The sequence below is a fragment of the Streptomyces sp. NRRL S-118 genome, assembly GCF_000716335.1.
Classification (GTDB): domain Bacteria; phylum Actinomycetota; class Actinomycetes; order Streptomycetales; family Streptomycetaceae; genus Streptomyces.
In genome coordinates this window covers 199635-254349 of record NZ_KL591006.1, presented here as the reverse complement: position 1 = coordinate 254349, position 54715 = coordinate 199635, and the positions used below count along the sequence as shown (strand labels likewise).

The following is a 54715-nucleotide window of genomic DNA, read 5'->3' as shown; positions in this document are numbered from 1 at the left end:
AGGCGCCCTCGACCGGGGACTCCGCCTGCTGGAGCTCGTCGGCGACCCCTCTTCCCGGCGTCCCTCGCACTGCTGCGCAGGCTTCGGTCCGCGAGCCGGGTTCCGTCCGCCGCCGTCAGGCGCCCTCGACCGGGGACTCCGCCTGCTGGAGCTCGTCGGCGTGCTCGCCCGTCACCAGGTAGACCACGCGCTTGGCCACCGACACCGCGTGGTCGGCGAAGCGCTCGTAGTAGCGGCCCAGCAGTGTCACGTCGACGGCCGTCTCGATGCCGTGCTTCCAGCGGTCGTCCATCAGGTGCTGGAAGAGCGTGCGGTGCAGGCGGTCCATCTCGTCGTCGTCGTGCTCCAGCTGCAGCGCCAGGTCGACGTCCTTCGTGATGATGACCTCCGCCGCCTTCGCCATCAGGCGCTGCGCCAGCTGCCCCATCTCCAGGATCGTCGCGTGCAGGTCCCGCGGCACCGCGCGGTCCGGGAAGCGCAGCCGGGCCAGCTTGGCGACGTGCTGCGCCAGGTCGCCCGAGCGCTCCAGGTCGGCGCTCATCCGCAGCGAGGTCACCACGATCCGCAGGTCCGTCGCGACGGGCTGCTGGCGTGCCAGCAGGGCTATCGCCCGCGCCTCCAGGTCGTGCTGAAGGTCGTCGACCTTCTGGTCGGCCGCGATCACGGCCTCCGCCAGCTTCAGATCCGCGTCGAGCATCGCCGTCGTGGCGCGCCCGATCGCCGACCCGACCAGACGGGCCATCTCGACCAGGCCCTCGCCGATCGAGTCCAGTTCCTCGTGGTACGCGTCCCGCATGGATGTCCCTCTCTCAGTACGACCAACAGGGGTCCGGGTGGGGCTCGGACCCCCACGCTCCCACGGTCCGAGTCCAAAAAGTCCGGGGCCTCCCTCACAAGTGAACCGTCACTATCCCCTCGGTGAACTCTGGGCGACGACTGTTCGAGCACCCACTCGGATGGCTGGGAGAGTGTCGGACACCCCGCATAACCTGGATGCATGGACGTGAACGCGGCGGTCGCCGCATTGGCAGCGATCGCCGGGGCGTGCACCGGCGTGATCGCCATGCTGGCGTTCCGCTGGAGCGAGCGCGACCAGGCCAGGCCCACCCGTACCTCGCTCCACACGGACGCGGTGCTGCCGCCGGGCGTGGACACGGTCCTGTCGGTCCTGCGCTCCTCCGCCGTCGTGCTCGACGAGAGCGACTCCGTCGTCAAGGCCAGCTCCGCGGCGTACGCGCTCGGCCTGGTCCGCGGCGGCAAGCTCGCCGTCGAGCCGATGCTCCACATGGCCCGCGACACCCGCCGCGACGGGGAGATACGCCAGGTCGAGCTCGATCTGCCCCGGCGCGGCACCGGCCGCGGCGAAGCCCTCGCCGTCTCCGCCCGCGTCGCCCCGCTCGGCTCCCGCCTCGTCCTGCTCCTCGTGGAGGACCTGACGGAGGCGCGCCGCATAGAGGCCGTACGCCGCGACTTCGTCGCCAACGTCAGCCACGAGCTCAAGACGCCCGTCGGCGCGCTCTCGCTGCTCTCCGAAGCCGTCATGGACGCCTCCGACGACCCCGAGGCGGTCACCCGCTTCGCCGGCCGCATGCAGATCGAGGCGACCCGGCTCACCAACCTCGTCCAGGAGCTCATCGACCTCTCCCGGGTGCAGAACGACGACCCGCTGGACGACGCCGAGCCGGTGCGGGTCGACGAGCTGGTCGCCGAGGCCGTCGACCGCTCCCGGCACACGGCCGGCACCAAGCAGATCACCATGGCCTCGGGAGGCACCCACGATCTGTACGTATGGGGCCACCGCGGCCAGCTCGCCGCCGCCCTCGGCAACCTCGTCGAGAACGCCGTCAACTACTCACCCGCCCACACCCGCGTCGGCATCGCCGCCCGCCGCGTCTCCGCGCCCGGCGGCGACCTCATAGAGATCGCCGTCACCGACCAGGGCATAGGCATCCCCGACAAGGACAAGGAGCGCATCTTCGAGCGCTTCTACCGCGTCGATCCGGCGCGCTCCCGCGCCACCGGTGGTACGGGCCTGGGCCTGGCCATCGTCAAGCACGTGGCCGCCTCGCACGGCGGGGAGGTCACGGTGTGGAGCACCGAGGGTCAGGGCTCCACCTTCACGCTGCGGCTGCCCGAGGCCGGCGCAGTACGGGACCGCTCCGCCGGGTCCCGCCCGCGGCACCACGACTCAGAGACCACCACAGAACCGCTCACCGCCCCGGAGGTCCTTCCGTGACCCGAGTCCTTGTCGTCGAGGATGAGGAATCCTTCAGCGACGCCCTGTCCTACATGCTCCGCAAGGAGGGCTTCGAAGTCGCCGTCGCGACGACCGGGCCCGAGGGGCTGGACGAGTTCGAGCGCAACGGCGCCGACCTGGTCCTGCTCGACCTCATGCTGCCCGGCCTGCCCGGCACGGAGGTCTGCCGCCAGCTGCGCGGCCGCTCGAACGTGCCCGTCATCATGGTCACGGCCAAGGACAGCGAGATCGACAAGGTGGTCGGGCTGGAAATAGGAGCCGACGACTACGTCACCAAGCCGTTCTCCTCCCGCGAGCTGGTCGCCCGCATCCGCGCGGTGCTGCGCCGCCGCGGCGAGCCGGAGGAGGTCACGCCGGCGGCCCTGGAGGCCGGCCCGGTGCGGATGGACGTGGACCGCCACGTGGTCACGGTCTCGGGCGCCAAGGTCGACCTGCCGCTGAAGGAGTTCGACCTGCTGGAGATGCTCCTGCGCAACGCGGGCCGCGTCCTCACGCGCATGCAGCTCATCGACCGGGTGTGGGGCGCGGACTACGTCGGCGACACCAAGACCCTCGACGTCCACGTCAAGCGTCTGCGCGCCAAGATCGAGCCGGATCCGGGCGCGCCGCGCTACCTGGTGACGGTCCGGGGCCTCGGGTACAAGTTCGAGCCCTAGGCCGGCCGGCACGGGACGTGCGGACGAACGCGAGGGCGCCCCGCCGGAAAGCTCCGGTGGGGCGCCCTCGCGCTGGTGCGGGTCAGTGACCGGCGGCGTGCGACTGCTCGCCGCCCGTCGCCGGGGTGTCGCCCTCCTGGCCGTGCGTACCGGCCGGAGAGCCCGAGGGGGAGCCGGTCGGGGAGCCGGTGGGCGACGCGGTCGGGGAGCCCGACGGCGTGGCGGCGGGCGCCTCGGGCGCGCCGGTGGGACCGAAGTCCGCGTAGTAGCCGCGCGCCGTGACGACGAACGCGTCGAGCTTCACGTCACCGGTCTCGCTGAGCTGGAAGACGACCTCGCGGGCGCTGCCGAGCTCGGCCTTGTCCACGCCCTGGTCCAGCACGGCCGAGGCGTTGCCCTTGCCGCCGATGACGACCGAGCCGAACGCCGGGACGGTGATGGCGCCGGAGCCGCCCGCGGGCGTGAGCTTCACGGTGGCGTCGGAGCCCGGGAGCTGGATGGCCTCCAGCTTCTCCTCCTTGTCGCCGGCGTTGAAGAGTGTCGCCGAGACGACGGCCGGGCCCTCGGCGCCAGGCTTCTCCTGCGCGATCACCGTGGCGTTCTGGATCTTGATGTCGCCGACGGTGGTGGCCGCGTTGTCCGGCCTGATCTGGAGCGTCTGGGCGTCGTTGCCCGCGCCGCAGGCGGAGAGCGAGGCGATCGAGAACACGATGGCGGTGGCGGCGAGGACGCCGCGTCGAAGGCTGCGGCTCACGGCGGCGGCAACTCCTAGGACGTACGGACGGACGGCCGACGGACGACCGTTGACCGAAGACGGACGGCTAAGACCGAGCTAAGGATCACTCAGCGGGCTCAGGTTACCGACCCCTCGACCCGCTCCCGCACCCGACCCGCCCCCTGCCACGTGTCGGCGCGCGCGGCGCGCCTCCGGCGTGCGGCTTCGTACGCCGTTCACATAACACCCCTTGATCAATTCCGCGGGCGTCACGCATTCCTTACCGAAAACGCCCCGGTGATCATCGGCGGGTCAATTCGGGAATCCTCGGGGGCGTGCGTCCGAGCGGGTGACCGACGTCCGAACGGAGTACGGGAACTTCACCGCTTCGAACCAGACATAACGGGACGTTTCACCCGCGTCGCGCTGTCGCCGGATGGGTGTAACGGGCCCGTTTCTCCCCGCCCGCGCAGTGGCTCCCACCTGCGAATACCTCGTTCCGCAAGCCCTCCGCAGCACGTTCCTGTCCGTGTTGTCAAGCCCCGAGATATGCCCTGACCTGCGAAAACGCCATTCAGAAGAAGCCGTTCTCGTGTTACCCTGGATAGCCACGGAAGGGGTACCTGTCACATGACGTTCAAGGTTGGCGACACCGTGGTCTATCCCCATCACGGGGCCGCGCTGATCGAGGCCATCGAAACTCGCCAGATCAAAGGCGTGGACAAGACCTACTTGGTGCTCAAGGTCGCCCAGGGCGACTTGACGGTTCGTGTGCCAGCGGACAATGCGGAGTTCGTCGGCGTGCGCGATGTGGTCGGACAGGACGGGCTGGACCGGGTCTTCGAGGTGCTTCGTGCACCGTACGCCGAAGAGCCGACGAACTGGTCCCGTCGCTACAAGGCAAATCTCGAGAAGCTCGCCTCCGGCGATGTCATCAAGGTCGCCGAAGTAGTGCGCGACCTGTGGCGCCGCGAGCGCGAGCGCGGTCTCTCCGCCGGAGAGAAGCGCATGCTGGCCAAGGCGCGCCAGATCCTGGTGAGCGAACTCGCACTCGCCGAGAACACGAACGAGGACAAGGCCGAGGCCCTGCTCGACGAGGTCCTCGCGTCCTGACGCTGACGCCAAGCGATGCCGCGGTGCCCGCTGACCTGCTGTGATCCACCTGATCCACAGCTTCGTCGCCGGGCGCTGCGGCATGTCCGGCCCCCGGATCCGTCCCGGGTACACCCGTACCCCACCGCGCATGTCTCATGCCGGGGGCACCACACCACGCGGGCGACACCGGGGAAGCCGCGCGGCCCGGCCCGCTCGACCAGGGTCACGGAAGGGTCCGGTCAAGGCGTCGCCGTCGCTTGAGGCCATACCCAGATCGGCCGAGTCAACAAACCTGCCGGAGTGCAACCGATGTCAGACGAAGCAGGCCCCGCACCCGTAACCCGCACCGCCGCCGTGATCCCCGCGGCGGGCCGGGGCGTACGGCTCGGCCCCGGCGCGCCCAAAGCGCTGCGCGCGCTGAACGGCACGCCCATGCTCATCCACGCGGTCCGCGCCATGGCGGCCTCCCGCGCGGTCTCCCTGGTCGTCGTGGTCGCCCCGCCCGACGGGGCCGGCGAGGTCAAGAACCTCCTCGACACGCACGCGCTGCCCGAGCGGACCGACTACCTCGTCGTGCCCGGCGGCGAGACCCGCCAGGAATCCGTCCGCCTCGGCCTGGACGCCCTGCCCGCAGGCATCACCACCGTCCTCGTCCACGACGCCGCCCGCCCCCTCGTGCCCGTCGACACCGTCGACGCGGTCGTCGAGGCCGTACGGGACGGTGCCGTCGCCGTCGTGCCCGCGCTCCCGCTCGCCGACACCGTCAAGCAGGTCGAGCCGCGCGAGAAGGGCGAGCCGGAACCGGTCGTCGCCACCCCCGAGCGAGCCACGCTCCGCGCCGTGCAGACCCCGCAGGGCTTCGACCGCGACACGCTCCTGCGCGCGCACGGGACCGCCACCGGTGACGTCACCGACGACGCCGGCCTGGTCGAGCAGCTCGGCCTGCCCGTCGTGGTCGTCCCCGGTCACGAGGAGGCGTTCAAGGTGACCCGCCCGCTCGACCTCGTCCTCGCCGAGGCCGTACTCGCCCGCAGGAGGGCCACCGATGGCTTCTAGCCTCCCCAGCGTCGGTATCGGCACCGACGTCCACGCCTTCGAGAAGGGCCGCGAGCTGTGGTGCGCGGGCCTGCTCTGGGAGGACTCCGACGGTTACGGGCTCGCCGGGCACTCCGACGGCGACGTCGCCGCCCACGCCGCCTGCGACGCCCTGTTCTCCGCGGCCGGCATCGGCGACCTCGGCGCGCACTTCGGCACCTCGCGCCCCGAGTGGTCCGGCGCCTCCGGCGTCACGCTGCTCGCCGAGGCCGCCAGGATCGTCCGCGCCGAGGGCTTCGAGATCGGCAACATCGCCGTCCAGGTCATCGGCGTACGCCCGAAGATCGGCAAGCGGCGCGACGAGGCGCAGAAGGCACTGAGCGCGGCGGCCGGCGCCCCCGTGGCCGTGTCCGGCACGACGACCGACGGTCTCGGGCTGACCGGCCGCGCCGAGGGGCTCGCCGCCATCGCCACGGCACTCCTCGTCCGCAACGCCTGAGCCACTGTTCGCCGTACGGGCACAGGGCACTGGCCCCGGCCCACTACCCTGGAGGGGTGACTATTCGTCTGTACGACACCAGCGCCCGGCAGATCCGCGACTTCACCCCGCTCACGCCGGGCCACGTCTCGATCTACCTCTGTGGCGCCACCGTGCAGGCGGCACCCCACATCGGGCACATCCGGTCCGGGCTGAACTTCGACATCCTGCGCCGCTGGTTCGAGTACCGCGGCCACCAGGTCACGTTCGTCCGCAACGTCACGGACATCGACGACAAGATCATCACCAAGTCCGCCGACCAGGGCCGCCCCTGGTGGGCGATCGGGTACGAGAACGAGCGCGCGTTCAACGACGGGTACGAGGCGCTCGGCTGCCTCCCGCCCACCTACGAGCCGCGCGCCACCGGACACGTCCCCGAGATGGTCGAGATGATGCGCGGTCTCATCGAGCGCGGTCACGCCTACGTCGCCGACGGCAGCGTCTACTTCGACGTCCGCTCCTTCCCCGCGTACCTGTCGCTGTCCAACCAGGACATCGACGATCTGCGCCAGCCCGACGAAGGCGTCTCCGGCAAGCGCGACCCCCGCGACTTCGCCATGTGGAAGGCCACCAAGCCCGGCGAGCCCGACTGGGAGACGCCGTGGGGCCGCGGCCGCCCCGGCTGGCACCTGGAGTGCTCGGCCATGGCGCACAAGTACCTCGGCTCCGCCTTCGACATCCACGGCGGCGGACTCGACCTGGTCTTCCCGCACCACGAGAACGAGATCGCCCAGGCCAAGGCGTACGGCGACGACTTCGCCCGCTACTGGGTGCACAACGCCTGGGTGACCATGAGCGGCGAGAAGATGTCGAAGTCGCTCGGCAACTCCGTCCTCGTCAGCGAGATGGTCAAGCAGTGGCGCCCCATCGTCCTGCGCTACTACCTCGGCACCCCGCACTACCGGTCGATGATCGAGTACAGCGAGGAGGCGCTGCGCGAGGCGGAGTCCGCCTTCGCGCGCATCGAGGGCTTCATCCAGCGCGTGGTGGAGAAGACCGGCAAGACCGTCGAGCCCGCCGCCGAGGTCCCGCCCGCCTTCGCCGAGGCGATGGACGACGACCTGGGCGTCCCGCAGGCGCTCGCGGTCATCCACACCACCGTCCGCCAGGGCAACAGCGCCCTGGCCGCCGACGACAAGGAAGCCGCCGTGGAGCGCCTCGCCGAGGTCCGCGCCATGCTCGGCGTCCTCGGTCTCGACCCGCTCGACCCGCAGTGGGCCGTCGAGTCCGACCGCGGCGAGGACCTCCACGGCGTGGTCGACAGCCTCGTCCGCATGGTCCTCGACCAGCGCGAGTCCGCCCGGGCCCGCAAGGACTGGGCGACGGCCGACGCGATCCGCGACCAGCTCGGCCAGTCCGGCCTCGCCATCGAGGACGGCCCCGACGGCCCGCGGTGGACGCTCGGCACCCGCTGAGCCCACGCGGCACACTTCATAGAGACGTACGTACGCACCACCCGCAATCCGCGGACACACGAAGTAGGTAGCTCATGGCCGGGAACAGCCAGCGCAGGAACCGCCGCACGTCCAACAAGAAGGGCGCGACGGTCGGCAGCGGTGGCCAGCGGCGCCGGGGCCTGGAAGGCAAGGGCCCCACGCCGCCCGCGTCCGCCCGCAAGGGCCATGTGAAGAACCGCGTCGCCAACGCCAAGGCCAAGCAGGCGCACCGCCGCCAGGTCGCCCGCCGCGGCGGCAAGGGCCTGTCCGAGATGGTCGTCGGCCGCAACCCCGTCTTCGAGGCCCTGCGCGACGGCGTCCCCGCGACGACCCTGTACGTCCAGCAGTTCATCGACAACGACGAGCGGGTGCGCGACGCGCTCAAGCTCGCGGCCGACCGCGGCGGGATCAACCTCATGGAGGCCCCCCGCGCCGAGCTCGACCGGATGACGAACGGCCTCAACCACCAGGGCCTCGTCCTCCAGGTCCCGCCGTACGAGTACGCCCACCCCGAGGACCTGGCCGCCGCCGCCTTCGACGACGGCGAGGACCCGCTGATCGTCGCCCTCGACGGCGTCACCGACCCGCGCAACCTCGGCGCCGTCGTCCGCTCCGTCTCCGCCTTCGGCGGCCACGGCGTGGTCGTCCCCGAGCGCCGCGCGGCCGGCATGACCGCCGGCGCCTGGAAGACCGCCGCGGGCACCGCCGCCCGCACCCCGGTCGCCCGCGCCACCAACCTCACCCGCGCCCTGGAGGCGTACCAGAAGGCCGGCATCACCGTCGTCGGCCTGGCCGCGGACGGCGACACCGAGGTCGGCGAGCTGGAGGCCCTCGGCGGCCCGGTCGTCATCGTCGTCGGCAGCGAGGGCAAGGGCCTGTCCCGACTGGTCGGCGAGACCTGCGACTTCCTCGTGCGCATCCCGATGCCCGGCGGCGCCGAGTCCCTCAACGCGGGCGTCGCGGCCGGCGTCGTGCTCTACGAGGCGGCCCGCCGCCGCGCCTGATCCGCGCCACCTTCCGGGACCCGTCATGATCTTGACGGGTCTCGGACATTTCTCCTGCGTCAAGGCAGTGTCCTAACCCCGCATCACTCGGTTAGATGAGTGTGGACACCAGAACGCCCCGGCCCGGGTTCGACGATCAGCCTGCGTTGAGCATGGTCAAGGTGGATTGCGATCCCGCGCAGGTCATCGTGAACCACGCCAGTTTCCGGGTGCAGCTCGCCCCGGTGAAGAAGCCTCGGTTCGCCGAAACCAGCCGCGTACCCGCCATGAGCACGGGCGGCGCGGGGGGACGACGGCGGGCGCCCGTCGTGTGGAGCGGCAAGTCCTCGCCCGGGGACCCCGGAGCGACCGGCCTGCTCCAAGCCGTACGCGAATCCGCCATCGTGGACACCCTCGACCCGTCGCGCGACGCCGGCGCCACCCAGGTCATCCCGCGCCTCGACCTCACCGACGACACCATGCCCACGCCGCTCCTGCCGCCCATGCGGCGCGCCGAGAGCGCCTACGACGAGTACCAGCGCGTCCCCTACGGCCGGCGTGACGAGGACGGCACCCCGCCCCACGGCTACGCGCCCCGGCCCGAGCGCGACGTCGCGCCTCCCGCCGCACGCGCCGCGGCCCGCGCCGCCGAGTACGCCGACAGCGCCGCCGCCCAGCGGCACGCGTACTACCCCGGCCGCCGCATGAACCTCGGCGTCGTCCTGCTGCCCCTGCGCGTCTTCCTCGGCTTCATCTCCATCTACGCCGGCATGGGCAAGCTCTGCGACCCCGTCTACTTCGACGGCGGCGAGCGCGGCTCCATGGTCAGCTGGCTCACCTCCCTCCACCCCTGGCCGGCCGCCGAACCGCTGCGCGACTTCGCCCTCGCCCACCCCGTCGGCGCCGGACTGACCGTCGCCTTCGCCCAGGTCGTCGTCGGCGTGCTGACCGTCCTCGGCCTCTGGCAGCGGGTGGCCGCCGTCTTCGGCGCGCTCCTGTCCGCCGCGCTCATCCTCACCGTCAGCTGGCGCACCGTCCCCGCGTACGACGCGCCCGACATCGTCTACCTCGCCGCCTGGTCGCCGCTGATCATCGCCGGTGCGCCCGTCTACTCCATCGACGGCCGCCTCGCGGGCGAGGCATGGCGCACGCTCGGCCCCCGCTCCGCCCTGTGGGACCTGCGCCGCCGCGTCCTGCGGCGCGGCGCCGTCGTGGCGGCCGTCGTGGTCGGCCTGACCCTCCTCATCGGCTCGGTGCTCGGCGGAGCCGTCCGCTCCACGGAGATGGTCACCGTGCCCGGGCCGAACGACGACCCGACCAACCACCTCCCCGGCCAGCCCCTCCCGCAGGAGCCCGGCACCCGGTCCCCCGCCTCCCGTGAGAGCTCGAGCCGCCGGCCCGAGCCGTCGGCGTCGACCTCCACGAGCCCGTCGGCCGACGAGTCGTCACCGGCCGGGAGCGTCCAGGAGACCGAGCGCATGGAGGAGCAGCGGCCGACCGCCACGCAGGGCATCGGTCAGCAGCCCCCGGAGCAGCCCCAGCCCGTGGACCCGCCGTCCAGCAGCGCCGGCCCGTCCTCCAGCGGCAGCACCGGCAGTTCCGGCGGCGGTGGCACCGGCGGCTCCGACAACAACGGCTCGGGCGGCTCCGACGACGGCGGCAGCTCGACCGGCGGGAACCGCAACCCGATCGGCGGCCTGCTCGGCTGAGCCGTACGCCCCCAGCAGGAGGGCCGGTCACCCCCGGGTGACCGGCCCTCCTGCTGCGCTGTGCCGTGTTGTGTTGTGCGCCTGTGCGAGGAGCGGCTCTCACGAGCCGTACGAGGCCAGCTCCTTCGCCGCCTCCGCGAGGTCCTTCGCCGTATCGATGGCACGCCAGTACGCGCCCTGCGGCAGCGGAAAGCCCGCCAGGCGCCGGTCGCGCGCCAGCCACGGGAACGTGGTGCGCTCGTGGTCGCCCACCTCCGGCAACAGGCCGGTGAAGGCGGGGGAGAAGACGTACACCCCCGCATTGATCAGATACGGGGACGGCGGCGACTCGATGAAGTCGGTGATGTGCCCGAAGGCGTCGGTCTCGACGGCTCCCCAGGGGATACGGGGCCGTGCCAGCGCCAGCGTGGCGGTGGCGTCCCGCTCGGTGTGGAACGCGGCCATCTCACGCAGCGAGAAGCGCGTCCAGATGTCCCCGTTCGTCGCGTACCACGGCTCGTCGGGCAGCGGCAGGTGCGCGGCCGCGTACTTCAGGCCGCCGCCCCGGCCCAGCGGCTCGGGTTCGACGACCGTGGTGACGCGCAACGGCAGTTCGGCCGTCTCCAGCCACTGCTGGAGGACGGCCGCGAGATGGCCGCAGGAGACGACGGCGTGCGTGACGCCCTCCGCGGCCAGCCAGGAAAGCTGATGGCCGATGATCGGGGTCCCGGTTCCCGGGATCTCGACCATCGGCTTGGGGCGGTCATCGGTGTACGGGCGCAGGCGCGAGCCCTGGCCTCCGGCCAGGATCACGGCCTGCGTCGGAGGAGCGTGGTCCATCAGCTCTCGCGCGCGACACCGGACGCGTACGACGTGTCACAGACGGGGCGGGAGAACGACTGGGCGCGTACGGGCCCGTAGTGCAGGACGGCGGCGCGGCCGAGCGCGCGGGCGATCGACATGCAGTGACGGGCGAGCGACGGACGCTCCTCCACCGCGCGCTGCAGGCCGGTCAGCGCGGCCCCGGGGCTTTCCTCCTGAAGCTGTGCGAGGAGGCGGTCACGCAGAATATCCTGCGGGGCACGGGACTTGGCCCGTACCGAGACGTTCTCCGAGGACGCGGTGAGCAACTGCGACTCGGGACGGCTGCCGGCCCACGGGACACTGGTGACCGCGAGAGTTCCGGAGAGCACCAGGACGACGGGCAGGACGAGGGCGAGAGTGCGGCCGATGCGGCGTGCTGTGTGGGTCACGGACGTGAGCGTAGCGGCCGGTGATGATTTGGAGACATTTAGTCACCCTCTCGAGGGATGGTTCGATGCTCCTTTTCGAATCAGCAGTTGACGAACGCGTCCGAATTGACCGGAGTGCCGGGGTATTTGTCGACAACCGTGATCAAGGTACGCACACGGCCCCGCACCGAAGTGCGGGGCCGTGTACGAGTTTTACCGCGGTCGGTACCGCGGCGCGGCGTCAGTCGCTGAGGCGCTCGCCCGTCGAGGTCGAGAAGACGTGCATCTCGGTCGGACGCGGCACGACGTGCAGCGTGGCGCCCTTCTGCGGGACGGAGCGGCCACCGACGCGGACGACCAGGTCCTTGTCGTCCGCACCGCCGACGCGCGCCGAGCCGTACACGTAGCCATCGGCGCCGAGCTCCTCGACGACGTTGACGAGGACGGCGACACCCTGGTCGCTGTCGGCGCCGGACACGTCGAAGTGCTCGGGCCGGATGCCGACCGTCACGGTCTTGTCGCCCCGGGCGGTGGCGGCGGCCAGCGCGTCGCGGGACACCGGGACCACGCTGTTGCCGAACTTCACACCGCCGTCGGTGATCGGCACCTCGACCAGGTTCATGGCGGGGGAGCCGATGAACCCGGCGACGAAGACGTTCGCCGGCCGGTCGTACATGTTGCGCGGGCTGTCGACCTGCTGGAGCAGACCGTCCTTGAGCACGGCGACGCGGTCACCCATGGTCAGCGCCTCGACCTGGTCGTGCGTGACGTACACCGTAGTGATGCCCAGACGGCGCTGGAGGCTCGCGATCTGCGTCCGGGTGGACACACGGAGCTTGGCGTCGAGGTTCGACAGCGGCTCGTCCATGAGGAACACCTGCGGCTCGCGCACGATGGCGCGGCCCATCGCGACACGCTGCCGCTGACCGCCGGAGAGCGCCTTCGGCTTGCGGTCCAGGTACTCGGTCAGGTCGAGGATCTTCGCGGCCTCCTCGACCTTCTTGCGGATCTCCGCCTTGTTGACGCCGGCGATCTTGAGCGCGAAGCCCATGTTGTCGGCGACGGTCATGTGCGGGTACAGCGCGTAGTTCTGGAACACCATGGCGATGTCCCGGTCCTTCGGCGGCAGGTGCGTGACGTCCCGCTCCCCGATGCGGATGGCGCCGCCGTTGACGTCCTCCAGACCGGCGAGCATGCGCAGCGAGGTGGACTTGCCGCAGCCGGACGGACCGACGAGGACGAGGAACTCGCCGTCCGCGATCTCGATCTCGAGCTGGTCGACGGCGGGCTTGGTGGACCCCGGGTAGATCCGGGTCGCCTTGTCGAACGTGACAGTGGCCATGGTGATGCGGTCCCTTCACCGGCAGGAACGTGCCGGACGATCCGAGTGGAAGGAATGGATGGGTCTAGTCCACGCGAGTGAACTCCGGGTGACGCTACCTGGCGGAATGCCGTCTGTCAGTAGTTCGAGGACGGCGAATTTCCGACCCGAAGGGACCCGGTGTCCGGCTACACTCGTGCGGAGTGCCTCCTTAGCTCAGCTGGCCAGAGCACCGCTCTTGTAAAGCGGGGGTCGTCGGTTCGAACCCGACAGGGGGCTCCAAGGTGAAGACCCCTCGCCGATCACGGCGGGGGGGTCTTCGGCTTTCCCCGTGGTGCTCCCTGCCGATCACTACGCTGCTCCCATGGCTGGGGACGAGGGCATCGCGGTGGTGGACAGCGCGGCGGACGGCCGCAGTTGGGACAGCACCCGGGCATGGGTGGAGCGGAGACTGCCCCCCGGGGACCGCATACGCGCGGTCGCGGAGCTGCGGGGCGGGTGGACGTCCTGGATGCGGCGTCTCGACATCGAGGGGCGAGGGGCGCCGTACTCGCTGGTGCTGCGGTCGTTCGTCAAGCCCTTCTACGTGAAGCACGCGGTCGGGCTCCTCACCCGCGAGGCCGGCGTCCTCGGTCTGCTCGCCGGTACGGACGTGCCGGCGGCGTCCCTGTGGGGCGTGGACGCCGCGGCGGAGCACTGTGATCATCCTTCGCTGCTGATGTCGCTGCTTCCCGGGAGTGTGCGGCTCGACGAGGACGACGTCGAGCGGAGGACCGGGCTCCTGGCCCGGCAGCTGGCGGCGCTGCACGCGATGCCCGTACCGGAGCGCGACCGGCCGCGTGCGTACCAGGCGTGGACGAGTCCCGAGCGGGTGCAGGTCCCGGTCGGGACGGTAGGGCCGGAGTTGTGGTCGCGTGCCGTGGAGGTCATCCGGCGTGATCCGCCCGCCCACCGGCCCTGCTTCCTGCACCGCGACTTCCACCCCGGCAACGTGCTGTTCGGCGGGCACGGTGCCGATCTGGTGATCACCGGTGTCGTCGACTGGGTCGAGACATCCTGGGGGCCCGCCGACCTGGACGTGGCCCACTGTTCCACCGCGCTGGCGCTGCTGCACGGGGTCCCTGCCGGTATGCGGCTGGTGGACCACTACCTGGCGGCCGGGGGCGCGATCAGCGACGATCCGGCCGATCACCTGTACTGGCGCCTTCTGGACGCACTCGCTTTCGCGCCGGACGCGGAGAAGGTGGCCGGGCCGTGGCGGGATCTGGGGCGGGTGGACCTGACCCCGGCCGTGCTCGCCCACCGCCTGGAGGAGTATCTGCAGGCGCTGTTCAGCCGGTACGGCTGAGGGCCGCCTGCCAGGGGCGAGGCCCCGGACCTGTCGCGGTCCGGGGCCTTTCACGTGTCCGGCGGGGGTCAGTGGCGGCCCGAGACGCGGTCGGCGAGGGCGGCCAGGCGGTGGGTGGCGGGGGTGTGGGCGGTCGCCTCGCGGTGGTCGGCGGTGCGGTAGGCGGCGTAGAGGGCCTGGACGCCGAGCCAGCGCAGCGGTTCGGGTTCCCAGGCGCGGACCTTGTGGTTCACCCAGGGGAGGGTGGTCAGGTCGGTGGGGCCCGACTGGCCGGAGTCCTGCTGGATCAGGTCGCGCAGGGTACGGGCGGCGAGGTTGGCGGTGGCGACGCCCGAGCCGACGTAGCCGCCGGCCCAGCCGAGGCCGGTGGAACGGTCGAGGGTGACGGTGGCGCACCAGTCGCGGGGGACGCCGAGGACGCCGGACCAGGCGTGGGCGATCCCGACGCCTGCGAGCCGGGGGAAGAAGCGGATCAGGATGTCGCGCAGGGCTTCGACGGTGGCGGGCTGGGTGCGGCCGTCGTTGTCGGTCTTGGATCCGTAGCGGTAGGGGATGCCGCGGCCGCCGAGGGCGATGCGGTCGTCGGCGGTGCGCTGGGCGTACATGTAGGCGTGGGCCATGTCGCCGAGGGTCTCGCGGCCGCTCCAGCCGATCTCGTCCCAGACGGCGGCGGGGAGGGGCTCGGTGGCGATCATGGAGGAGTTCATGGGGAGCCAGGTGCGCTTGTGGCCCTTGAGGTTCGCGGTGAAGCCTTCGGTGCAGCGCAGGACGTAGGGGGCGCGCACGGTGCCGTAGGGGGTGATGGCGTGCTTGGGCTTGATCTCGGTGACGGGCGTCGATTCGTGGACGGTGACGCCGAGGGCTTCCACGGCCGCGGCGAGGCCCTTGATCAGCTTCACGGGGTGGATGCGGGCGCCGTGCGGGGTCCAGCTGGAGCCGACGGCGCCGGTGACGCGGACGCGTTCGGCGGTTTCGCGGGCGCCGAGCAGTCGGCGGTCGGTCTCGCCGAAGGCCACCTCGACCGAGTGGTGGTCCTTGAGCCGGGCCAGCTGGGCGGGGGTGTACGCGATCTCGAGGACGCCGCCCTGGTGGATGTCGGCGTCGATGCGTTCGTCGGCGGCGACCTTGACGACTTCGGTGACGGTGTCGTTCATGGCCTGCTGGAGGCGTACGGCGGCGTCGTGGCCGTGGCGCCGGGCGTAGCGGGCGCGGCCGGCGATGCCGTTGTACAGCCAGCCGCCGTTGCGGCCCGAAGCGCCGTAGCCGCAGAACTTCCCTTCCAGGACGACGATGTTGAGGAAGGGGACGGCCTTCTTCAGGTAGTACGCGGTCCACAGGCCGGTGTATCCGCCGCCGACGATGCAGACGTCGGCTGTGGTGTCACCGGGCAGCGGCTCGCGCGGGGCGGGGGTGCCCTCCTGTGCGTACCAGAACGATATGCCGCCGTTGACGGTGTTCATGTGGTTCCTTGGGTGCTTCCGGGGGGTGTGGACGCGTGTGGCGGGACGTTACTGGATGGCGCGCGGAGTGATCGAGGTGCCCGCGGGGCCTGCGTGCATCCGAACGCTCCGCCGGAGCTGCCACGACCTAGGCTGCGCTCATGATTCGTGCAGCTGTTGTCGACGACGTCCCCGTCATTCATGCGATGGTCCGCGAGCTCGCCGAGTACGAGAAGGCGCTCGACGAGGTGCGGGCGAGTGAGGAGCACCTGAGGGAGGCGCTGTTCGGCGAGCGGCCGGCGGCGTACGCGCACATCGCCGAGAACGAGGAGGGCGAGGTCGTCGGCTTCGCGCTGTGGTTCCTCAACTTCTCGACGTGGCGCGGGGTGCACGGCATCTACCTGGAGGACCTGTACGTGCGGCCGGAGGCGCGGGGCGGCGGGCACGGGAAGGCGTTGCTGCGGGAGCTGGCGCGGATCTGTGTGGAGCGCGGGTACGAGCGGCTGGAGTGGGCCGTACTGAACTGGAACGCGCCGTCGATCGCCTTCTACGAGTCGCTGGGCGCGCGGCCGCAGGACGAGTGGACGGTGTACCGGCTGACCGACGGCGCGCTGGCGCGGCTGGGTGCCGCGTAGTCGCCGGCGGCTCCGCCGGTCGTCGTGGGCGGTCGTCCTTCTCGGTGGGTGGTCCGGCGGGGCCGGTGGGTGGTCCGGCCGACGGTGGTGGTCCGGCCGGTCTGGCCGGCTGTCGGCCGGGCCGTGGGGCGGGTGCCGTCCCGGTGGTCAGGGGACGAGGACGACCTTGCCCATCGTCGCCCTGGTCTCCAGGGCGCGGTGGGCGGCCGCCGCTTCCGCGAGCGGGAAGCGCTGGACGGCGGGGCGCAGCCGGCCCGCGGCGGCCTCGGCGAGGGAGCGCAGCTCCAGGGTGCGGATGTCGCCGCCGGCCTTGGCGAGCATCGGGGGACCGAGCACGGACTCGGAGGTGATGCCGCGTTCGGCGAGCTCGTCGGCGGTGAAGGTGAGCGGCTCGCCGTCGTGCGGGCCCCGGCCGGCCCAGCCGTACACGAGGTGCTGTCCGCCCTTGCCGAGGAGGCCGACGGCGGCGCGGCCTGTCTCGCCGCCCACGGCGTCGAAGACGACCGTGGCCCTGCGGTCCCCGAGATGGGCGCGAACCTGCTCCGGCCAGTCGGGGAGCGTGTAGTCGACGGCGAGGTCGGCGCCCTCGGCCGTGACGCGGGCGGTCTTCCGCGGGCCGCCGGCGAGGCCGATGGTGGTGGCGCCGGCGTTCTTGGCGTACTGGACGAGGAGCGTGCCGATGCCTCCCGCGGCCGCGGTGATCAGGGCGACGCTGTCCGGGCCCAGGTCGGTGAACTGGAGGATGCCCAGGGCGGTGCGGCCCGTGCCGATCATGGCGACCGCCGCGGCGTCGTCGAGGGCGGGGGGTATCTCGTGGAGCCGGGCGGCGTCGGTGACGGCGAGTTCGGCGTAGCCCCCGGGGGCCATGCCGAGGTGGGCCACGACGCGCTTGCCGAGCCAGGCGGGGTCGGTGCCCTCGCCGAGGGCGTCCACGGTGCCGGCGACCTCGCGGCCGGGGATGGTCGGCAGGTCGGGGGGCGCGGGGAAGGGGCCGGGCATCCCCCGGCGCAGCGCGGTGTCGAGGAGGTGCACGCCGGCCGCCGTGACGGCGATCCGGACCTGCCCGGGTGCGGGGGCGGGGTCGCCGGTCTCCTCGTGGATGAGGTTCTCGGCGGGGCCGAACGTGTGGAGGCGGATGGCGTGCATGACTCTCTCCCGTGTCTCCTGCGGTGTGGTGACACGGTGATGCTTCAGCCTCAAGCGTGCTTGAGGTCAAGGCCGGGAGACGGGGCCGGGGCGGAAGCGGGGGCGGTGGTGCGGGCGGGCCCGGCGGCCCCGCTGTGCCGGAGCGCGAGGGTCGCGGCTTCGATGCCGCTGGTGAACGCCACCTCGGCGAGCACACCGGGCGCGGCGACCTGGTCGCCCGCCAGGTAGATGCCGTCCCCGCGGTCGATGGCGGGGCGGTCGCGCCAGGTGGTGCCGGGGTGGTCGACCGCGCCCGTACGCCCGTGGGCGAGGGCCTCGCGGCGCCACGTCGTGCGCTCGCGCCAGTCCGGGAAGCCGGCGTCGAGGAGGCGTTCGGCGTGGGCGATGCCGTCGGCCTTCGGGCGGTGCGGGGCGAGGGGGAACTGGCCCTGGAGGAGCTGCTCGCCGGCGGGGGCGAGGGAGGGGTCCTGCGCGGTGAAGCGTTCCAGCCAGCCGGGTGCGTCGAGGTCGGAGACGATGAACGGGTCCTTGCGGTGGGTGCGCAGGGCCAGGTCGAGCAGGACCGTGCGGCCGCTGGGCCAGGTGAGGGCCGGGTCCTTCAGGAGGCGGCGGGCCGCGTCGAGGGAGGTGGCGACGATGACGGGACCGGTGCGGTGCGGGAGGGCGTCGACGCGGGCGGAGGTCTCGATGCGTACGCCGAGGTTCCAGGCGTGGGCGACCATGCGGTCGATGACCTCGCCCCAGCCGCCGCGCGGGTAGTGCGCCTCGGGCGGCAGGGCGGTGGCCCGGTGCAGCCGCTCCTGCACGAACCGGGCGGACAGGGAGCCGGGGTCGTGGTGGAAGAGCGCGACGGCCGCGTAGTGGGCTGCGGCGCGGGCGGCGGCGGGTCCGGCGTGGGCGGTCGCCCAGGTGGTGAAGTCGCTGTCGACGGGGGCCTGTTCCGGGGCCCGGCGGGCCAGGCGCAGCAGGGCCGCCGGCGGGGTACGGCGCAGGGCGCCGCCTCGGTGGAACCGGAACCGGGCCGCTTCCCGGAGGGGGACGGCGGCCATCGGCCCGAGCAGGCCCCGCTGCTTCAGCCAGGCCCAGTGGGGCCCACGGCAGTACAGCGCGTGGGGGCCTTCGTTGGTCCGGTACGGCCCTCCGGCGGTCCGGGCGCGACCGCCGGGGGCGCGGTGCGCCTCGTACAGGGTGACCCGGGCGCCGGACTCGGCGGCGGTGATGGCGGCGGTGAGTCCGGCGAATCCGCCGCCGATGACGGTGATGGTCCTGGTGCTGGGCATGTACGCGTCCCTCCGGGCATCGGGTGCTTTCGGAAGGACGACGGACGGGGGCTGCCGATGTGTGACATCGGTGCGGTGCGGCAGCGGGGGTGCGATGCGGTGCGGCCGGTTCGGGCGCCGTGTGGATGCGCCGGCGTTCGGGCCCGCCCCGTCAGGGCAGGCGGGGGAATCGGGACTGGAGCGTCCAGATCGCGGGGTTGTCCGCCAGGCCCTCGTGCATGTCCGCGAGGTCGGCGATCAGGTCGTGGAGGAAGTCGCGGGCCTCGCGGCGCAGGGTGGCGTGGCTGAAGGTCAGCGGGGGTTCGTCGGCCGGCATCCAGTCGGCCTCGACGTCCACCCAGCCGAAGCGGCGCTCGAAGAGCATGCGGTCCGAGGACTCGGTGAAGTCGAGCTCCGCCTGTTGCGGCCGTGCGGAGCGGCTGCCGAGCGGGTCGCGGTCGAGCTGCTCGACGATGTCGCACAGCGCCCACGCGAAGTCGAGCACCGGGACCCACCCCCAGGCTGTGGACACCTCCCGGTCGGTCTTGGTGTCCGCGAGGTAGACGTCGCCGCAGAACAGGTCGTGCCGCAGGGCGTGGACGTCCGCGCGGCGGTAGTCCGTCTGCGGGGGGTCGGGGAAGCGGCGGGAGAGGGAGTAGCCGATGTCGAGCACGTGGTCGATGGTGTCACGGCCCGGGCGTGCGCTCACACGTGCGACGGAACGACTCCCGGTTCCCCGTCGGCACCGGCCGGGTCCGGCCAGCGGTTCGACCGGCCGGTTACGACCGCCGCGCAGGCGATCAGGGCAGCAGCCGCTGCTCCTTCGCCACCGCCACCGCGCCCGCACGCGTGTCGACGCCGAGCTTGGTGTAGATGCGGCCCAGGTGCGTCTTGACCGTCGCCTCGCTGATGAACAGCGCCCGCGCGATCTCCCGGTTGCTCAGCCCGCGGGCCAGTTGACCGAGGATGTCCAGCTCGCGGTCGGTCAGGGCGGGTGCCCGTCTCCGGTGGACGACACGGCTGAGGGCCGTGCGGCCCTCGGCGGCCGCGTGGATGGCGGCGAACAGCTCCTCCGGGCGCTCGGCCTTCAGCAGGTAGCCGGCGGCGCCCGCGTCGATGGCCCGGGTGATGTCGGCGTCCGTGTCGTACGTCGTGAGGACCAGCACCCGTACCCCGGGCGCGGCGATCCGCCGCGTCGCCTCGGCGCCGTCGATGCCCGCGCCGAGCTGGAGGTCCATCAGGACGACGTCGGGACGCAGCTTGGCGGCCATCGCGACCGCCTCCTCGCCGCTGCCCGCCTCGCCGACGACCTCGATGCCGGGGGCGCTGCCGAGCAGTGCGCGCAGCCCGGCGCGTACGACGGCGTGGTCGTCGCACAGCAGGAGGCGTACGGTCACGGCTGTTCCAGGGGGATCGACACGGACAGGACGGTGCCCTCGCCGGGCGTGGATTCGACGGTCAGGGTGCCGCCGAGTTGCTCGGCGCGGGCCCGGACGGCGCGCAGGCCGTGGCCGCGGCCGTCGCCGGGCGGCGGCGGGGCGGCCGGGTCGAAGCCGCGGCCGTCGTCGGCGATGTCCAGGACGACCTGGTCGTCCAGATAGGTGAGGGTCAGCGCGGCCGAGGAGGCGTCCGCGTGCTCCCGTACGTTCGCCAGCGCGCCCTGCGCGATCCGCAGCAGCGCCGAGCGCACCCGGTCGGGCAGGGCGACCGGTGTGCCGTCGACCCGGAAGCCCACGGGCAGCCGGCCCGGTTCGCGGGCGGCGAGGGCGGCGAGCGCCTCCCCGAGTCCCGCGCCCTCCGCGAGGTCCGCCGGCGCCAGGTCGTGGACGAAGCGGCGCGCCTCGGCGAGGTTGCGCTCGGCGATCGACGCGGCCGTACGGACATGACGGCGCGCGGTGGCCGGGTCGGCGTCCCAGGTGCGGTCGGCGGCCTGCAGCAGCATGCGCTGGCTCGACAGGCCCTGCGCGAGGGTGTCGTGGATCTCCATGGACAGCCGCTGCCGCTCCGCCAGGGTGCCCTCGCGCCGCTCGGTGGCGGCGAGCCGGTCCGCCTGGCGCTGCGCGTGGACGAACACGGCGGTGGCGACGGCCGCGACGGCGGGCGGCGCGACCAGCAGGTTCGGGTCGATGCCGCCGTCCGCGAGCCGGAGCTGCGCGGCCATGACGAACGCGGTGAGCAGGGCCACCAGCACCAGCGCGGCGCGGGGCGGCAGCGTCCGCAGCCCCGTGTAGAACAGCGGCACCGCGCACCACGCGAAGCTCGGTGCCAGCACCACGAGCACCACCCACACCGCGACGACGGTGCACAGCCAGGCCAGGCGGCGCGGTACGGGCGCCACGTACAGCGCGGCGAGCGCCACCGACAGTGCCACGACCCACGGGCCGAGCTCCGCCCACGGGTGGCGCAGCAGGAACCGCACCAGCGAGGCGCCGAGCAGCGCGAAGAAAGCGGCGTGCATCACCCGGGCCAGCCAGCGGGCGTCGGGGTCGTGGTCCACGGCGCTCCTCTCGACCGTCGTACTGGTCGTACTCCGTCGTACTCCGTACGCACCCGTGTCCGTACGCCTTCGGCAGGCGCACCCGCGCCCGTACCTCGCCATCCTCGCCCCGGCGGGGCGGCGCGAGCATCAACCGATCGGCTGACACCGGGACCCGGACCGCGGCCCCAGGATCGAAAGCCCAAGCCCCTTCGCCCAGGAGTCCCCGTGAAGAAGATGTCGCTGCGCGCCCGTGTCCTGACCGGTGGCGTGGCCGCCGCCGCCCTGTCCGCCGGTACGTTCGGCGCGATGTCGGCCACCGCCGCTCCGGCCGCCGCCCCCGAGGCCGCCCCCGCGCGGACGGCCGACGCCTCCGGGCACCACCTGCGCACCACCTCCCACCTCACCGTCGACGCGGCCACCCGGGCCGCGCAGGCCGCCCTCAAGGCCGCCGAGAAGGACAACCAGCGCGTCACGGTCGCCGTCGTGGACCGCAACGGGACCCCGCTCGTCACGCTGCGCGGCGACGGCGCCGGCCCGCAGTCGTACGAGTCGGCCATCCGCAAGGGCTTCACCGCCGTGTCCTGGAACGCCCCGACGTCCGAGCTGGTCAAGCGCCTCCAGAACGCGCCGAACCTGAAGGACATCCCCGGCACGCTGTTCCTCGGCGGCGGCGCCCCGGTCGCGGCCGACGGCGCGCCGATCGCGGGCATCGGCGTGGCGGGTGCGCCCAGCGGCGACCTCGACGAGAAGTACGCGCAGGCGGGCGTCGCCTCCCTCGGCCACTGACCGCCCCCGGGCCCCGCCCCCCTCGCCCACTGCCACACCCCGGACGCACGTCCCCGTCCCACCGGCCGTCCCCGGACGGCACGTCCCCGCGCACCGGCCGTCCCCGGGCCATCGGCAGTCCCTAGGATCGGTGCGTGGACCACCGACCAGTTCGGCACCGCCTGCGTGCCGTCGCCGCCCCGTTGCTCGCCTGCGTCCTCGCCGCGGGGTGCACGGGCGGCGGCCGTTCCGCACCCGGTGGGGCCGGGGCGGCGGGGCTGGACGACCCGTACTTCCCGCAGCTGGGCAACGGCGGCTACGACGTGCGCCACTACGACCTCTCCCTGGACTACGACCCGGCCAGCGGGCGCCTCACCGGCACCGCCGCCCTCACCGCCCGCGCCACCCAGGCGCTCAGCGCCTTCAACCTGGACCTCGCCGGGCTGACGGTCGACGCCGCGAGCGTGGACGGCGAGCCGGCGGCGGTGCACCGCGCGGGCCAGGAGCTGACCGTGCGGCCCGCGGCCGGCGTCGCCGACGGCGCCACCTTCCGGACCGTCATCCGCTACTCGGGCACCCCGCTGACCCTGACCGGTGACGACGGCGCGCAGGAGGGCTGGCTGAAGACCTCCGACGGCGCGCTGGCGCTCGGCCAGCCGACCGGCTCGACGGCCTGGTTCCCGGGCAACCACCACCCGGCCGACAAGGCCTCGTACACGGTGGCGGTCTCCGTGCCGGAGGGCCTGCAGGCCGTGTCGAACGGCGAGTTGCGGGAGCAGCGCACCCGCGGCGGCCGCACGACCTTCGTGTGGCGGTCCGCCGAGCCGATGGCGAGCTACCTCGCGACGGTCGCGATCGGCCGGTACGACACGAAGGTCTCGCGCACGCCCTCCGGGCTGCCCGTGCACACCGCCACCAAGGGCGCGGAGGCCGACCCGGAGCTGCTGGCCCGCATCCCGGAGCTGCTGGCGTGGGAGGTGGAGAACTTCGGCCCGTACCCCTTCTCCTCCGTCGGCGCGATCGTCGACCCGACCGCCGACGTGCAGTACGCGCTGGAGACGCAGACCAGGCCGTTCTTCGCGAAGGACACCTTCACCGTGGAGTTCGTGGTCCACGAGCTGGCGCACCAGTGGTACGGCAACTCGGTGTCGCCGGAGTCCTGGCGCGACATGTGGCTGAACGAGAGCTTCGCGCAGTACGCCGAGTGGCTGTACGCGGAGGACTTCGAGGACACGCCGGCGCAGAAGAGCTTCGAGGACGCCTTCGCCGACCCGGACAACTGGGCGTTCGCGCCGGCCGAGCCGCCGTCGGCGGCGGAGATCTCCGGCGATCCCGTCTACTACCGGGGCGCGATGGTCCTCCACAAGGTCCGTCAGGCCGTCGGTGACGACACCTTCTGGGAGATCCTGCGGGGCTGGCCGGCGAAGTACCGGCACGCCAACGCCTCGACGGAGGACTTCACGCGGTACGTGGAGGAGGTGGCGGGGGAGGACCTGGACGCGCTGTGGGACACCTGGCTGTACGGCGAGGAGCGGCCCGCGGGTCCTTCCGCGTGAGGACCGGCCGGCCGGGCGGCCGCCGCGGGATGACGTCCGGCCCCGGCCCGCGGCCCTACAGGTCCTTGCGCATCACGACGCAGTCGCGGCCGAGCCGCTGGTCGGGGCGCCGGTCGATCTCCTCGTAGCCGAGGGCGCTCCAGAAGGAGAGGGCGTTGGTGTTGTTCTCCAGGACGGCGAGCCTGATGCCGCGCCGGCCCAGCGCCCTGAACCGCTTCTCGATGATCTCGGCGAGCTCGCGGCCGAAGCCGACCCGGTGGTCGCGGGCGTGCACCATCAGCAGCCCGATCCAGGGGTCCGGGTCGTCCGGGTCGGTGGGGTGGTGCGCCCGCGTCACCGAGATGCCGATGACGTGACCCGCCGAACGGGCCAGCAGCACCTCGGCGTCCGGGTGCGCCAGCTCCTCGGCGAGCGACGCGGCCACCTGCTCGGGCCGGATGTCGTCGGGGTCCGGGAAGTCCCCGCTGAGCTGCTGGAATTCCCGGTTCGACGCGTACAGCTCGGTCAGCTCGGTGAGGAGCGGCCCGGGCAGGGCCGCTTCCCCGCCCACTTCCAGGGGTTCGACGATCATGCGCAGAACAGTAGGGCCCCGGCGCGAGGTTCGCCGCCGGGGCCGCCACGGTGCGCGGAGGTCAGATGTTGACGCCGAAGTCGCGGGCGATGCCCTCCAGGCCCGCGGCGTAGCCCTGGCCGACCGCGCGGAACTTCCACTCGGCGCCGTGGCGGTACAGCTCGCCGAAGACCATGGCGGTCTCGGTGGCGGCGTCCTCGCTGAGGTCGTAGCGGGCGATCTCCGCGCCGCCGGCCTGGTTCACGATGCGGATGTACGCGTTGCGGACCTGGCCGAAGTTCTGCGAGCGGTTGACCGCGTCGTAGATGGAGACCGGGAAGACGATCTTGTCCACGCCGGCGGGGAGGCCCGCGAGGTTGACGTTGATCTGCTCGTCGTCCCCGCCGCCCTCGCCGGTGCGGTTGTCACCGGTGTGGACGATGGTCTGGTCCGGCGTCGACTTGTTGTTGAAGAAGACGAAGTGGCCGTCGGAGACCACCTTGCCGGAGGCGTCGACGCCGATGGCGGAGGCGTCGAGGTCGAAGTCGGTGCCGGTGGTCGTGCGGACGTCCCAGCCGAGGCCCACCGTCACGGCGGCCAGGCCCGGAGCCTCCTTGGTCAGCGAGACGTTGCCGCCCTTGGACAGGCTTACAGCCATGGGAAGTACCCTTCGTCGATCCACGTCGTGTGACGTCATGGTGTCACTGCAGATAACGCGCCGCGCGGGGCGCTGGTTCCATGCCCCGAAAAGCGGGTGACGTGAGCGCGCCAGGCGCGCGACCATGGAGGCATGTCCGGTCCCTATGTCATCCGTGGTGCGGTCTCCCTGCCGGAGGCCGAGCTCATGTGGCGTTTCTCCAGGTCGTCCGGGCCGGGCGGGCAGCACGTCAACACCAGCGACTCGCAGGTGGAGCTGCGTTTCGACCTGGCGCGGACGGAGGCGCTGCCGCCGGTGTGGAAGGAGCGGGCGCTGCAGCGGCTGGCGGGGCGGCTGGTGGGCGGTGTGATCACCGTTCGCGCGTCGGAGCACCGCTCCCAGTGGCGCAACCGCGAGACGGCGGCGGTCCGCCTGGCGTCCCTGCTGGCCGAGGCGACGGCTCCGCCGCCGAAGCCGCGGCGCCCGACGAAGATCCCCCGCGGGATCAACGAGCGCCGCCTCCGGGAGAAGAAGCACCGCGCCGAGACCAAGCGCGGCCGCTCGCCCCGCGACTGGGCGTAGCGCCGCGCGACTCCGCACGGCTCCGCACCGCGGGCCGTGCCGGGTGACGCCGCGGGGGGTACGGGGGTACCTCCGCGGCGTCGCCGGACACCTCCGGCAGCGATACGGCATGGGGCCTGCGGCCTGCGGCCGCGGGGCTGCGGTCCGCGCCCGAGGCGGCAGCGGCCGGCGTCAGCCGGCCCGCCATCGGCTCGCGCCCCCGGGCGCGGCGTGGCCCGCGCCCAGGAGCCGCAGCAGGCAACCTGCGCGCGCACGCGGCGGCAGCGGGAGACCCGCGCGCGTGCGGCGGGTGCAGGCAATCTGCGTGCACTCGCGGCGGCAGCGGGAGACCCGCGCGCGTGCGGCGGCAGCCGGCGCGGGCTATGCCAGGTGGTGGTAGCGGCAGCGGGCCATCTGCGCGCGCATGCGGCGGGTGCGGCGGCAGCGGGCGCGGGCTATGCCAGGTGGTGGTAGCGGCCGCGGAAGTACGTCAGGGGTCCGCCCTGCGGGCTGGGGAAGTCCGCCGTCAGGACGCGGCCGATCACCAGCGTGTGGTCGCCCGCCTCCACGCGCTGCTCCGTGCGGCACTCCAGGACCGCCAGGGCCCCGCCCACCAGCGGCGCGCCGCTCGTACCGCCGCGCGTGTACGGGATGTCCGCGAACAGCAGACGGTCGCTGATCCGGCCCTTCATCGCGAAGCGGCCCGCGATGTGCCGCTGGCTCTCGGCCAGCACCGACACCGCCCACAGCGGCTGCTCGGCCAGCAGGTCGTCCATGCGGGAGCCGTTGCGCAGGCTCACCAGGACCAGGGGCGGGTCCAGCGAGACGGACATGAAGGCGGTCGCCGTCATGCCGACGTCCTCGCTGCGCGGTCCGCCCGCGCCCAGCGGCGGTTCGACGGCCGTCACCAGCACCACGCCCGCGGCCAGCCGGGACATGGCGGCGCGGAACTCGTCGTTGCTCACCCCCTCAGGATGGGGGACGGCAGGGGCTGAGGGCTGGGTCGTCGGCAACACACCGGGAACGCTAACCTTCCCGCCTACCGCCCACATCGGGCCAGGGGACCAGCCGGGTCCTAGGACCATCCGCCCACCCGTCCGCCCACCGCCCGGGCCGGCCGGACACCTCCGGACCCCGGTCCGGACCCTCTCGGGACCCGGTCCGTACCCCCTCGGGACCTCGGTCCGGACCCGCACGGGCCCCTACGGCCCTCGACACCATCGGTTTGCTGCACGTTGCCGGAAGCAAAGGGATACGGCCCTGCGGAGCCCTCCGCGGGACCCACCATCATCTGTTGTGACTTGAGTCACAGAGCCGGGGAATTGTTGACCCTGTGTACCGAGTGCGCAGCTCGCTGTGATTCAGTGGCCGGTGACAGTGCAACACGAGCGCCGATGAGAACCCTGGAGTTGCTGTCGAGGTCTCGGGGAGAGCGAGCAATGGAGACCGAGTCGGAGCCGTACGTCCGTCTTGCGACCCTGCGGCAGCTGCATCAGGTCGTCGCCAACCTCAATACGGCCCGCAGTCTGGCCGACACGCTGCAGACCGTCGCCGACGGAGTCGTCCAAGGCCTCGGCTACGAGCTGGCCTGCGTCAACCTCGTACGTCCCGACGGTGACCTGGTCGTCGCCGCCTTCGCCGGCAGCCCCGCCGCCGAAGCCCTGATCACCGGCCGTGTCGGCTCCCGCGCCTCCTGGGAGCGCCGGCTGTCCATGGGCGAGGCGTGGGGCGACCTGCGCTTCATCCCGCACACCGAGGGCTGGGTCCTCATCGAGGACGACGTACCGCAGTGGCACACCGAGGGGCCCGAGCCGCGCTTCGAGGACGAGTGGCACCCCCGCGACCGGCTCTACGCCCCGATGTACGCCTCAGGCAGCGGCCGGGAGCTCCTCGGTGTCATCTCCGTGGACCGGCCCCGCAACGGCCGCCGGCCCGGCCCGTGGGGCCAGGAGGCGCTCCAGATGTACGCGTCGCAGGCCGCGATTGCTATCAGCAACGCCCGGCTGCGAGCAAACATGCAGCGGGCGCTGGTGCGTCTGGAGCGCGAACAGCAGGCGCTGCGGGCCAGTGAAGAGTCGTTCCGCCAGGCCTTCGAGTACGCGCCCTCCGGCATGGCCATCGCCGAGATGGGCGGCGACCAGCACGGCCGGCTGCTGCGCGCCAACGACGCGCTGTGCCGGCTGCTCAACCGCCCGGCCTCCGTCATGCGCCGCTACTCCTTCGCCGACCTCGTCCACCCCGAGGACATCGGCACCCTGCTGCGCACCTCGGCGGAGGGAGGCCGCGCCGAGCTGCGCCTCGGCCGCCGCGACGGCACGTACGTGTGGGTGTCGCTGCGGAACTCGGTGGTGGCCGACACCGCCGACGGGCCGCGCTTCCTGCTCACCCACGTCGAGGACATCGAGGAGCGCAAGCGCCACGAGCTGCAGCTGGCGCACCGGGCCTCGCACGACGCGCTGACCGGCCTGCCCAACAGCGCCGAGCTGCGGGCCCGCCTCAGCGCCCGGCTCTGCGCCCGCCCGCACGCGGTGCGCACCGCCGGGGGCCCCGACGCGTACGAGCCGGAAGCCGCCCCCTACGAGTACGAGTACGAGCAGGGGCATGCGCACGCCCACCCGCCCGGGCACGGCTTCGACTTCGGCGCGGACGCCGCCGGGCCGTACGACCACCACGTCCACACCGTCGCGCCGCCGGCCGAGGGGGAGGCGGACGACGGCACGAAGGGGCTCGCCGTCCTCTTCTGCGACCTCGACGGCTTCAAGTCGATCAACGACCGGTTCGGGCACCACACCGGGGACGCCGTGCTCATCGAGGTGGCCCGCCGCCTGACCGCCGGCGTGCGGGACGGGGACACGGTCGCCCGCCTCGGCGGTGACGAGTTCGTCGTCCTCGCCGACGGACTGGGCGCGGCCGACGCCGCCGACCTCGCCGTACGGCTGCGCAACGCGATCATCCCGCCGATCCGGGTGGACGGGCGCGCGGTGCGTGTGGGGGCCAGTTTCGGCATCGGCTGGGCCGAATGCGGGATGTCCGTCGAAGAGGTCCTGAACTCCGCTGACCAGCGCATGTACATCGAGAAGCGCTCCCGCTCCAAGGTTCACCGCCGGGCGGGCTAGTCCGTTCGGGGTAGGCTCGCCGGGGTCGGTGACCGCTGGCGAGCAGGGATGAGGAGTGACCAGGGATGGCTGCCGGTAACCACGGCAACGGCGCGGGCACGCCCGAGGACGACGATCCGTTCGGCTACCTGTACGCGGACGGGCAGGCGACGGGCGCGCAGGCACCCCGCCAGGGCGGCGGCTACGGCTATCCGGGTCCGGCCGGCGCGGCGCAGCCCGGCGTGCCGAGAACGTCGTACAACCAGGTCCGCGCGGTCGGCGAGCGCCAGTACGGCGGCGGCCAGCTCCCGCCGCAGCGCCCGGCCCCGCAGTACGCGGCCCCCGAGACGTACGGTCCGCCGCCCCAGGCGCACCCCACCGCCCCGCACCAGGCACCGCAGCGCGGCGGCCGTGGTGGCGGGCCCAACACCAAGGGTCTGCTGATCGGGGCGATCGCGGTCGTGCTGGTCGTGGTGACCGGCATCACCGTCGCCCTGCTGACGAACAAGGACGACAAGGACAAGAACACCGGAGCGGTCCCGTCGGGCGCCGCCTCCCAGGCCCAGGGGTCCCCGGACCCCGGCGCCTCCGAGGACGACGGCGAGGGCAAGGAGCCGGCCGCGCTGCCCAAGCAGGACGCGGCGACGCTCCAGCTGGGCGCGCCCGCCGTCCTGGCCAAGGACGTGAAGGGCGCCGAGGGCGCCGACGGCGCGTACGTGACCGGCTTCAACACCGTGGGTGCCTCCGTGACGTGGAAGGCGGACGTGCAGGAGGCGGGCGAGTACAAGCTGTACGTGCGCTACGCCATCCCGGCGCAGGACGCCAACGCCACGCTGACCGTGAACGGCAAGGCCAACTCCAACCCCATCGGTCTGAAGAACTTCATCCACTCCACGGACCCGAACTGGGAGAAGAACTGGCAGACCACGTGGGCGCCCATCACGCTGCAGAAGGGCGCGAACGAGATCAAGATCTCGTGCGAGCAGGGCAACCAGTGCAACGCCATCCTGGACTGGCTGGAGGTCAAACCCGCCTGACCGGCGCGTGAGCGCCGGTGGCCCCCGGGCTGCGGTCCCGCCCTGTCAGGTGTGCCGGCCGGCGGACACCGCCCGCAGGAACCGCACCACCGTCCCCGTCATCGCCTCGCGAGCGGGGGCGAGGTATTTCCGGGGGTCCACCACGTCCGGGTGCGCGGCCAGGAAGTCCCGTACGGCGGCGGTGAAGGCCGCGTTCAGGGCCGTACCGATGTTGATCTTGGTCATGCCGGCGGCGATGGCGGAGCGCAGCTCGGCGTCCGGGACGCCCGAGGAGCCGTGCAGGACCAGCGGGACCGGGACGGCGTCGCGCAGGGCGGCGATCAGGGCGTGGTCGAGGGCCGCCGTGCGTTCGGTCATCGCGTGCGTGGAACCGACCGCGACGGCCAGCGCGTCCACGCCGGTGTCCCCGACGTACGCGGCCGCCTCGGCCGGGTCGGTGCGCACGCCCGGGGCGTGCGCGTCCGGCGGCGGTTCGCCGTCCTTGCCGCCGACCCTCCCCAGCTCGGCCTCCACCCACATGCCGCGCTCGTGGCCCCACCGGACGGCCTCGGCGGTCGCCTTGACGTTGTCGCCGTAGGGCAGCTTCGACGCGTCGTACATCACCGAGCCGAAGCCCGCGGCGTACGCGGCGTGCAGCAGGCCGGGGGTGACCACGTGGTCGAGGTGGAGGGCGAGAGGGGCGGTCGAGGCACGGGCGACGGCCGACGCGGCGGCGGCGACGGCGGACAGGTCGCCGCCGTGGAACCGTACGGCGTTCTCCGAGATCTGGAGGATCGCGGGGGTCCCGGCCCGCTCCGCCCCGGCCGCGATGGCCTCGGCGTGCTCCAGGGTGATGACGTTGAACGCGGCGACCGCCTGCCGCTCCGTCCTCGCCTGGGTGATCAGGTCTCCGGTGGGGACGAGCGGCATGTGCACTACCTCCGTTGCGGGGCCGGGCTATGCGGCAGGTGCGAGCTCCGTCACCGTGATGCGGTCCAGGAGTTCCCGGTACGTGCGGTCGTCGAACTCGCCGGCCGTGGGCGCCGGCACGGTCGCCGCCGACAGGGCGGCGGCGCGGCGCAGGCGCTCCGGCCAGTCCAGGCCCTCGACCAGCCCGGACAGCAGGCCGGCCACCGCGGAGTCGCCGGCGCCCGTGGGGTTGCCCCGGACCGGCGCGGGCAGTGCGGCCCGCCACGTGCCGTCGGGGGTGACGGCGAGCAGCCCCTCCGGGCCGAGGGAGGCGGCCACGGCGCGGGCGCCGCGGCGGCGGGCGTCGAGGGCGGCGCGCAGCGGCTCGCGGGAGCCGGTGAGGTGGGCGAGCTCGTCGGCGTTGGGCTTGACCAGGTCGGGGCGGGCGGCGATGCCCCGGCGCAGCGCCTCGCCGCTGGTGTCCAGCAGGACGGGCACGCCCGCGGCGCGGGCGCGGCGGATCAGCTCGGCGTACGTGCCGACGCGGATGCCCGGCGGCAGGCTGCCGCACAGGGCGACGGCGCGGGCCTGGTGCACGAGGGTGTCGTACGCGGTGAGGAAGGCCGCCCACTCGGCGGGGGTGACCACGGGGCCGGGCTCGTTGAGCTGGGTGGTGTCGCCGGTCGAGGCGTCGACGACGGCGACCGTGCGGCGGGTGGGGCCGCCGACCGGGACGAGCGCGTCGCGCACCGGCAGCGGGGCGAGCAGGCGGCGCAGCACGTCGCCGGTGGCGCCGCCCGCGAAGCCGGTCACCACGGTCTCGTGGCCGAGGGCGGCGAGCACGCGGGCGACGTTGAGTCCCTTGCCGCCGGGGCGTTCGGCGACGTCGGTGACGCGGTGCGAGGTGTGCGGCACCAGAGCGCCGACCTGGTACGTGAGGTCGAGGGCGGTGTTCAGCGTGACCGTCAGGATCACTCTCCACCACCCCCGTCAGGTGCCGCTCGTTCCGGTTGCCCGCGGGTTCTGATCATGCCAAACGGAAGGCGGTTGGCCCAGACCCCGTCGGGCAATCGGCGGACTCAGTGCACGGGGGGCTCGATCACCCATTCACCCTTGCGCATCACGCCCTTGAGGGTGAAGCCGGCGTCGAGGACCACCAGGTCGGCGTCCTTGCCCGGTTCCAGCGAGCCGACCTTGTCGTACACCCCGAGGAGCTTGGCCGGGTTGGCGGAGATGGCCTGGACGATCGCCTCGACGGGGAGCTTGTCCACGGTCGCGGCGCGCTGGAACGCGGTGTCGAGGGTGAGGGTGGAGCCGGCGATCGAGCCGCCCTCCACCAGTCGCGCGACGCCCTCACGCACCTCGACCTCCAGCGGCCCGAGGCGGTACACCCCGTCGCCGAAGCCGGCCGCGTCCATCGCGTCCGTGATGAACGCGACGCGTTCCGGGCCGGCGTGATGGAACGCCAGCTCCAGGGCGGCCGGGTGCAGATGGGTGCCGTCGTTGATCAGCTCGACGGTGATCCGCTCGTCCTCCAGCAGCGCGGCGATCGGGCCGGGGGCGCGGTGGCCGAGCGGGGGCATGGCGTTGAACAGGTGCGTGGCCACGGTGGCGCCCGCCTCGATGGCCTCGACCGTCTGCTCGTACGTGGCGTCGGTGTGCCCGATCGCGGCGATGACGCCGTGCTCGGCGAGCAGCCGTACGGAGTCGATGCCGCCGGGCAGTTCGGTGGCGAGGGTGACCATGCTGGCGTGGCCGCGGGCCGCGTCGATGAGCTTGCGCACCTCGGCCGGGTCCGGGTCGCGCAGCAGCTCCTCGCTGTGGGCGCCCTTGCGGCACGGCGAGATGAAGGGGCCCTCGAAGTGGATGCCCGCGATGTCGCCCTGTTCGGCCAGTTCCGACAGCTCCCCGGCGCGGCGCGCGAGGAAGTCCATGTCGCCGGTGACGGTGGAGGCGACGACGGTGGTGGTCCCGTGGAGCCGGTGGGTGTGGACGCCCTGGAGGACCTCCTCGACGGTGCCGGAGGTGAAGGAGGCCCCGCCGCCGCCGTGGTTGTGCATGTCGACGAAGCCGGGGACGACCCAGTGCCCGGTCAGGTCCATCTCCAGCGCGGGCGCCTCGGAGGTGGTGCGGCCGGCGATCCGGCCGTCCTCGACGGTCACCCGCCCGCTGTCGACGATCCCGGTCGGCAGCACCACGCGGGCGCCGGCGAGAACCTTGCGATCGGCCATCAGGCGGATACCTCCGAACTGGCGAGTAGGTCCCAGGCGAGGAGGCCCGCGCCCAGGCATCCGGCGGTGTCCCCGAGGGCCGCCGGCACGATGGCGGGCAGCTTTTGGAACGTCACCCGCTCCTCGACGGCCGCCCGCAAAGGTGTGAACAACGTTTCCCCCGCCTCGGCGAGACCGCCACCGATGATGAGCGTGCGGGGGTCCAGCAGGGTGAGCGCGGTGACCAGCCCGTCGGCGAGCGCGTCGACGGCGTCCTGCCACACCCGTGCGGCGCGTTCGTCGCCCGAGACGACGGCCTCGGCGCAGTCCGCCGCGTCCGCGTCCGGGTCGCCGCTCGCCTCCGCCCAGGCGCGGCTGACGGCGGCGGCCGAGGCGAGGGTCTCCAGGCAGCCGCGCTGCCCGCAGCCGCAGGCGGGGCCGCCGGGACGGACCACGATGTGGCCGATCTCGCCGGCGCAGCCGTGCGCGCCGGCCTCGATGGTGCCGCCGATGCCGATGGCGCCCGCGATGCCGGTGCCCAGCGGCACGAAGAGGAACCGGTCCGCGCCGCGGCCGGCCCCGACGCGGCCCTCGGCGAGCCCGCCGGTGCGCACGTCGTGTCCGAGGGCGACCGGCAGGCCGCCGAGGCGCTCGCCCAGCAGGGCGCGCAGCGGGACGTCGCGCCAGCCGAGGTTGGCGGCGTAGACGGCGATGCCGTCGCCGGGCTCGACGATTCCGGGCACGGCGACACCGGCGGCGACGGCTCCGGTGCCGTACCGCGCGCGGCCGTGGGCGTGCAGCTCGGCGGCGAAGCCGAGGATGGTCTCCACGACCGCGTCCGGTCCGCGCTCCCGGCCGGTGGGGCGGCGCGCCTCGTGCAGCAGCGCGCCGTCCTCCGCGACCAGGGCGGCTTTCATCCCGGTGCCGCCCACATCGAGGGCGATGACGTGTCTCACGGGAGACAGTGTGGCTTGTGCACCCGTGAAAGGTCTAGTCCACTTTCGTGGATTGTTGCCCGCGCATACAAAATGCTTTTCCCGTCCGCGCCGGGGGTGCTTCCCCGGCCCCTACGACGACAGGATCACGCTCCGCGTCAGGTTGCGCGGCCGGTCCGGGTCGTACCCCTTCGCCTCCGCCAGGGCCACCGCGAGCCGCTGGGCCCGCACCAGGTCCGCCATCGGGTCCGCCGTCGCGTGCGCGTGCAGCGTGCCGCCGACCCGCGCCACATCGGCCGCCAGACCCTCCGGCAGCCCGCCGAAGACCCAGGCGACCCGACCCGGACCGGTGATCGAGATCGGCCCGTGGCGGTACTCCATCGCCGGGTACGCCTCCGTCCAGGCACCCGCCGCCTCGCGCATCTTCAGACCCGCCTCCAGCGCCAGCCCGTACGTCCAGCCCCGGCCGAGGAACGTCCACTGCTCCGCCCCCACCACCGCCTCCGGCAGCGGCTCGGTCACCGCCAGCTCCGCGTCGACCGCCGCCGCGCCGACCGGCTTCACGCCCTCGACGTCACCCAGTCCCGCCCGCAGGAACGCGAGCGCGGTCGTGGCGAACCGGGTCTGCACCACCGACTCCTCGTCGGCCCAGTCCAGCACCGCCACCGTGTCCGCAGCAGCCTTCACCGGCGTCGCCGGGTCGGCCGTCAGCGCCAGCGTCGGCACCCGGCCCCGCAGGGCCCCCAGCAGCCGCAGCACCTCCGTCGTCGTCCCGGACCGGGTGATCGCCACCACGCGGTCGTACGGGCGCGCCGGCGGGAACTCCGACGAGGCGAAGGCGTCGGTCTCGCCCTGCCCCGCCGCCTCGCGCAGCGCGGCGTACGCGATCGCCATGAACCACGACGTGCCGCACCCGGTCACGGCGACCCGCTCCCCGGGCGCGGGCAGCCCCCCGAATCCGGCGGCGGCCTCGGCGGCACGGCGCCAGCAGGCCGGCTGGGTGGCGATCTCTGCTGCGGTACGGGACATGCGAGGAACTCCTACGGCGTCGTACGCGGACAGGACCAGGCCGGTCTAGCAGACCCGAGTTGGCGAAGCGAGGCCAAGTGGTGTAGACCTCATTGCCTCCGTAGGAAGCGAAAGTGGGACGAGGCCGTGCAGCGACGCCGCACTCTGGGAACGACCGCGGCGGTGGCCGCACTGGGCATGCTGGCGACCCTGACCGCCTGCGGCAGCGGCGGCTCGGGGGACGTGACCCTCAAGCTGGTCGCCGCCGACTACGGCAACTCCGGGACCAACACGTCCAAAACGTACTGGGACAACGTTGCCAGAGCCTTCGAGAAGAGCCACCCCGGCGTCAGGGTCGACGTCCGGGTGCTGTCCTGGAAGGACGTCGACCGCGAGGTCGCCGAGATGGTCGCCCGCGACGAGGCCCCCGACCTGGCCCAGATCGGCGCCTACGCCGACTACGCCAAGGCCGACAAGCTCTACGACGTCGACAGCCTGCTGTCCGTCCCCACCCAGGCCAACTTCCTGCCCCTGCTCAGCCGGGCCGGCGAGATGAACCGGGTCCAGTACGGGATGCCGTTCGCCGCCAGCACCCGGCTGCTCTTCTTCAACGAGGAGCTGTTCGACAAGGCCGGCGTGGAGCCGCCCCGGACGTGGGCCGACCTCAAGAAGGCCGCCCAGGCGCTGAGGGCCGAGGGCGTGAAGTACCCCTTCGCGCTGCCCCTCGGCTCCGAGGAGGCCCAGGCCGAGACCATGCAGTGGCTGCTCAGCGGGGGTGGCGGCTACCGCGACGCCGGCGGCTCCTCGTACGAGATCGACTCGGCCGCGAACGTCCGGACCTTCCAGTGGCTCAAGGACGAACTGGTCACCCCGGGGCTGACCGGCCCCGTCGCGCCCGGCAAGCTCGACCGGCAGCAGGCGTTCGACGCCTTCACGCGCGGTGAGGTCGGCATGCTCAACGGCCACCCGACGCTGATGGAGACCGCGGAGAAGGCGGGCGTGAAGGTCGGCAAGGTGCCGCTGCCCGGCATCGAGGGCAAGGCCAAGTCGGCGATGGGCGTCGCCGACTGGATGATGGCGTTCAAGCAGAACGGCCACCGCAAGGAGGCCGGCGCCTTCCTGGACTTCGTGTACCAGGACAAGAACGTCCTGGACTTCTCCGACCGGTACGACATCCTCCCGGTCACCGTCACCGCGAGCAGCGCCATGGCGGAGGACCGCAAGCACGCCGACCTGAAGGAGTTCCTGGAGGCGCTGCCCTCGACCGAGCTGTACCCGGTGGGCGAGACGTCGTGGGCGAAGGTCAGCGAGAGCATCAAGAAGAACATCGGCAAGGCCGTCGCCCCCGAGACCGACCCCGAGTCCGTGCTCCAGCAGATAGCGAAGGACGCCCGGGACGCCGAAGCGGCCGAATAGCTATGTTCTTCGTATGACCGCCGACCTCACTGCCCGGGACAGGGCCGTCCTCGCCATGGAGCGCCGCTCGTGGCCGGGGCCCGGCGCCAAGGAACGCGCGATCAGGGAACAGCTCGCCATGTCGCCGACGCGCTACTACCAGCTGCTCAACGCCCTGCTCGACGATCCCAGGGCGCTGGAGCACGACCCCGTGACGGTCAACCGCCTGCGCCGCGTGCGCGCGTCGCGGGAGGCGCGCCGGTAGCGGTGTGGGCGCGTCGCGGGAAGCGCGCCGGTGGAGGTGTGGGCGCCGAGCGGCCGGGATAGTGAGAACCCCATGGGTACCGAACCGAACGCACTGCCGTATCCGAGTACGCCCGCCGGCCGCGAGGGCCTGGACGCCTTCCTGGCCCACCCCGAGCGGGCGGTCGTCGGCCTCGACTTCGACGGCACCCTCGCCGAGATCGTCGACGACCCCGAGCAGGCCCGCGCCCACCGCGGCGCCGTCGCCGCCCTCGCCGCGCTCGCGCCGCGCGTCGCCTCCATCGCCGTGATCACCGGCCGCCCGGCCGGCGTGGCGGTGCGGTACGGCGGCTTCGCGGGCGTGCCCGGCCTGGAACACCTCGTGGTCCTCGGCCACTACGGCGCCGAACGCTGGGACGCCGTCACCGGCACGGTCCGCGCCGCCCCCGAGCACCCCGGCGTCGCCGCCGTCCGTGCGGAGCTGCCCGGGGTCCTGGACCGCGCGGGCGCCTGGCCCGGCACGTGGATCGAGGAGAAGGGCCGCGCGGTGGCCGTCCACACCCGCCGCGCCGAGGATCCGCAGGCCGCGTTCGACGCGCTGCGCGCCCCGCTGGCCGACCTCGCCACCCGGCACGGCCTGGTCCTGGAGCCCGGCCGCATGGTCCTCGAACTGCGTCCCCCGGGCATCGACAAGGGCGTCGCCCTCACCGACCACGTCCGCGAAACCGGCGCCGGCACGGTGGTCTACGCGGGCGACGACCTCGGCGACCTGCCCGCCTTCGCGGCCGTCGACAAACTCCGCTCCGACGGCACACCGGGCCTGCTGATCTGCAGCGCCAGCGCCGAGGTCCCCGACCTCGCCACCCGCGCCGACCTCGCCCTCCCGGGCCCGGCCGCGGTGGTGGACTTCCTCACGCGGCTGGCGGAGCGGGTGGGAACGGCCTGAGCCCCGGCCGCCGGACGGGCCGGGGCCCGGCTCCACACCGGGGCCTCGGAGAGGGGCTAGCTCTCCCGCAGGGCGTTCAGCTGGTCCAGGAACCAGCGCTGTGGCGGCAGGGACGTGGCCGCCGCGGCCAGGCGCTTGGTGCGTTCGGCGCGCTCCGCGGGCGGCATGGTCAGGGCCTCGTGGAGCGCGGCGGCCGTGCCCGTGACGTCGTACGGGTTGACCGTCACGGCCTCGTCGCGCAGTTCTTCGTACGCGCCCGCCTCCCGTGACAGCACCAGCGCGCAGCCGTCGTCGGAGACCACCGGGACCTCCTTGGCGACCAGGTTCATGCCGTCGCGGATGGGGTTGACCAGCGCCACGTCCGCGAGCCGGTACGCCGCCAGCGAGCGGGCGAAGTCGTCCTCGACGTGGAGGATCACCGGGGTCCAGCCGTCGGTGGCGAACTCCGCGTTGATCTCGTCGGCGAGCTGCGACACCCGCGCCGTGTACTCCCGGTACACCGGCAGGTCCTGCCGCGAGGGGTAGGCGAACGCCAGGTGCACCACCCGCTCGCGCCACTCCGGCCGCTCCTCCAGCAGCGCCCGGTACGCCAGCAGACCGCGCACGATGTTCTTCGACAGCTCCGTGCGGTCCACCCGGACGATGATCTTCCGGTCCATCCCGCCGATCTGCTCGCGCAGCGCCGCCATCCGGTCGTCCACGTCCGCACGCCGCGACCGCTCCCGCAGGAAGTCCGCGTCGGCGCCCAGCCCGTGCACGCCCAGGAACGTCCGCCGCCGCTGGTGGCCCGGGATGCGGTACTCGAAGCTCGGCTCCTGGTCGCGCGGCCAGTACGCCATCCCGTCGAAGTGCCCCAGCACCGACTGGCAGCAGTTCTGGAAGGCGCGCAGCCAGCGCTGCGTGAGGAACCCCAGGCGGTCCGCGCCCAGCATTCCCAGCAGCAGCTCCTCCGCGATGTCGTCCGGCAGCATCCGGAAGTACTCCGGCGGTGCCCACGGCGTGTGCGAGAAGTGCCCGATCCGCAGGTCCGGCCGCAGCTCCCGCAGCATGCCCGGCGCCAGCGCCAGGTGGTAGTCCTGGATCAGCACCGTCGCGTTCCGGTCCGCCTCGTCCGCCAGCGCCGCCGCGAACGCCCGGTTGTACAGCCGGTAGGCGTCCCACTGCCGGCGGAACTCCGCGTCGTAGACCGGCTCGAGCGGCGTCTGGTACAGCATGTGGTGCACGAACCACAGCACCGAGTTGGCGATCCCGTTGTACGCCGCCGAGTAGGTCGCCGCGTCGATGTCGAGCATCCGCACGCCCGGCTCGGCGATCCCGCGCCGCACGGCCTCGCGGTCGCCGTCGCCCAGCGCCGCGCACACCCACAGCGCTCCCGCGTCCGGCCCGATCGCGGAGAGGCCGGAGACCAGACCGCCGCCTCCCCTGCGGGCGTCGAGCGTGCCGTCCGCACGGGGCACGTAGCTGACCGGACCTCTGTTCGAAGCAACGAGAATCTGGGGCGCCATGGAGACGAACCTAGCCCGTACCGGAAACGCTCAAACGTACGGCCCTCACGCCACGCGCCGACGCCGCGCGTACTCGGCCACACTCACCATCGGCGGCCGCTCCTCGGTGTCCACCGCGTGCGTACGCGGGACGAAGCCCTCCTCGCCCCGGTCGAACTGGGTCAGCCGCGGCCGCACCAGGTGCCCCCGCGACAGCCGCAGCTGCGCCGTCCGGTAGATCGCCGCCGCCATCCGGCCCAGCGCCCGGTCGTCCTGGTGCCGGTGCTTGCGCACCCCCACGTCCACCTGTGCCAGCGCGTCCAGCCCGACCAGGTGCAGCGCGTCCACGAGCAGTCCCAGCTCCACCCCGTACCCGACCGGGAACGGCAGCCGCTCCAGCAAGGAACGGCGCGCCGCGTACTCCCCGCCCAGCGGCTGCACGAACCCGGCGAGCTGCGGCCAGTGCAGGTTCAGCAGCGGCCGGGCCACCAGCTCGGTCACCCGCCCGCCCTGGCCGGCCGAGTCCGCCATCGGCCGGTCGTACATCGCCTTGACGAACTGCACGGACGGATCGGTCAGCAGCGGCCCCACGATCCCCGACACGAAGTCCGCCGAGAACTCCCGCAGGTCCGCGTCGACGAAGCACACCACGTCCCCGCCGGTCACCAGCAGCGACCGCCACAGCACTTCCCCCTTGCCGGGCAGCGCGGGTATCCGGGGCAGGATCGCGTCCCGGTGCACCACCCGCGCCCCGGCCGCGGCCGCCACCCGCGCCGTACGGTCCGTCGACCCCGAGTCGACGACCACCAGCTCGTCCACGAGCGGCACGGCCGGCGACATCAGCTCGCGGCGGATCACGGTGACGATCTCGCCGACCGTCGCCTCCTCGTTCAGCGCGGGAAGCACCACGCTCACGGTCGTACCGTGCTTCGCCGCGAGCAGCTGGTCGAGCGGTCGCTCCGTCACGGACCAGGACCGCCGGTCCAGCCAGCGCTCCACCTCTTCCAGCACGTGATCTCCATCTCGCGTATCGGACGACCATCTCAAGCGTCCGGGGGTTCGGTTACAGTCTTGAGCAACGCGGATGACCGTCGCATGTCGGGTCCCCCCGCGATCACAATCGAATACCGCTCATCCAGAGGGGCAGAGGGACACGGCCCGTTGAAGCCCCGGCAACCCTCCAGTCGGCACTCGCAGACGCATGCGCGCGAGGCCCCGGCTAGGGAAGGTGCCAAATCCGTCTCATGGCGAAGTGCGCCATGAGGAAGATGAGGAGAAAGGGCCTCGCCTCCATGGCTGTACAGACTGTCGCCACCGCCAAGAACGTCGATCTCGGTCCCGCCGCCGCCCTCTCCTGTCGCGAGTGCGGCGAGCGCTTCCCGCTCGGCCCGATCTTCGCCTGTGAGCTGTGTTTCGGCCCGCTCGAGATCGCCTACGACCTGCCGGCCGGTGACCCCGAGGCCCTGCGCAAGCAGATCGAGGCCGGGCCCGCCAACATCTGGCGCTACGCGCCGCTCCTGCCCGTCCCCGCGGACGTCGCCGACAAGCCGAACCTGAACCCGGGCTGGACCAAGCTCGTCCAGGCCGACAACCTCGCCCGCGAGCTCGGTGTCGAGCCGGGCAAGCTGTTCGTCAAGGACGACTCCGGCAACCCGACGCACTCCTTCAAGGACCGCGTCGTCGCCCAGGCCCTGGAGGCCGCCCGCGCCTTCGGCTTCACCACCCTGTCCTGCTCCTCCACCGGCAACCTGGCCGGCGCGGTCGGCGCCGCCGCCGCCCGGGCCGGCTTCCGCTCCTGCGTGTTCATCCCGCACGACCTGGAGCAGGGCAAGGTCGTCATGGCCGCGGTCTACGGCGGTGACCTCGTCGGCATCGAGGGCACGTACGACGACGTCAACCGCTTCTGCTCCGAGCTCATCGGCGACCCGCTCGGCGAGGGCTGGGGCTTCGTCAACGTCAACCTCCGCCCCTACTACGCGGAGGGCTCCAAGACCCTCGCGTACGAGATCTGCGAGCAGCTCGGCTGGCGGCTGCCCGACCAGCTCGTCATCCCGATCGCGTCCGGCTCGCAGCTGACGAAGATCGACAAGGGGCTCCAGGAGCTCATCAAGCTGGGCCTGGTCGAGGACAAGCCGTACAAGATCTTCGGCGCCCAGGCGGAGGGCTGCTCCCCGGTGTCGGCCGCCTTCAAGGCCGGTCACGACGTCGTACGGCCCCAGAAGCCGAACACCATCGCCAAGTCGCTCGCCATCGGCAACCCGGCCGACGGCCCCTACGTCCTGGACATCGCCCGCCGCACGGGCGGCGTGGTGGAGGACGTCGACGACGAGCGGATCGTCGACGCGATCAAGCTGCTGGCCCGTACGGAGGGCATCTTCGCCGAGACGGCGGGCGGTGTGACCGTCGGCGTGACCAGGAAGCTGATCGAGGCGGGCCTCCTCGACCCGGCCCTCACCACCGTCGTGCTCAACACGGGCGACGGCCTGAAGACCCTCGACGCCGTCGCGCCGACGACCGGCCCGACCGCGACGATCCGCCCGAGCCTGGACGCGTTCCGCGACGCCGGCCTGGCCTGACCCGTACCGGCTGTACCGAAAGGCATCACGACATGAGCGTCAACGTGCGCATCCCGACCATCCTCCGCACGTACACCGGCGGCAAGGCCGAGGTCACGGCCGAGGGCGCGACCCTCTCCGAGGTCATCGAGTCACTGGAGAAGAACCACCCGGGCATCGCCGCGCGCGTCCTGGACGACCAGGGCAAGCTGCGCCGTTTCGTGAACGTCTACGTCAACGACGACGACGTGCGCTTCGAGCAGGGCCTGCAGACCGCCACGCCGGACGGCGCGGGCGTCTCGATCATTCCGGCCGTCGCCGGCGGCTGACACCGTTTCCTGGAATTGCCCCCTCCGCAGCACAAAGCGGAGGGGGCAATTCTGCATGGTTGAGCGCGGTAGAGTTGGGGAAGTCCCCACCGCTGCCCGTGCCACGCGCATATGAATTCGCGCCCCCGCACGACGAGATGCAGTCAAAGTGTCCGTGCATGTTGCGCCGAATGCGCGCTTTGCCGGGCCCGACTTGCCCCGGATTCTGGCCAATTCGGCCAAATTTTCCGTTCACGCCTGCTCGGAATTCTCGTCCGATTGACCTGTTGCAGACGGCAGTTGGACAGATACATTCAGCGGCGGTCGACGCGTTCCGGCGCACGCCCGCACCTGTCAGCGGGTGAGGTCTGACCCGGGTCCGCGAAGTGCGGTCTCGTGCAAGGGCCAGTAATAGGGGAGTTAGGCATGGCTCAGGGCACCGTCAAGTGGTTCAACGCGGAGAAGGGGTACGGCTTCATCGCGGTCGACGGTGGTGCGGATGTTTTCGTCCACTACAGCGCGATCCAGATGGACGGCTACCGCACCCTGGAGGAAGGTCAGCGAGTCGAGTTCGAGATCTCGCAGGGCCAGAAGGGTCCGCAGGCGGACATGGTCAAGCTCGCCGGCTAGCACTGAGCGGAACAGCCAGAGCGGCACGGCGCGATCCGGCCAGTGACTTCTGTGTGCCGAGGGGCTCGCATCCGAGGAGGGTGCGGGCCCCTCGCGCATGCCCAGCGCCCGTGTCCCCGCACGCATCTCCGTACCTCGCACGCATGCCCCCGCGCACGCGCCGCGCGTGCCCCCGGAGCCTGCCGCGCCCGGTATCGGGACCCGTGGCCCGAACCCCGAGAGGCGCTTGCACTCTCGGGGGTCGAGTGCTAATCATTGGCGTTAGCACTCTGCAGGTGAGAGTGACAACGTAGGACCGGGTCGGTGAGGTCTGCAGGCCGTGTGGGGCAAGGAACCACAAGGCTGCGGGCCGTCCGTCGCGGGCGCCAGCGCGGTCCGGCTTTTCCACCCCGTCCGGGAGGACCACTTCACATGGCCAAGATCATCGCGTTCGACGAGGAGGCACGGCGCGGCCTCGAGCGCGGCATGAACCAGCTCGCCGACGCCGTCAAGGTGACCCTGGGCCCCAAGGGTCGCAACGTCGTCCTCGAGAAGAAGTGGGGCGCCCCCACGATCACCAACGACGGTGTTTCCATCGCCAAGGAGATCGAGCTCGAGGACCCGTACGAGAAGATCGGCGCCGAGCTGGTCAAGGAAGTCGCCAAGAAGACGGACGACGTCGCCGGTGACGGTACGACCACCGCGACCGTCCTCGCCCAGGCGCTCGTCCGCGAGGGTCTGCGCAACGTCGCCGCCGGCGCCAACCCGATGGCCCTGAAGCGCGGCATCGAGAAGGCCGTCGAGGCCGTCTCCGGTGCGCTGCTCGACCAGGCGAAGGAGGTCGAGACCAAGGAGCAGATCGCCTCGACCGCCTCCATCTCCGCCGCCGACACCCAGATCGGCGAGCTCATCGCCGAGGCCATGGACAAGGTCGGCAAGGAAGGCGTCATCACCGTCGAGGAGTCCCAGACCTTCGGTCTGGAGCTGGAGCTCACCGAGGGTATGCGCTTCGACAAGGGCTACATCTCGGCGTACTTCGCGACCGACATGGAGCGTATGGAGGCCTCCCTGGAGGACCCGTACATCCTGATCGTGAACTCCAAGATCTCCTCGGTGAAGGACCTCCTCCCGCTGCTGGAGAAGGTCATGCAGTCCGGCAAGCCGCTGCTGATCATCGCCGAGGACGTCGAGGGCGAGGCCCTGTCGACCCTGGTGGTCAACAAGATCCGCGGCACCTTCAAGTCCGTCGCCGTCAAGGCCCCGGGCTTCGGCGACCGCCGCAAGGCCATGCTGAACGACATCGCCATCCTCACCGGTGGCCAGGTCATCTCCGAGGAGGTCGGCCTCAAGCTCGAGAACGCCGGCCTGGACCTCCTGGGCCGCGCCCGCAAGGTCGTCATCACCAAGGACGAGACCACGATCGTCGACGGTGCCGGTGAGAGCGACCAGGTCCAGGGCCGCGTCAACCAGATCCGCGCCGAGATCGAGAACTCCGACTCGGACTACGACCGCGAGAAGCTCCAGGAGCGTCTGGCGAAGCTGGCGGGCGGCGTGGCCGTCATCAAGGCCGGTGCCGCCACCGAGGTGGAGCTCAAGGAGCGCAAGCACCGCATCGAGGACGCGGTGCGCAACGCCAAGGCCGCCGTCGAGGAGGGCATCGTCGCCGGTGGTGGCGTGGCCCTGCTCCAGGCCTCCCAGGTCTTCGAGAAGCTGGAGCTCGAGGGTGACGAGGCCACCGGCGCCAACGCCGTGCGCCTGGCCCTGGAGGCCCCGCTGAAGCAGATCGCCGCCAACGGTGGTCTCGAGGGTGGCGTCATCGTCGAGAAGGTGCGCAACCTGCCCGTGGGTCACGGCCTGAACGCCGCGACCGGCGAGTACGTCGACATGATCGCCGAGGGCATCATCGACCCCGCCAAGGTGACCCGTTCCGCCCTGCAGAACGCGGCCTCCATCGCGGCGCTGTTCCTCACCACCGAGGCCGTCATCGCCGACAAGCCGGAGAAGGCGTCCGCGCCGGCCGGCGGCGGCATGCCGGGCGGTGACATGGACTTCTGATCCCCCGCGGATCGGTAAGCCCGGTTACGGAACCGAGGGCGGCACCCCCATTGACGGGGGTGCCGCCCTCGGGCGTTCCCGGCCGCCCGCCGGTCGGCCGGCGCAGCCCTCTCGCGGTGCGAGCGGCGGGCCTACGCTGGGGTCATGGCCGTCGATGTGCTCACCGAGATCGTGATCGACGCCCCCTCCGACGAGGTCGCCGCGTACGCCGCCGATCCGTCGAACGCGCCCGAGTGGTACGTCAACATCGTCTCCGTCGAATGGCGGACCCCGCCGGTGGTCGAGGTCGGTGCGCGGGCGGACTTCGTGGCGCGGTTCCTCGGGCGGCGGCTGGTCTACACGTACGAGATCACCGAGTACGAGCCCGGGCGGCGCCTGGTCATGCGCGCGACCGGGGGGCCGTACCCGATGGAGACCACCTACACCTGGGAGCCCTACGGCACGGACGCGTCCCGGACGCGGATGACTCTGAGGAATCGCGGCGGGGCTGGGCACCGGTTCGCCACGCCCGCGGTGCGGCGCGCGAATCGCAAGGACCTGGCCATGCTGAAGTCCCTCATGGAGAAGCGGGCCCGCCCCGAGGCGTGAGCCCCGGGGGCGGGTTCGGGTCGGATCCGGACCCTTCCGATCGGCCGTGTGTCAACTCCCGTTACCACAGATGGGGTTGTTGGTCCCCATATCTGTCCAGGCAGGCCACACGTCGACCACGCTGTGTGCAGAGGTCGAGCACTCAGTGTGGAGGTGCCAGGTCATGGGGTTGCGCTCGGAGGAACGGCTGCGGGCGGCCGAGGAAGCGGTCGCCCGGTTGCGGGGGGAACTGCGTCGGGCGGGTGTGACCCTGCCGTCCCTGCGGGTGGATCCGGTGACGGCCACGAGCGAGATGGCCGTTCACCCGCTGGTGGAGCTGGGGCGCTGCAACCTCGACACCGCCCTGCGGCTCGCCGCCGTCCTGCACGAGGTGCGCCGGTGAGGGCCGGGGAGTACGTGATCGACGGACGCGACGGGCGGGTCGGCGAGGTGAGGGGGCGCTCCGGGGGTGCCGTACGGCTGCGCCCGCCCGACGGGGGCCGGGAGTGGGAGTGTCCGGCTCAGCTGCTGAGACCGGCGACGCCGGGCGAGGTCCTGCGGGCGCGGGTGCGGCAGCTCAACCGGCAGGTGCGGCTGGGGCCTTGGGGCTAGGGAGTCCCCGCAGGGCGGGCCGACGGCGTCCGGTGCGTGCGATCGCGAGGCGGAGGGAGCCGCTGCGGTGGGGGCACCTCCCGTGCCCGGAGGCGACGGCGGCCGGCGGCGACCGACGACCACGCGGCGGGCGCGCGTGCCGGGGACCGACGGGCGGACGGGACTCGGCGGACACGGCTAGGACCGGCCGCGGGCCGCGGCGGCCCGGGAGCGGCGGCGCAGGGTGCGGCGTTCGGCCTCGCCCAGGCCGCCCCACACGCCCGTGTCCTGGTTGTTCTCCAGGGCCCACTCCAGGCACTGCTGCCGTACGGGGCAGCGGCGGCAGACGGTCTTGGCGGCCTCGGTCTGGAGCATGGCGGGCCCGCCGGTTCCGATCGGGAAGAACAGGTCGGGGTCCTCGGTCCGGCATGCCGCGGCGTTGCGCCAGTTCTGCATGGGGGATTCCTCCTTTTCGTCTCCACTTCGGGTGACCGTCACTTCTCCTCCCAAACGGACCATCACCTTTCCTCCTCATCCGCCCTCATCGCGACCCCGGCCCGACGTCGCCTCGACTGCCCGCGCGGCGCGGCGCTCTCCGCACCTGCCGTCGGCGTGAGTTGACGCCGGCCGGGGCACCCGCGAGCTCACGGAGCAGGCGGTGGGGTGGCGGCGGGCTCGTTCAGGGCCGCTTCACCGAGGCCGAAGAACCAGGTGGCGAGGAAGCCGGCGACGTACCCGGTGAGCAGCCCGCCCGCGTAGACGGCGACGGTGGTGAGGGCCGGCCCGCCGTCGCCGCCGTGGAGCAGCGGGAACAGCGCCCAGCCGGACGGGCCGATCGCCGTGGAGCCGACGGTGTCGCCCAGCATGCCGAGCAGCCCGATGAACCCGCCGCCGAAGGCTCCGCCGACGCAGGCGGTGACGAAGGGGCGGCCGAGGGGCAGCGAGACGCCGTAGATGAGCGGTTCGCCCACGCCGAGGAGGCCGGCGGGCATCGCGGACCTGATCGTGCGGCGCAGGTCGGTGCGGTGGCGGAGCCGTACGTACACGGCGGCGGCCGCGCCGACCTGGCCCGCGCCCGCCATGGCGAGGATCGGGAGGAGGACGGTGGAGCCCTGCTGCTCGATGAGGGTGGTGTGGATGGGGATCAGGGCCTGGTGCAGACCGAGCATGACGAGGGGGAGGAACAGGCCGCCGAGGACGAATCCGGCGGCGGCCCCGGCGTTGCCCAGGAGCCAGTCGGCGGCGTCGCCGATGGCGGTGGAGACCGCGCCGGCGACCAGCATCAGGCCGAAGAGGGTGACCAGGCCGGGGACGAGCACCGTCACGGTCGGCGTGACCAGCACGTCGAGCGCCTCCGGCACACGGCGGCGGCACCACTTCTCCACCCGGGTGGCGAGCGCGGCGGCGGCGAGCGCCCCGAGGACGCCGCCCTGGCCGGGGGCGAGCTGGTGGCCGAGGACGTGCACGTTCGTCACGCCCGCGTAGACGATGACCGCGGCGACCGCGCCGCCGAGGATCGGCGTGCCGCCGAACTCCTTGGCGGTGTTGTGACCGACGAAGACGGCGATCAGCGCCATGAAGCCGGAGGCGACGGCGGTGAGGGCGGGGGTCAGGCCGGGCAGCCAGCGGAGGTTGACGAGCAGTCCGTTGAGGCCCGCGATGATGCCGCAGCCGATGAGGGCGGGGATCAGCGGGACGAAGACGTTCGCGACGCGGCGCAGGAACAGCTTGCCGGGCGTGGCGTTCCGCGCCTTCTGCGCCGCTCTGACGGCCTCGCCGCGGGCGGTGACGAGGAGGGCCTCGAACTCCGGGGTGACGCGGGCGACGGTGCCGGGGCCGAGGACGATCTGGTACGTCTCCTCGTCCTGGACCACGCCCAGGACGGCGGGGTGCGCCCGGACCTCGGCGTCCCGGACGAGCGTGCGGTCGCGCAGGCCGACGCGCAGGCGGGTCATGCAGTGGGCGACGGAGGTGACGTTGTCGGCGCCGCCGAGGAGGGGGAGGAGCGCGGCGGCGGTCGTGCCGGGGTCGGTCGGTGCGGTCATGGCGCGGATGGTGCCAGGGGGCGGGCGCCGTGCGGCGGCCGCACGCCGGTGGGCGGGCCGTGCCCACCCGTTCCGCCCCCCCCCGGTGGCGCCGTCCCGGGGCGGGCCCCCTGCTGACGTCTCGTCAGCGCGCGGTGTCGAGGGCGGCGCGGAGGTGGCCGCCGCTGCGCGCCAGCAGCCGGGTGGCCGTGGGGGCGTCCACGCCGGCCAGGAGCATGAGGACCGCGGGCTTCACCTCGCCGTCCGCGGCCCTGAGCGCCGCCTCGATCGCGTCGTCGGGCGCGCCGGTGGCCAGGGCGACGATCCGGTGCGAGCGGGCCCGCAGCTTGTCGTTGGTGGCGCGCACGTCGACCATGAGGTTCCCGAACGTCTTGCCCAGGCGGATCATCGTGATCGTCGAGATCATGTTGAGGACGAGCTTCTGCGCCGTGCCCGCCTTCAGCCGCGTGGAGCCCGTGACCAGTTCGGGGCCGACCACGACCTCGATGGCGTGGTCCGCGGCGGCGACCAGCGCGCTGCCCGGGTTGCAGGCGAGGCCGACCGTCAGCGCGCCCGCCTTCCGCGCGTGCTCGACCGCACCGACGGCGTAGGGCGTGCGGCCGGAGGCGGAGACGCCCACCACCGTGTCGTCGGGGGTGAGCTCCAGCGCCGCCAGGTCCTCGGCCGCCAGCTCCGCGGAGTCCTCGGCGCCCTCGACGGCCTCCACCAGCGCCGCGCGGCCGCCCGCGATCAGGCCGACGACCTGGCCGGGGGCGGTGTTGAAGGTGGGCGGGCATTCGCTGGCGTCGAGCACGCCGAGCCGGCCCGCCGTGCCGGCGCCCGCGTAGATCAGCCGGCCACCGCGGGCCATCCGCTCGGCGGTGGCGTCGATCACGGCGGCGATCCGCGGGAGCTGGCCGGTGACGGCGGTGGGGACGGACCGGTCCTCGGCGTTCATCAGGCGTGCGATCTCGGCGGTGGGCAGCCGGTCGACGTCCGCCAGCTCCGGGCGGAACGCTTCGGTGGTGAGGGCGGACAGTTCGGCAGGCTTCATCGTGCAGCGCTCTTTCGGCCGGTCAGCGGGTGCGGGTGCGGGTGCGGGGGGAGTGGCGGTGGGCGAGGGCCTCGTACGACGCGGCGAGCGCGGGTGCGGCCGTGTCGTACGTGCGCTGGGTGACCCCGGTGAACAGGCAGTCGACGACCAGGAGCTGGCTCGTACGGGACGACATGGCGGCGGGGCGCAGCTCGCTCTCGCGGGCGACGGACGTCGTCAGTATGTGGTCGGCGTACTGCGTGACCGGGCCGTCCGGGCGGCCGGTGATGGCGACGGTCGTCGCGCCCCGGTCGAAGGCGACCCGCAGCGGTTCTATGACGTCGCCGGTGGAGCCCGAGTGGGTGATGGCGATGGCGACGTCGCCGGAGCGCAGCTGCACGGCGTTGGTGACGGCGAGGTGGGGGTCGCTGTGCGCGTGCGCGACCAGGCCGATGCGGAGCAGCTTCTGGGCGAGGTCCTGGGCGACGAGCCCGGAGGCGCCGACGCCGTAGATGTCGGTGCGGCGGGCGGCGGCCAGTGCGGTGACGGCGGCGCCGAGCTGGGCGGTGTCGAGGTTGGCGGCCGTGTCGGCGAGGGTCTGCTGCTCGTCGTGGGCGAGCTTGGCGACGACGTCCGCGAGGGGGTCGTCGACCGCGATGTCGGCGGTGACGGACGGGGCCCGGCCGGACTGCTGCTGGGCGGCGAGCCCGGCGAGCGCGAGGCGCAGGTCGCGGTAGCCGGGGTAGCCGAGCAGGCGCGCGGTGCGTACGACGGTGGCCTCGCTGGTGCCGGTGAGCTCGGCCAGTCCGGTGACCGTGAGGGCGGCGCAGCCGGCCGGGTCGGAGGCGACGGCTTCGGCGACCCGCTGCATCGAGCGGGTCATGGAGGGCGCGAGGGTACGTACCTTGGCGGCGAGGGCGGCCGGGGCGGGTGGGGTGTCTCCGGCCGGGTCCGGGGTGAAACTTTCCTTCACTTCGTTGGTCACACCGTGAAAGGTATTTTCAGCCCGGAAGGTCGTCAACCCCTGGTCCTCCCCGGGGCCATGGGCCGCGGGACCGGTGGGGGGACAATGGCTGCATGAACGCCGTGGACCCCCTGGAGCAGTCCCTGCACGCCGCCCGTGCGCTGGTCCTCGCCGACCTGGTCGCGCGGGACGTCGCGCAGGCCGAGGTCGTCTCGCTGGTCGAGGACGCGGTGACGCACCGCCGCTGGTGGGTCGAGCAGTGGCCGGAGGGCGTCTCGTACCTCGCCGGGCTCGTCGCCCAGGACGTCCAGGACGCGCTGCTGGAGCGGTACGGGCGCTGGCCGCTGTGCCCGGTGTGCGACGCGGGCGACCCGCACGCGCTGGACGTGGAGCCGGAGTTGGGCCCCGACCCGCACTGGGTGTGCGGCAGGGCGGGGGTCGTGGTCGCCCCCGTGGGCGGCCTCACGTGACGCTCTACATCGACCCGCCGAACTGGCCCGGCCACGGCCGGATGTGGTCGCACCTGATCAGCGACGTGTCCTTCGAGGAGCTCCACGCCTTCGCCGAGCGGCTCGGCGCACCGCCCCGCGCCTTCGACGGCGACCACTACGACCTGCCGTCGCGCCGGTACGAGGACGCGGTGGCGGCCGGGGCGGTCGAGGTGTCCTCCAAGGAGATCGTCCGCCTTCTCAGGGCGGCGGGCCTGCGCCGCCCGAAGCGCCGCCGGGCGGCGGGCTGAGGGCGGGGCCGTCAGACCGGGGTGATCCGGTCGTGGTCACGATCCCGGCGGTCCTGCCGGGTGTCCTTCGCGCCCGCGACCACCCGGGAGGCCGGCGCGCGGCCGTGCAGGCGCAGGGCCAGGGCCGCGGTCGCCAGAGCCACGAGGGTCATCGCCGCGCCCGCCCAGGCCGGGGACCGGAAGCCGAGGTGCAGGTCGATGACCGTGCCGCCGAGCCAGGGGCCGCCCGTGTTGCCCAGGTTGAAGGCGGCGGTCGTCGTGGCGCCCGCCAGGGTCGGGGCCGCACCGGCGACGTTGAACATGCGGGCGTTGAGTGCCGGAGCCGTGTAGAACGCCGAGACGCCGAGCAGGAACGAGAGTGCGATCACGGCGGCCGGGCTGGACGCGGACACGGCGAGTGCGACCAGGAACAGCGTCGACGCCGCGATGCCGCTCAGCAGGACCCCGAACAGGTGTGCGTCCGCGACCCGTCCGCCGATCGTCGTACCGATCAGCGCGCCGAGGCCGAAGAGCGCGAGCACCGTCGGGACCCAGCCCGCGTCGAGGCCGGCGACGTCCGTGAGCAGCGGGGCCAGGTAGGAGAAGGCGCAGAAGACGCCGCCGGCGGCTAGCGCGGTGACGGCGACGGCCAGCCGGACGTGCCGGTCGCGGTAGATGGACAGCTCGCGCCGCAGCCGCGGCTTCTCCTCCGGCAGCGGGATGCGGGGGATCAGCGTCATCACCCCGGCCAGCGCGACCGCCGAGGCCGCGCCGACCGCCCAGAAGGCCGACCGCCACCCCAGGCGCTCGCCGAGGAAGGCGCCCGCCGGGACGCCGAGGACGTTCGCGATGGACAGCCCGCCGATCATCACGGCCATCGCGCGGGCCCGCGCCCCGAAGGGCACCATGGCGATCGCGACCGCCGCGCCCACGGCCCAGAACCCGGCGCAGGCGAGCGCGCTGACCACGCGGGACACGAAGAGCACGCCGTACGAGGGGGCCAGCGCGCCCGCGACCTGCCCGGCGCCGAACACCGTGATCAGGGTGATGAGCGTCGTCCGGCGGGGCAGCCGCAGTGTCGCCACCGCCAGCAGCGGGGCGCCGACCACCATGCCGATCGCGAACGCCGAGATCAGCAGCCCGGCGCGCGGGATCGAGACGTTCATGTCGTCGGCGATCGGCGGCAGCAGCCCCGACAGCATGAACTCGCTCGTGCCGAGCGCGAAGACGGACAGGCCGAGTACGTAGACGGCCAAGGGCATGCGGGTGCGTTCGGTCTGCGGCGGCATGACAGGGGTCAACGCCCCCCGTGCGGCTTACATTCCCGTCTCCAGCAGTTTCAGCTCCGTCGTGAGGTTCTGCCGGGCCCGCTCCTCCCACTCCCGGCGCCCGTGCGGTGTGCGGAACAGGCACGGCAGACCGAGCAGATGGCGCAGCACCGCGGCGCGGCCCTCGCGGAACGCGTCGTCGGGGACGAAGGCGTACTCCTCCCGTACCGACGCCGCGTACGCCGCGTACCGCTCCGGCGCGGCCGCCAGGATCGCGAGGTCCGCGTCGCACAGGACCTCGCCGTTGCGGTCGCCGTCCGCCGGGTCGTGGGTGACGGTCAGCCGGACGAGCCGGGCGACCTCCGCCGTACGGGCCTCGTCGAAGCCGAGCTCGGGCAGTGCGCGCTCCGCGAGGCGGGCGCTGCGGTCCTCGTTGGTGGAGCGCTCCGGGAGGTAGACCGCGTCGTGGAACCACGCGGCCAGGCGTACCAGGTCGGGATCCTCGGCGTACCGCGCGAGTTCGTCGACGCGGTCGAGGACGGCGACCAGATGATCGGTGGTGTGGTAGCGGCGCTGCGGTTCGGCCCAGCGGGCGAGCAGGTCGTCCGCGTACCGCTCGGTGCGGGGCGCGGGCGCGATGGCTGCCCAGCGGCGGCGCAGGTCGTCGTGGGCGGGGTGCTCCGGGAGTGCGGCCATGGCCTCATTGTGCCGCCGCGGGTCCCCGGGGCCGGCGGGAGGCTCCTCGCGCCGCCGCGCCGCGGCCGGAGCGTTGCCAGGGGCGGCGGTGGCCGCTTTGCTGGGGGACCATGACGGATGTACGTGACGCGACGGACGGACGAGACCCCGAACTGCCCGGGCGGCTGCTGCGCACCGAGCGCGACGCCCTGGTCCCCCTGCTCCGCACACTGCCTGACGAGGCGTTCGCGATGCGGACGTGCTGCCCCGGCTGGACCGTGCGGCACGTCCTGGCGCACTGCTCGGCCGCGCTGACGCGGCTGGTGGAGGACCGTTTCGAGGACGGCGTCTTCAGTGCCGAGGCCAACGACCGGGACATCGCCGAGCGCGCCGAGTGGACGAACGCGGCGGTCGTCGACGAACTGGAGCGCGGCCTGACCGAGGCCGGCCCGGTCGTCGCCGCGGCCCCGGACGGGCGGCACGACGGCCTCGCGCTCGGGGAGTGGGTGCACGCGGGCGACGTACGGGAGGCCCTCGGCGAGCCGGGAGCGTACGCGGGACCGGCCCTCGCCCCCGCGCTGGAGCTGCTCGCCTCGGTGACCCGGTCCCGCGGCACGCTGCCGCTCCACGCGGACCTCGACGACCGGGACGACCCGCTGCTGCTGGGCGCGGCGACGGGCGAGCACCCGCCCGCCCGGTACCTGGGGCCCGCCTCGACGCTGGTCCGCCTGTACGCGGCCCGCCCCCTGACCGGCACGCGCTACGACCTGGCGGGCGTGAAGGAGGCGGAGCTGGTGCTGTTCGGCTAGGCCTGTCTTCAGGATCAGGCCGCGCGAGCCCGGCAGGATCCGGAGGACAGGCCCCTGGAGGCGACGGACGGGGCGGGCGTTCCGCGGGTGCCGGCGAGCGGCCGCTGCGTTCGCGGGGGCCGCGCATTAGGCTGTTCATTGGACTAGACCTGTAGCGAATGGAGCCCCAGTGAGCAACCGTGCAGTCCTGGAGGTGATCGCCCTCGACGCGGAGGACGCGATCGCCGCACAGGCCGGAGGAGCGGACCGCCTCGAACTGGTCACCGACATGGCGGCCGACGGGCTCACCCCGTCCCGCGAGACCTACGGGCGGATCCGCGCCGCCGTGGACATCCCGCTGCGCGTGATGCTCCGGCTGGCCGACGGGTTCGCCGCGGGTGACATCGACGCGCTCGTACGGGTGGCGCGGGAGATGCGCGCGGAGGGCGCGGACGAGTTCGTCCTGGGGTTCCTGGACGAGGCCGGCCACGTGGACCTCGTCGCGGTCGAGCGGCTGGTCGCCGAACTCGACGGCTGCCGCTGGACGTTCCACCGTGCGCTCGACCGCGCCGCGGACCGGGACGCGGCGCGCAAGCAGCTCGCGGACCTGCCGGGCCTCGACACCTACCTGACGGCCGGCTCGCCGGCGGGCGTCGACGAGGGGCTCGCGACGCTGCTCGCCGAGGCCGCGGCGGGGCGGCGCGGCGAACCCGGTTACGCCCCGCGGCTGCTGGTGGGCGGCGGGCTCCGGCTCGACCACGTGCCCGCGCTGCTGGAGGGCGGTGTGGCGGGCTTCCACATCGGCGGCGCGGCACGCCCGGCGGGCTGGTCGGCGCCGGTCTCGCCGACGGCGGTCCGCGCGTGGCGCACGGCCCTGGACGAGGGCGGCCGCTGACCCGGCCGGAGGCCGTGGGGTGAGGTGGTGGCCGGTGTCCTGCCGGGCGTAGGCAGTCGCCGGCCCGGCCGGTGGCCGGATGCGCCGTGACCGCGGCCGCTGGCCCGGCCGGTGGCCGTGGGCCCTCCCGGGCGCCCCGCCCCGGGCCGCCGGAGGCGGCGCCCCCGGAGCGTCAGGCCAGCGGGGCGGGCAGCGGCGCCGCGTGGAGGAGGGTGAGGCCCGAGACCGCTCGGGTCAGGCAGACGTAGAGGCGGCGCAGGCCGGTGCGCTCGTCGGGCTCGCCGTCGACGATCGCCGACGGCTCGTCGAGGACCACGTAGTCGTACTCCAGGCCCTTCGCCAGCGAGGCCGGGACCAGGGTCAGGCGGGACTCGGACGTCGTCTCCTCGCCCGGGGCGAGGTACGGCAGACCCGCCGAGGCCAGCGCCCGTGCCAGCACTTCGACGCGCGCGTCCGCCACGATCAGGCCGATCGAGCCCTCCCGCCGCAGGGACGCGCGGCACGCCGACACCACGGAAGCGGTCAGACCGTCCACCGGGCACGGCACGATCTCCAGCGAACCCGGCGCCTCACGCACCGATCGCACCTCCGCCAGGCCCGGCGCGATGTGCGGCAGCAGCCGCGAGGCGTACGCGATCACCTCGCGCGGCACGCGGAAGCCCGCCGTCAGCTCCTCCACCAGCGCGTCCGGCTTGCCCAGGTGCCGCAGCGCCTCCGCCCAGCCCGCCGTCGCCCACGGCGTCGTGCCCTGCGCCAGGTCGCCCAGGACCGTCGCCGAGCCGGTCGTGCAGCGGCGCCCCACCGCCCGGTACTGCATCGGCGACAGGTCCTGCGCCTCGTCCAGCACCACGTGGCCCAGCGAGTGCGTGCGCTCCACCAGGTCCGACGCCTCGTCGATCAGCACCGCGTCCGCCGCCGACCACTTCGCCGACTTCACGGAGCGCGGCGGCTTCGGCCACAGCACGGCCTTCTGCTCCTCCGCGGAGAGCAGGCCCCCGGCGTGCGCCACGAGGAAGTCCGCGTCGGACAGCAGCCGGTGCACCAGCTTCGCCGGGTCGACCGGCGGCCACACCTCCTTGACCACCGCCTTCAC

57 protein-coding genes, 1 tRNA gene and 1 riboswitch (1 of these 59 running past the window's edge) are annotated in these 54715 nt (G+C 73.0%); of the genes, 30 read left to right on the top strand and 28 right to left on the bottom strand.

Features of this window, described 5'->3' with window-relative positions; translation table 11 throughout:
* Positions 1-115 precede the first annotated feature (115 nt).
* Positions 116-796 (bottom strand): phosphate signaling complex protein PhoU, encoded by a 681-nt coding sequence (gene phoU, locus IH00_RS0114030; protein ID WP_031073318.1) that lies wholly within the window; start codon positions 794-796, stop codon positions 116-118.
* A gap of 201 nt (positions 797-997) precedes the next feature.
* On the opposite strand from phoU, the gene IH00_RS0114025 reads away from it, so the two are divergent.
* Together IH00_RS0114025 and IH00_RS0114020 are read left to right on the top strand one after the other, a co-directional pair.
* Positions 998-2236 carry a two-component system sensor histidine kinase PhoR gene (locus IH00_RS0114025; protein ID WP_031073315.1) on the top strand — a complete coding sequence of 413 codons (1239 nt, stop codon included), beginning with the start codon at positions 998-1000 and terminating at the stop codon, positions 2234-2236.
* Positions 2233-2913 (top strand): two-component system response regulator PhoP, encoded by a 681-nt coding sequence (locus tag IH00_RS0114020; RefSeq protein WP_031073314.1) that lies wholly within the window; start codon positions 2233-2235, stop codon positions 2911-2913. The genes IH00_RS0114025 and IH00_RS0114020 overlap by 4 nt, the downstream gene beginning before the upstream one ends.
* 82 nt (positions 2914-2995) lie before the next feature.
* Here IH00_RS0114020 and IH00_RS0114015 read toward each other — a convergent pair whose 3' ends face one another.
* Entirely contained in the window at positions 2996-3667 is a 672-nt protein-coding gene (locus tag IH00_RS0114015; protein ID WP_031073312.1) for a hypothetical protein, read from the bottom strand.
* A 591-nt stretch (positions 3668-4258) separates the two neighbouring features.
* Between IH00_RS0114015 and IH00_RS0114010 the strand changes: the two genes are divergently transcribed.
* The 6 genes from IH00_RS0114010 (at position 4259) to IH00_RS0113985 (ending at position 10424) form a co-directional block, all read left to right on the top strand.
* Positions 4259-4741, top strand: a complete 483-nt coding sequence (locus tag IH00_RS0114010; RefSeq protein ID WP_003953493.1) for a CarD family transcriptional regulator — start codon at positions 4259-4261, stop codon at positions 4739-4741.
* A gap of 291 nt (positions 4742-5032) precedes the next feature.
* Positions 5033-5779 (top strand): 2-C-methyl-D-erythritol 4-phosphate cytidylyltransferase, encoded by a 747-nt coding sequence (gene ispD, locus IH00_RS0114005; protein WP_031073310.1) that lies wholly within the window; start codon positions 5033-5035, stop codon positions 5777-5779.
* Entirely contained in the window at positions 5769-6257 is a 489-nt protein-coding gene (ispF, locus tag IH00_RS0114000) for a 2-C-methyl-D-erythritol 2,4-cyclodiphosphate synthase (RefSeq protein WP_031073308.1), read from the top strand. The genes ispD and ispF overlap by 11 nt, the downstream gene beginning before the upstream one ends.
* Before the next feature lie 56 nt (positions 6258-6313).
* Entirely contained in the window at positions 6314-7711 is a 1398-nt protein-coding gene (cysS, locus tag IH00_RS0113995; protein ID WP_031073306.1) for a cysteine--tRNA ligase, read from the top strand.
* 74 nt (positions 7712-7785) lie between these two features.
* Positions 7786-8736, top strand: coding sequence for a 23S rRNA (guanosine(2251)-2'-O)-methyltransferase RlmB (rlmB, locus tag IH00_RS0113990; protein ID WP_031073304.1), 951 nt, complete (start codon positions 7786-7788; stop codon positions 8734-8736).
* Positions 8737-8831: 95 nt separating this feature from the next.
* The gene (locus IH00_RS0113985; RefSeq protein ID WP_199819750.1) at positions 8832-10424 is read left to right on the top strand and encodes a DoxX family protein; all 1593 of its coding nucleotides are present in this window, start codon (positions 8832-8834) and stop codon (positions 10422-10424) included.
* A gap of 99 nt (positions 10425-10523) precedes the next feature.
* Here IH00_RS0113985 and IH00_RS0113980 read toward each other — a convergent pair whose 3' ends face one another.
* The 3 genes from IH00_RS0113980 to IH00_RS0113970 all read right to left on the bottom strand — a co-directional run bounded on the left by IH00_RS0113980 (position 10524) and on the right by IH00_RS0113970 (position 12977).
* Positions 10524-11243: a nucleotidyltransferase family protein gene (locus IH00_RS0113980; RefSeq protein WP_031073301.1), complete on the bottom strand. Its 720-nt coding sequence runs from the start codon at positions 11241-11243 to the stop codon at positions 10524-10526.
* Positions 11243-11656: a hypothetical protein gene (locus tag IH00_RS0113975; protein WP_031073299.1), complete on the bottom strand. Its 414-nt coding sequence runs from the start codon at positions 11654-11656 to the stop codon at positions 11243-11245. The genes IH00_RS0113980 and IH00_RS0113975 overlap by 1 nt, the downstream gene beginning before the upstream one ends.
* Positions 11657-11876: 220 nt before the next feature.
* On the bottom strand, positions 11877-12977 hold the full coding sequence (locus IH00_RS0113970) for an ABC transporter ATP-binding protein (RefSeq protein WP_031073297.1): 1101 nt from the start codon (positions 12975-12977) through the stop codon (positions 11877-11879).
* Positions 12978-13161: 184 nt separating this feature from the next.
* Here IH00_RS0113970 and IH00_RS0113965 point away from each other — a divergent pair.
* A tRNA-Thr gene (locus tag IH00_RS0113965) sits at positions 13162-13238 on the top strand.
* An 82-nt stretch (positions 13239-13320) separates the two neighbouring features.
* Positions 13321-14304 carry a phosphotransferase family protein gene (locus IH00_RS0113960; RefSeq protein WP_031073295.1) on the top strand — a complete coding sequence of 328 codons (984 nt, stop codon included), beginning with the start codon at positions 13321-13323 and terminating at the stop codon, positions 14302-14304.
* A 68-nt stretch (positions 14305-14372) separates the two neighbouring features.
* Here the strand turns inward: IH00_RS0113960 and IH00_RS0113955 are convergent, their stop codons facing one another.
* The gene (locus tag IH00_RS0113955; RefSeq protein WP_031073294.1) at positions 14373-15764 is read right to left on the bottom strand and encodes an NAD(P)/FAD-dependent oxidoreductase; all 1392 of its coding nucleotides are present in this window, start codon (positions 15762-15764) and stop codon (positions 14373-14375) included.
* Between the two features lie 140 nt (positions 15765-15904).
* Here IH00_RS0113955 and IH00_RS0113950 point away from each other — a divergent pair, with 140 nt between their 5' ends.
* A complete protein-coding gene (locus IH00_RS0113950) occupies positions 15905-16378 on the top strand; it encodes a GNAT family N-acetyltransferase (protein WP_031073293.1) in 474 nt (157 codons plus the stop codon).
* Between the two features lie 147 nt (positions 16379-16525).
* Here the strand turns inward: IH00_RS0113950 and IH00_RS0113945 are convergent, their stop codons facing one another.
* The 5 genes from IH00_RS0113945 to IH00_RS0113925 form a co-directional block, all read right to left on the bottom strand.
* A complete protein-coding gene (locus tag IH00_RS0113945; protein ID WP_031073291.1) occupies positions 16526-17524 on the bottom strand; it encodes a zinc-binding dehydrogenase in 999 nt (332 codons plus the stop codon).
* A gap of 50 nt (positions 17525-17574) precedes the next feature.
* Positions 17575-18804, bottom strand: coding sequence for an NAD(P)-binding protein (locus tag IH00_RS0113940; RefSeq protein WP_039946874.1), 1230 nt, complete (start codon positions 18802-18804; stop codon positions 17575-17577).
* A 151-nt stretch (positions 18805-18955) separates the two neighbouring features.
* Positions 18956-19456, bottom strand: a complete 501-nt coding sequence (locus tag IH00_RS0113935) for a hypothetical protein (protein ID WP_031073287.1) — start codon at positions 19454-19456, stop codon at positions 18956-18958.
* A gap of 127 nt (positions 19457-19583) precedes the next feature.
* Positions 19584-20180, bottom strand: coding sequence for a response regulator (locus IH00_RS0113930; RefSeq protein ID WP_031073285.1), 597 nt, complete (start codon positions 20178-20180; stop codon positions 19584-19586).
* Positions 20177-21241, bottom strand: coding sequence for a sensor histidine kinase (locus IH00_RS0113925; RefSeq protein ID WP_052411381.1), 1065 nt, complete (start codon positions 21239-21241; stop codon positions 20177-20179). The genes IH00_RS0113930 and IH00_RS0113925 overlap by 4 nt, the downstream gene beginning before the upstream one ends.
* Positions 21242-21487: 246 nt before the next feature.
* On the opposite strand from IH00_RS0113925, the gene IH00_RS0113920 reads away from it, so the two are divergent.
* Both IH00_RS0113920 and IH00_RS0113915 read left to right on the top strand, forming a co-directional pair.
* On the top strand, positions 21488-22048 hold the full coding sequence (locus IH00_RS0113920; RefSeq protein ID WP_031073281.1) for a GlcG/HbpS family heme-binding protein: 561 nt from the start codon (positions 21488-21490) through the stop codon (positions 22046-22048).
* Positions 22049-22182: 134 nt separating this feature from the next.
* A complete protein-coding gene (locus IH00_RS0113915; protein WP_031073279.1) occupies positions 22183-23583 on the top strand; it encodes a M1 family metallopeptidase in 1401 nt (466 codons plus the stop codon).
* A 55-nt stretch (positions 23584-23638) separates the two neighbouring features.
* Here the strand turns inward: IH00_RS0113915 and IH00_RS0113910 are convergent, their stop codons facing one another.
* Together IH00_RS0113910 and IH00_RS0113905 are read right to left on the bottom strand one after the other, a co-directional pair.
* The gene (locus tag IH00_RS0113910; RefSeq protein WP_031073277.1) at positions 23639-24154 is read right to left on the bottom strand and encodes a GNAT family N-acetyltransferase; all 516 of its coding nucleotides are present in this window, start codon (positions 24152-24154) and stop codon (positions 23639-23641) included.
* A 61-nt stretch (positions 24155-24215) separates the two neighbouring features.
* Positions 24216-24791 (bottom strand): TerD family protein, encoded by a 576-nt coding sequence (locus tag IH00_RS0113905; RefSeq protein ID WP_031073275.1) that lies wholly within the window; start codon positions 24789-24791, stop codon positions 24216-24218.
* Positions 24792-24923: 132 nt separating this feature from the next.
* On the opposite strand from IH00_RS0113905, the gene arfB reads away from it, so the two are divergent.
* Positions 24924-25352 (top strand): alternative ribosome rescue aminoacyl-tRNA hydrolase ArfB, encoded by a 429-nt coding sequence (arfB, locus tag IH00_RS0113900; protein ID WP_031073273.1) that lies wholly within the window; start codon positions 24924-24926, stop codon positions 25350-25352.
* 434 nt (positions 25353-25786) lie between these two features.
* Here arfB and IH00_RS0113895 read toward each other — a convergent pair whose 3' ends face one another.
* Positions 25787-26383: a flavin reductase family protein gene (locus IH00_RS0113895; RefSeq protein WP_078887732.1), complete on the bottom strand. Its 597-nt coding sequence runs from the start codon at positions 26381-26383 to the stop codon at positions 25787-25789.
* Between the two features lie 387 nt (positions 26384-26770).
* Here IH00_RS0113895 and cdgB point away from each other — a divergent pair, with 387 nt between their 5' ends.
* Positions 26771-28447, top strand: coding sequence for a diguanylate cyclase CdgB (cdgB, locus tag IH00_RS0113890; protein WP_031073268.1), 1677 nt, complete (start codon positions 26771-26773; stop codon positions 28445-28447).
* 65 nt (positions 28448-28512) lie between these two features.
* Positions 28513-29463: a CBM35 domain-containing protein gene (locus IH00_RS0113885; protein WP_031073266.1), complete on the top strand. Its 951-nt coding sequence runs from the start codon at positions 28513-28515 to the stop codon at positions 29461-29463.
* A 45-nt stretch (positions 29464-29508) separates the two neighbouring features.
* Here IH00_RS0113885 and IH00_RS0113880 read toward each other — a convergent pair whose 3' ends face one another.
* The 5 genes from IH00_RS0113880 to IH00_RS0113860 form a co-directional block, all read right to left on the bottom strand.
* The gene (locus IH00_RS0113880; protein ID WP_031073263.1) at positions 29509-30372 is read right to left on the bottom strand and encodes a class II fructose-bisphosphate aldolase; all 864 of its coding nucleotides are present in this window, start codon (positions 30370-30372) and stop codon (positions 29509-29511) included.
* Between the two features lie 27 nt (positions 30373-30399).
* The gene (locus IH00_RS0113875) at positions 30400-31326 is read right to left on the bottom strand and encodes a 1-phosphofructokinase family hexose kinase (protein ID WP_031073262.1); all 927 of its coding nucleotides are present in this window, start codon (positions 31324-31326) and stop codon (positions 30400-30402) included.
* 104 nt (positions 31327-31430) lie between these two features.
* Entirely contained in the window at positions 31431-32582 is a 1152-nt protein-coding gene (gene nagA, locus IH00_RS0113870) for an N-acetylglucosamine-6-phosphate deacetylase (RefSeq protein ID WP_031073261.1), read from the bottom strand.
* Positions 32582-33517: an ROK family protein gene (locus tag IH00_RS0113865; protein WP_031073260.1), complete on the bottom strand. Its 936-nt coding sequence runs from the start codon at positions 33515-33517 to the stop codon at positions 32582-32584. Before IH00_RS0113865 ends, nagA begins: the two co-directional genes overlap by 1 nt.
* A 111-nt stretch (positions 33518-33628) precedes the next feature.
* Positions 33629-34525, bottom strand: a complete 897-nt coding sequence (locus IH00_RS0113860; RefSeq protein WP_031073259.1) for an SIS domain-containing protein — start codon at positions 34523-34525, stop codon at positions 33629-33631.
* 177 nt (positions 34526-34702) lie between these two features.
* Here IH00_RS0113860 and IH00_RS0113855 point away from each other — a divergent pair, with 177 nt between their 5' ends.
* The 3 genes from IH00_RS0113855 (at position 34703) to otsB (ending at position 37088) form a co-directional block, all read left to right on the top strand.
* Entirely contained in the window at positions 34703-35920 is a 1218-nt protein-coding gene (locus tag IH00_RS0113855; RefSeq protein ID WP_078887748.1) for an extracellular solute-binding protein, read from the top strand.
* Positions 35921-35933: 13 nt separating this feature from the next.
* Positions 35934-36164 (top strand): DUF3263 domain-containing protein, encoded by a 231-nt coding sequence (locus tag IH00_RS0113850; RefSeq protein WP_031073255.1) that lies wholly within the window; start codon positions 35934-35936, stop codon positions 36162-36164.
* A gap of 72 nt (positions 36165-36236) precedes the next feature.
* Positions 36237-37088 (top strand): trehalose-phosphatase, encoded by an 852-nt coding sequence (gene otsB, locus IH00_RS0113845; RefSeq protein ID WP_031073254.1) that lies wholly within the window; start codon positions 36237-36239, stop codon positions 37086-37088.
* 56 nt (positions 37089-37144) lie between these two features.
* Here otsB and IH00_RS0113840 read toward each other — a convergent pair whose 3' ends face one another.
* Entirely contained in the window at positions 37145-38593 is a 1449-nt protein-coding gene (locus IH00_RS0113840; RefSeq protein ID WP_031073251.1) for an alpha,alpha-trehalose-phosphate synthase (UDP-forming), read from the bottom strand.
* A gap of 45 nt (positions 38594-38638) precedes the next feature.
* Positions 38639-39583 (bottom strand): glucosyl-3-phosphoglycerate synthase, encoded by a 945-nt coding sequence (locus IH00_RS0113835; protein WP_031073249.1) that lies wholly within the window; start codon positions 39581-39583, stop codon positions 38639-38641.
* A 117-nt stretch (positions 39584-39700) separates the two neighbouring features.
* Positions 39701-39847, top strand: a riboswitch (SAM riboswitch).
* On the opposite strand from IH00_RS0113835, the gene thrC reads away from it, so the two are divergent.
* From thrC to IH00_RS0113800, 7 genes are all read left to right on the top strand, one after another.
* Entirely contained in the window at positions 39841-41148 is a 1308-nt protein-coding gene (thrC, locus tag IH00_RS0113830) for a threonine synthase (RefSeq protein WP_078887731.1), read from the top strand. (Overlaps the previous riboswitch by 7 nt.)
* Before the next feature lie 32 nt (positions 41149-41180).
* Entirely contained in the window at positions 41181-41456 is a 276-nt protein-coding gene (locus IH00_RS0113825) for a ubiquitin-like small modifier protein 1 (RefSeq protein ID WP_031073245.1), read from the top strand.
* 405 nt (positions 41457-41861) lie between these two features.
* On the top strand, positions 41862-42065 hold the full coding sequence (locus IH00_RS0113820) for a cold-shock protein (protein ID WP_031073244.1): 204 nt from the start codon (positions 41862-41864) through the stop codon (positions 42063-42065).
* Positions 42066-42476: 411 nt separating this feature from the next.
* Positions 42477-44099, top strand: coding sequence for a chaperonin GroEL (gene groL, locus IH00_RS0113815; RefSeq protein WP_031073241.1), 1623 nt, complete (start codon positions 42477-42479; stop codon positions 44097-44099).
* Between the two features lie 144 nt (positions 44100-44243).
* Positions 44244-44687, top strand: coding sequence for an SRPBCC family protein (locus tag IH00_RS0113810; protein ID WP_031073239.1), 444 nt, complete (start codon positions 44244-44246; stop codon positions 44685-44687).
* 163 nt (positions 44688-44850) lie between these two features.
* Positions 44851-45069 (top strand): hypothetical protein, encoded by a 219-nt coding sequence (locus IH00_RS0113805; protein ID WP_031073236.1) that lies wholly within the window; start codon positions 44851-44853, stop codon positions 45067-45069.
* Complete coding sequence (locus tag IH00_RS0113800) at positions 45066-45278, top strand: hypothetical protein (RefSeq protein WP_031073235.1); 213 nt, start codon at positions 45066-45068, stop codon at positions 45276-45278. The genes IH00_RS0113805 and IH00_RS0113800 overlap by 4 nt, the downstream gene beginning before the upstream one ends.
* A 177-nt stretch (positions 45279-45455) precedes the next feature.
* Here IH00_RS0113800 and IH00_RS0113795 read toward each other — a convergent pair whose 3' ends face one another.
* The 4 genes from IH00_RS0113795 to IH00_RS0113780 form a co-directional block, all read right to left on the bottom strand.
* Complete coding sequence (locus IH00_RS0113795; RefSeq protein WP_031073233.1) at positions 45456-45713, bottom strand: WhiB family transcriptional regulator; 258 nt, start codon at positions 45711-45713, stop codon at positions 45456-45458.
* Between the two features lie 188 nt (positions 45714-45901).
* Positions 45902-47302: a PTS transporter subunit EIIC gene (locus IH00_RS0113790; protein ID WP_031073231.1), complete on the bottom strand. Its 1401-nt coding sequence runs from the start codon at positions 47300-47302 to the stop codon at positions 45902-45904.
* Positions 47303-47426: 124 nt separating this feature from the next.
* Positions 47427-48335 carry an N-acetylmuramic acid 6-phosphate etherase gene (gene murQ / locus IH00_RS0113785; RefSeq protein ID WP_031073229.1) on the bottom strand — a complete coding sequence of 303 codons (909 nt, stop codon included), beginning with the start codon at positions 48333-48335 and terminating at the stop codon, positions 47427-47429.
* Positions 48336-48357: 22 nt separating this feature from the next.
* Positions 48358-49299 (bottom strand): MurR/RpiR family transcriptional regulator, encoded by a 942-nt coding sequence (locus tag IH00_RS0113780; protein WP_031073227.1) that lies wholly within the window; start codon positions 49297-49299, stop codon positions 48358-48360.
* Between the two features lie 92 nt (positions 49300-49391).
* On the opposite strand from IH00_RS0113780, the gene IH00_RS0113775 reads away from it, so the two are divergent.
* Positions 49392-49748, top strand: coding sequence for a hypothetical protein (locus tag IH00_RS0113775; protein WP_031073225.1), 357 nt, complete (start codon positions 49392-49394; stop codon positions 49746-49748).
* On the top strand, positions 49745-50017 hold the full coding sequence (locus IH00_RS0113770) for a DUF4031 domain-containing protein (RefSeq protein WP_031073223.1): 273 nt from the start codon (positions 49745-49747) through the stop codon (positions 50015-50017). The genes IH00_RS0113775 and IH00_RS0113770 overlap by 4 nt, the downstream gene beginning before the upstream one ends.
* An 11-nt stretch (positions 50018-50028) precedes the next feature.
* Here IH00_RS0113770 and IH00_RS0113765 read toward each other — a convergent pair whose 3' ends face one another.
* Positions 50029-51258: a Cmx/CmrA family chloramphenicol efflux MFS transporter gene (locus tag IH00_RS0113765; RefSeq protein ID WP_039946912.1), complete on the bottom strand. Its 1230-nt coding sequence runs from the start codon at positions 51256-51258 to the stop codon at positions 50029-50031.
* A 54-nt stretch (positions 51259-51312) separates the two neighbouring features.
* The gene (locus IH00_RS0113760) at positions 51313-51960 is read right to left on the bottom strand and encodes an HD domain-containing protein (RefSeq protein WP_031073219.1); all 648 of its coding nucleotides are present in this window, start codon (positions 51958-51960) and stop codon (positions 51313-51315) included.
* Positions 51961-52070: 110 nt separating this feature from the next.
* On the opposite strand from IH00_RS0113760, the gene IH00_RS0113755 reads away from it, so the two are divergent.
* Both IH00_RS0113755 and IH00_RS0113750 read left to right on the top strand, forming a co-directional pair.
* Positions 52071-52748: a maleylpyruvate isomerase family mycothiol-dependent enzyme gene (locus IH00_RS0113755; RefSeq protein ID WP_031073217.1), complete on the top strand. Its 678-nt coding sequence runs from the start codon at positions 52071-52073 to the stop codon at positions 52746-52748.
* 169 nt (positions 52749-52917) lie between these two features.
* Positions 52918-53622: a copper homeostasis protein CutC gene (locus IH00_RS0113750; protein WP_031073215.1), complete on the top strand. Its 705-nt coding sequence runs from the start codon at positions 52918-52920 to the stop codon at positions 53620-53622.
* Positions 53623-53794: 172 nt separating this feature from the next.
* Here IH00_RS0113750 and IH00_RS0113745 read toward each other — a convergent pair whose 3' ends face one another.
* A protein-coding gene (locus tag IH00_RS0113745) for a HelD family protein (RefSeq protein WP_234334845.1) crosses the window boundary here: on the bottom strand, positions 53795-54715 show its final stretch. The gene runs 1032 nt beyond the window's last position; 921 of the gene's 1953 nt are visible here — the last part of the coding sequence; its start codon lies beyond the right edge, outside the window — the gene reads right to left on this strand; it ends in the stop codon at positions 53795-53797.

Excerpts from the sequence above, each read along its gene's own strand:
- IH00_RS0113910 (WP_031073277.1), bottom strand. The coding sequence starts at position 24,154 with ATGATCGTCGAACCCCTGGAAGTGGGCGGGGAAGCGGCCCTGCCCGGG.
- IH00_RS0113960 (WP_031073295.1), top strand. The coding sequence starts at position 13,321 with ATGGCTGGGGACGAGGGCATCGCGGTGGTGGACAGCGCGGCGGACGGC.
- thrC (WP_078887731.1), top strand. The coding sequence starts at position 39,841 with ATGAGGAGAAAGGGCCTCGCCTCCATGGCTGTACAGACTGTCGCCACC.
- ispD (WP_031073310.1), top strand. The coding sequence starts at position 5,033 with ATGTCAGACGAAGCAGGCCCCGCACCCGTAACCCGCACCGCCGCCGTG.
- IH00_RS0113805 (WP_031073236.1), top strand. The coding sequence starts at position 44,851 with ATGGGGTTGCGCTCGGAGGAACGGCTGCGGGCGGCCGAGGAAGCGGTC.
- rlmB (WP_031073304.1), top strand. The coding sequence starts at position 7,786 with ATGGCCGGGAACAGCCAGCGCAGGAACCGCCGCACGTCCAACAAGAAG.
- IH00_RS0113840 (WP_031073251.1), bottom strand. The coding sequence starts at position 38,593 with ATGGCGCCCCAGATTCTCGTTGCTTCGAACAGAGGTCCGGTCAGCTAC.
- IH00_RS0113755 (WP_031073217.1), top strand. The coding sequence starts at position 52,071 with ATGACGGATGTACGTGACGCGACGGACGGACGAGACCCCGAACTGCCC.
- IH00_RS0113945 (WP_031073291.1), bottom strand. The coding sequence starts at position 17,524 with ATGCACGCCATCCGCCTCCACACGTTCGGCCCCGCCGAGAACCTCATC.
- otsB (WP_031073254.1), top strand. The coding sequence starts at position 36,237 with ATGGGTACCGAACCGAACGCACTGCCGTATCCGAGTACGCCCGCCGGC.
- IH00_RS0113790 (WP_031073231.1), bottom strand. The coding sequence starts at position 47,302 with ATGACCGCACCGACCGACCCCGGCACGACCGCCGCCGCGCTCCTCCCC.
- IH00_RS0113860 (WP_031073259.1), bottom strand. The coding sequence starts at position 34,525 with ATGTCCCGTACCGCAGCAGAGATCGCCACCCAGCCGGCCTGCTGGCGC.
- nagA (WP_031073261.1), bottom strand. The coding sequence starts at position 32,582 with ATGGCCGATCGCAAGGTTCTCGCCGGCGCCCGCGTGGTGCTGCCGACC.
- groL (WP_031073241.1), top strand. The coding sequence starts at position 42,477 with ATGGCCAAGATCATCGCGTTCGACGAGGAGGCACGGCGCGGCCTCGAG.
- IH00_RS0113775 (WP_031073225.1), top strand. The coding sequence starts at position 49,392 with ATGAACGCCGTGGACCCCCTGGAGCAGTCCCTGCACGCCGCCCGTGCG.
- IH00_RS0113980 (WP_031073301.1), bottom strand. The coding sequence starts at position 11,243 with ATGGACCACGCTCCTCCGACGCAGGCCGTGATCCTGGCCGGAGGCCAG.
- IH00_RS0113820 (WP_031073244.1), top strand. The coding sequence starts at position 41,862 with ATGGCTCAGGGCACCGTCAAGTGGTTCAACGCGGAGAAGGGGTACGGC.
- IH00_RS0113940 (WP_039946874.1), bottom strand. The coding sequence starts at position 18,804 with ATGCCCAGCACCAGGACCATCACCGTCATCGGCGGCGGATTCGCCGGA.
- IH00_RS0113760 (WP_031073219.1), bottom strand. The coding sequence starts at position 51,960 with ATGGCCGCACTCCCGGAGCACCCCGCCCACGACGACCTGCGCCGCCGC.
- IH00_RS0113810 (WP_031073239.1), top strand. The coding sequence starts at position 44,244 with ATGGCCGTCGATGTGCTCACCGAGATCGTGATCGACGCCCCCTCCGAC.
- IH00_RS0113765 (WP_039946912.1), bottom strand. The coding sequence starts at position 51,258 with ATGCCCTTGGCCGTCTACGTACTCGGCCTGTCCGTCTTCGCGCTCGGC.
- IH00_RS0113850 (WP_031073255.1), top strand. The coding sequence starts at position 35,934 with ATGACCGCCGACCTCACTGCCCGGGACAGGGCCGTCCTCGCCATGGAG.
- IH00_RS0113885 (WP_031073266.1), top strand. The coding sequence starts at position 28,513 with ATGGCTGCCGGTAACCACGGCAACGGCGCGGGCACGCCCGAGGACGAC.
- IH00_RS0113950 (WP_031073293.1), top strand. The coding sequence starts at position 15,905 with ATGATTCGTGCAGCTGTTGTCGACGACGTCCCCGTCATTCATGCGATG.
- IH00_RS0113895 (WP_078887732.1), bottom strand. The coding sequence starts at position 26,383 with ATGTGGGCGGTAGGCGGGAAGGTTAGCGTTCCCGGTGTGTTGCCGACG.
- arfB (WP_031073273.1), top strand. The coding sequence starts at position 24,924 with ATGTCCGGTCCCTATGTCATCCGTGGTGCGGTCTCCCTGCCGGAGGCC.
- IH00_RS0113955 (WP_031073294.1), bottom strand. The coding sequence starts at position 15,764 with ATGAACACCGTCAACGGCGGCATATCGTTCTGGTACGCACAGGAGGGC.
- IH00_RS0113855 (WP_078887748.1), top strand. The coding sequence starts at position 34,703 with ATGCTGGCGACCCTGACCGCCTGCGGCAGCGGCGGCTCGGGGGACGTG.
- IH00_RS0113880 (WP_031073263.1), bottom strand. The coding sequence starts at position 30,372 with ATGCCGCTCGTCCCCACCGGAGACCTGATCACCCAGGCGAGGACGGAG.
- IH00_RS0113925 (WP_052411381.1), bottom strand. The coding sequence starts at position 21,241 with ATGCACGCCGCTTTCTTCGCGCTGCTCGGCGCCTCGCTGGTGCGGTTC.
- IH00_RS0114025 (WP_031073315.1), top strand. The coding sequence starts at position 998 with ATGGACGTGAACGCGGCGGTCGCCGCATTGGCAGCGATCGCCGGGGCG.
- IH00_RS0113970 (WP_031073297.1), bottom strand. The coding sequence starts at position 12,977 with ATGGCCACTGTCACGTTCGACAAGGCGACCCGGATCTACCCGGGGTCC.
- cdgB (WP_031073268.1), top strand. The coding sequence starts at position 26,771 with ATGGAGACCGAGTCGGAGCCGTACGTCCGTCTTGCGACCCTGCGGCAG.
- IH00_RS0113905 (WP_031073275.1), bottom strand. The coding sequence starts at position 24,791 with ATGGCTGTAAGCCTGTCCAAGGGCGGCAACGTCTCGCTGACCAAGGAG.
- murQ (WP_031073229.1), bottom strand. The coding sequence starts at position 48,335 with ATGAAGCCTGCCGAACTGTCCGCCCTCACCACCGAAGCGTTCCGCCCG.
- IH00_RS0114010 (WP_003953493.1), top strand. The coding sequence starts at position 4,259 with ATGACGTTCAAGGTTGGCGACACCGTGGTCTATCCCCATCACGGGGCC.
- IH00_RS0113985 (WP_199819750.1), top strand. The coding sequence starts at position 8,832 with ATGAGTGTGGACACCAGAACGCCCCGGCCCGGGTTCGACGATCAGCCT.
- IH00_RS0113825 (WP_031073245.1), top strand. The coding sequence starts at position 41,181 with ATGAGCGTCAACGTGCGCATCCCGACCATCCTCCGCACGTACACCGGC.
- ispF (WP_031073308.1), top strand. The coding sequence starts at position 5,769 with ATGGCTTCTAGCCTCCCCAGCGTCGGTATCGGCACCGACGTCCACGCC.
- phoU (WP_031073318.1), bottom strand. The coding sequence starts at position 796 with ATGCGGGACGCGTACCACGAGGAACTGGACTCGATCGGCGAGGGCCTG.
- IH00_RS0113795 (WP_031073233.1), bottom strand. The coding sequence starts at position 45,713 with ATGCAGAACTGGCGCAACGCCGCGGCATGCCGGACCGAGGACCCCGAC.